The sequence below is a fragment of the Enterovirga rhinocerotis genome (genome assembly GCF_004363955.1).
GTDB classification, from domain to species: Bacteria; Pseudomonadota; Alphaproteobacteria; order Rhizobiales; family Beijerinckiaceae; genus Enterovirga; species Enterovirga rhinocerotis.
Map to the genome: position 1 here is coordinate 223,266 of NZ_SNZR01000014.1, position 54,420 is coordinate 277,685.

Genomic DNA, 54,420 nt, shown 5'->3' on the forward strand with positions numbered 1-54,420 from the left:
CTGTCTCATCTCGACCTTGCCACTTATGTCGAAGGCGAATTGGAGCGCAATCCCCTCCTCGAAAGCGCCGCTCCGGACGACGGCTCCCGCAACGTTTCGCTCGACGAGCCCGCTCCCCCTGGAGGCGACGGTCTCGACCTCTCCCGGGGCGAGATCGAGAGCGCTCCGGACGGACGCATCGACGAGGTCTTCCAGGACAGTCGCTCCGATTTCGCCGAGGCCCCGGCCGAGCGGGCCGCAGGCGATGCCCTCGCCGTCAGCATGCCGGCCTGGCAGAGCAGCGGCGGAGGCGGCGGGTTCGATGGCGGAGAGTTCGATCCGACGGCGAACCTGACCGAGGACGAAAATCTTCGTGATCATCTGGAGCGGCAGCTTCTTCTGGCGACCGCCGATCCGCTCGACAGGCTGATCGGGCGCCATGTGATCGATGCGGTCGACGATGCCGGGTATCTCGGCGAGAGCTGCGCCGAGATCGCCGAGCGGCTGGGGGCCGAGCCCGCCCGCGTCGAGCGCCTCCTGGGGCTCATCCAGACGTTCAGCCCGACCGGCATCGCGGCCCGCAATCTCGCCGAATGCCTCGCACTCCAGCTCAAGGAGCGCGACCGCTACGATCCGGCGATGGCGGCCGTTCTGTCGCGTCTCGATCTCGTCGCCCGGCGGGACGTCGCCGGCCTGAAGCGGCTCTGCGGCCTGGACGACGAGGACATCTCGGAGATGCTGGCCGAGATTCGCAGCCTCGATCCGAAGCCCGGCCGCGGCTTCGGCGGCGGCCCGGTCCAGGTCCTCGTGCCCGACGTCTTCGTGCGGGCCGCGCCGGACGGCTCCTGGCTCGTCGAGCTCAATCCCGACACGCTGCCGCGCGTCCTGGTCAACCAAGCCTATCACGCACGGGTGTCGCGGACTGCCCGTACGGACGGGGACAAGAGCTTCATCAGCGAATGCCTGCAGAGCGCCAACTGGCTGACGCGCTCCCTGGAGCAGCGCTCGAAGACGATCCTCAAGGTGGCGAGCGAGATCGTGCGCCAGCAGGACGGGTTCTTCGCCTTCGGCGTCACCCATCTGCGCCCGCTCAACCTGAAGACGGTCGCCGATGCGATCGGGATGCATGAATCGACCGTCTCGCGCGTGACCTCGAACAAGGCCATCGGCACCGCCCGCGGCACCTTCGAGATGAAGTACTTCTTCACCGCCTCGATCCCCGCCGCTTCAGGCGGGGAGGCCCATTCCTCGGAATCCGTCCGTCACCGCATCAAGCAGCTCGTCGACGCCGAGGGGCCGGACGACGTGCTGTCGGACGACGCCTTGGTGAAGAGGCTGAAGGACGAGGGCATCGACATCGCCCGGCGAACGGTCGCGAAATACCGGGAATCCCTCCGCATCCCCTCTTCGGTCGACCGGCGCCGCGACAAGAAGCTCGCCGCTTTGCGGTGAGGCGGGCGGCGGCCCTCAGATCACGAGACCGAGGCCCGAGGCGAGCAGCATCGCCGCGAGCAGGCGCTTGAAGGCGGCCTCGTCCAGCCGCCCGTAGATCGTCCATCCGAGCGCCGTGCCGGCGGCGAGCGCGGGAAGGGCGAGCAGGACCATCAGGATGCCCTCCCGGTCCAGGGCCACCGCGCCGAGGACCAGCATCGTGGCGAGATGCGCCATCAGGATGAAGGGCTGATAGACCCCGCGCGCGGTCTGTTTCGGCCAGCCGCGGAGCTGCGTCCAGATCGTCGGGATGACGCCCGAGAAGCCGCCGATCCCGCCGAGCACGCCGCCGACGAAGCCGATCGCACCGTCGGCGGGCCTGCCGCCCGCCGAGACGATCGGAAGGCGCGGCGCAACGAGCGCATAGAGCCCGTAGAGGACGAGGAAGACCCCGAGGCTGACCTTGACGGCCGAGACGTTGACGGAGGTCAGGATCGCGACGCCGACGGGGATGCCGAGAAGCCCGCCGACGGCGAACGGCCCCAACCGTGCCGGCTCCACCGTCTTCAGCATCGGCAGGACGAGCACGGCATGCAGGATCGTGCCGCAGACGACCACGAGCATCGTCGTGTGGACCGGATCGAGCACGTGAAGCCAGATCGCCGAGGCGGTCAGCGCGAAGGCGAATCCGGCTCCGCCCGCGGCGAGCGAGCCGAGGAAGGCGCCCGCCCAGAGGAAGCCGATCGTCTTCCAGGTGAGGCCGGCAATCAGCATCCGTGTGGACGGCCCCTCATCGGCCGATCCGAAGCCGTTAGGCGCCGGACAGCAGCCCCGGCCGACGCCGCTTCACCCATTGCGTCGCCTGGTCATAGGCATGCGCGATGCGCAGGACGCTGAGCTCGTCGCCGCTGCGTCCCGCGAGCTGCATGCCCATCGGAAGGCCGGCCTCGTTGAAGCCGACCGGCACGCTGATGGCGGGCAGGTTCGCCATCGTGAAGGGGATCACGACCTGCATCCAGCGGTGATAGGTGTCCATCTCCCGCTCCCCGATCCGGCGCGGCCAGGTCACGTCCTTCGGGAAGGGGAAGACCTGGGCCGTCGGCAGGACGAGGATGTCGTAGCGGTCGAACAGCCGCCGAACCGCTTCGTACCAGGCCGTGCGCACGCGAAGCGAGGCCTCGAAATCGAGCGCGGAGACGGTCGCGCCCTGCTCGGCCTCCCATTGCGCCTCGGGCTTCAGCAGCGCCCGCTTCGCCGGATCGGCGTAGTCGGCCCGCCGTGCCGCGGCGAAACCGGCCGAACGCAGCCTGATCCAGTTCTGGAACATCTCCTCCAGCGGAAAATCCGGCAGCGGCGCGTGCTCGACCTTCACGCCGATGCCCTCGAGCGCCTTCAGTCCGGCCTCGCACAGCTCGCGGATGCCCGGCTCGAGAGCGATCTGGCCGCCGAGATCGCCGAGCCATCCGACGCGCCAGCCCGAGACGTCGGTGTCGAGGGCCTTGGCGAAGGCTGAGCCGTCCTCGCGGATCGTCGTCGGGATGCGCGGATCGTAGCCCGCCTGGACCGAAAGCAGCAGGGCGAGGTCGGGCACGGTGCGCGCCATCGGGCCGGAGACGCCGAGCGCGGTCGAGAAGATCTCGTCCGTGCCGCCGGGCACGCGGCCGTAGCTGGGGCGCAGGCCGAAGACATTGTTGTAGGCGGCGGGATTGCGCAGCGAGCCGCCATGGTCGCTGCCGTCGGCGACCGGCAGCATGCCGAGGGCGAGCGCCACCGCCGCGCCGCCGCTCGATCCGCCGGCCGTGCGCGACTGGTCGTAGGCGTTGAGCGTCGGACCGAAGACGGGGTTGTAGGTGTTCGAACCGAGGCCGAATTCCGGCACGTTCGTCTTGCCGATGAAGATCGCACCGGCCGCTCGCATGCGCTCGACCATGATGCCGTCGGTCTCGGCCATGGTGTTCGCGTGGATGGGCGAGCCGAGCGTGTTCGGAAAGCCCTTGCAGGGCGCGAGATCCTTGATCGCCTGCGGCAGGCCGTGCAGGGGGCCGCGCCGGCGGCCCGCTGCGATCTCCTCGTCGGCGCGGCGCGCATCGGCCATGATGGCCTCGCGGTCCCGCAGCGACACGATGGCGTTCACGACCGGGTTCAGGCGCTCGATGCGATCGAGATAAGCCGTCATGACCTCGGCGCATGACACCGTCTTGTCGGCGATCGCCTTCGTGACGTCGATCGCATCCCAATCGGCGATGTCGGTTCCCGCCACGCTTCGCCCCGCCATGTCATCCTCGCCCCTGTCGCCAGAGAGCCCATACCAGCAGCGAGGCCGGCTGTCGTCATGTCCCGCTTCGTTAACCCTTATTCAGCAATGGCATTTACAATTTGTTAACTTTCCGACTTACTGAGCCTGAGGCTTAGGCCTGGAGCCAGATCGTGATGTCGGATTCGATGAGTTTGATTGGCAGGAATGCCAATGTGCAGCGATCGAGCGACGATTTAAGACCTATTGAGGCGATCAAACGTCAGGCGGGCACGCTTCCGCAGATTAGCCTGGACTACGAATCTGCGCAGAAGCTTCTCTGGATTACGCTGCGTCCGGAGCCGAAGCCGGTTTTCACTTTGCCCTGCGTCGAGAGCGTCCTGAAGGTCCAGACCGCCATCGGGGAACTCTGGGGCACGGCGGTCGATCGGCCGGTCCTGTTCCTCGCCTACCGGGCCGTGGGCCCGATCTTTTCCCTCGGCGGCGATCTCGACTTCTATCTCGATTGCCTGAGCAAGGGGGACCGGGACGGGCTCGCCCGCTACGCGGCGACGGCCGCCGAGGTGATCAAGCTGAACCGGAACGGCATCAACGGCGCCGTGCTCAGCCTGACGACGGTGCATGCGCGCGCCATGGGCGGCGGGATCGATCCGGCCCGCGCCTGCAACGTGATGATCGCGGAGGAGGCGGCGACGTTCTGCTATCCCGAGATCAACTACAATCACTTCCCCATTTCGGCCGTCCCGATCCTCTCCCGCCATGCCGGCTTCATCGAGGCGGAGAAGATCCTTCTGACAGGCCGGGATTTCACGGCCCAGGAGTTCCACGATCGCGGCGTCGTGGATGCGGTCGTCCCGAAGGGGACGGGCGAGGACTGGATCCGCCGATACGCCGAGGCGTCGATGACGACCCATTCGGCGCGGACGGCGCTCATCGCCGCCTTCAACCGGCAGGCCGGCGATATCGGTGCGGATCTCGCGCGGTCGTCCGCCTCGTGGGTCGCTCACATGGCCACGTTGAAGCCGCTGGAAATATCCAAGCTCCAGCGCATCGCCGCGGCGCAGGAGCGCATGCTCGGCCGCCTTCTGCGGCGGGACGCTGCGGGCGCGTTGAGCTGACGGCCGGCGAGGCTGCGGTCGGCAATCTGGGGCGAGGGTGCACCTTTCCTTAACATCAGGGAAGCGATGGTGTCGTTAATCGTTCAAGAATGACGAGAACGATTCGCAGGCGACCCTGGACTTGGCGATCGAAACGGGAATCTCCGACGACGGACGGGCAGGGAATGGACCGCAAGGGACATTCGCGGCCCTGCTGTCGCGTCTCGCGCCAGCTCCGGTGGATTCGGTCGAGAATCGTGAAGAATACCGGGTGCTCGTCCACTCGCTGTTCTCGTCGCCCGCCTCGATGGTGGTGTCGAACGTCACGGGCATCTTCGTCCTCGTTTACTGCTGGGTCGTGTCCGGTCTCTCGGTCTTCGGCTGGCTTGCCCTCATCGCGAGTTTCGTCTGCATCCTGCGCGTGAACACGGCGCGCCGATACATCAAGCGGGCGCATCTCGCCGCGACCGTTTTCGACATCTGGCGCTGGGACCGCGAGTTCTTCCTCGGCGCGACCGTCTTCTCCCTGACGCTCGGGACCGGGATCTTCTTCTCGTTCGTCGCGACGACGAGCGACGCGTGCCATCTGATCACCGCCATCTGCGGCATCGCCTTCGCGTCCGGCTACGTCGCCCGCAACGCGGGACGTCCGCTCTTCGTGATCGTCCAGCTCCTGTGCTTCACCGTGCCGATGATCGCCGGCCTCCTGGTCGCGGCCGAGCCGTACTACGCCAGCATCGCCGGCTACATCGTGGTCTATGCGATCACTAACGTCATCATCGCCTTCTCGCTGAACCGGAACCTGCTCGGGCTCGCGGCGGCGCAGAAGAAGACGAACGAACTGGCGGATTCGATCCGGCGCAAGAACATCACCCTCGATTCCGCGCTCAACACGATGACGCACGGCCTCTGCATGCTCAGCCGAGACCAGCGGATCGAGGTGGTCAATTCCCGGTTCCTCGAGCTCTACGGGCTTGGCCGATCCGATGTGGAGCCCGGCACGACCCTCGACGAGCTCGAGCGGCGCCTGGTGCAATCACACCGCCTGACGCCTCCCACCGCCCGTGACGTGATCGAGCTGTGCCGGCGCACGGCCGTCCTCGCGCAGGCCGGCGAGCAGGAAATCAAGAGCGAGACGGGCCAGATCCTCGTCGTGACGGTCGAGATGGCCGGAGACGGCGGCCTCCTGATGCTCACGGAGGATGCCTCGGCCCGGAAGGCCGCGGCGAGCCAGATCGAGCGCATGGCGCGCTGCGATCTGCTGACGCAATTGCCGAACCGGTTCCGGTTCGCCGAACTGCTGGCCGAGCGTCTCGCTGAACCGGCATGCCGGATCGCGCTGTTCTATATCGACCTCGACGACTTCAAGGGCGTCAACGACACGATGGGGCACGAGGCCGGCGATCATCTGCTGATCGAGGTCGCGTCCCGCCTCAACGGGCTTCTGGGTGGCCGGGGCGTGATCGCGGAGGGCCGGAGCGTCGTCGGGCGGTTCGGCGGGGACGAGTTCCTCATGCTGATCGACGTGTCGTCGGCGGAGGAGGCCGTCGCTGCGGGACGCGAGGTCCTCGGGGTTCTCGCCGAACCGATGCGGCTCGGCGATGCGACGCTGTCGATCACGACCAGCATCGGCATCGCCATGTCGCCGGAGCACGGCTGGGAGCCGGGAGATCTCCTGCGGGCCGCGGACATGGCGCTGTACGCCGCCAAGGCGGATGGCCGGAACACCGTCGTGGCGTATACGCGGGAACTCGCGGATGCGCTTTCGCATCGTCGCGAAATGGAGGCCGATCTGCGCGAGGCCGCGCGCTGCGGCCGGCTGAGCCTCCATTATCAACCCATCGTCGACGCGCGCACCGACCAAGTCCGCAGCTACGAGGCGCTGATGCGCTGGAATCATCCCGAAAAGGGCATGATTCCTCCGAGCGAGTTCATCCCGATCGCCGAGCAGACCGGCCTCATCACGCAGCTCGGCGCCTGGGCGCTGCGGCAGGCCTGCCTCGATGCGCGCAACTGGGCGGAGACGATCAGCGTCGCGGTGAACGTCTCGGCGTCGCAGTTCAAGGATGCGCCCCAGCTGATCGAGAACGTCAAGGACGCGTTGCTGATCAGCGGCCTCGATCCGAGCCGGCTCGAACTCGAGGTGACGGAGTCGCTCCTGATCGTGAACCAGGAGGCGACCCTCGACGCCATCCGGACCCTGCGGCGCATCGGCGTGCGCTTCTCGCTCGACGATTTCGGCAGCGGCTATTCATCGCTCGCCTACATCGCCCGCTACCCGTTCTCGAAGGTGAAGATCGATCGCTCCTTCGCGGAGCACCTGACGGCGGATTCGACCTCGCGCTCGATCATCGAGGTCGTCTGCCAGCTCGCCCTGAAGCTCGGCATGCGGGTCGTGGTCGAGGGGATCGAGACCGAGCAGCAGCGGCGCGAGATCGTCGCCCTCGGGGCCGAACAGGCCCAGGGCTGGCTCTTCGGCCGCCCGAAGCCGATCGGCGATCTCAATCAGTCGATCCGGCGGACGGCGGCCTGATCGCGGCTCGTGCCGTCCGGTCCGGCGGGCCGAGGCGGTTGGCGATCCCGTCCCTGAGCCCGTCCAGAATCGCGACCCGGCAGTCCCGCGAGAACCGGTTGCGCAGGAGATAGACGGGGATGCGCAGCGGCAGCGTCGCGAGCGTCTTCGCCTTGTGCGCCAGCGGGACATGCGGCAGGCGCAGCATCGCGATCTGATTGCGCAGGAAGGTGTAGAGCCGCCGCGGTGGCTGGTCCGTGGGCCGCAGGCCGAAGGGCAGGGCGATCGTGCCACGCCCCAGGCGGTGGTCCATCCGGATTTCGTCGGCGACCCAGACCGAGAAGCCGCTGGCATCGGCGCGGAAGCACCATTCGAGGTCGATCGCGTCGATGAAGAAATCGGCCCGGAAAGGCCCGATGGCGGCGGCGGCCACGAGATCCACGAGCGAGCCCGACGAGATGATGAAGGATGCCCGCGTCGCGGTGCCTTCGAGGGCCGCCGGGCCGGGTGAGCGATGGCGCGCGATCGCGATCGGGCGCCCGGCGGCATCGACGGGACGAGGGCCGATGGCCGCCGGTCGCTCGCCGGCCGCCGAGACGGAACCGAGGATGGCCGCGAGGCGGGGTACGGCCGCGGGCGGCGGAAGGCTGTCCTGGTCCAGGATGAGGAGATGGCGGTCGCCGGCCGCCTGCGCGCGGGCGACGAAGGCATCGTAGGCGGCGCCGAGCCCGACATTGCCGCCGGGCCGGATCACGGTCAGGAGGGTCGGCGATGCCGAGGCCGACAGACGGCCTTCGACCGCTTCGTCGAGATCGGAATTGGCGAAGACGACGACCTCGCGCACGTCGGGCGCCACTCGCTCGACCAGACGGGCGAGTTCCGCCGGGTCGGGATGATAGGCCACGATACCGGCACTCGCCGTTCCCGGCAGGGCCGGATGCGCGTCCGGGGGTGATGGGCTGTCGTCCATGACGGGGCTCTGAACCCTGCGCGCGCCAGCTGCAACCCCGCCCGCCTCGCACCGCCACCCGCTCGGCCCGCGACGGGGCAGGTCTAGGAACTGGCCGCTTTCGGACTGAACTCGATCGCTCCGCACGGGTTGGTCCCGTGCGAGGAGATGTCTCCACGATGCGGCTGAACAGGAAATGTTGGGGCCGGGTTGCGCCTGGGGTGTTCCTCGGTGCCGTCCTGCTTGCTGGGCTCGCGGGAACGGTTTCGCTGGGCTGGGGCGTGACGCAGGTCGTCAAGCACTCCATCGCGGTCATTCGCGCTCCCCATCACCTCTCGGGCTGACCGTCCACGCAGGACGGTTCGGCTTCGGAGGATGGAACTTTCCGGCCCCCAGCGCGTTCGCGCGCATGTGGGCTCGCGGCCCACATGTCGCACCTGCTGTTCACCGCCTCGCCTTCGGGGAGGCTTGGATTGCGGAGATCGGAGATGCCTGACCTTATCGAACGTGACCTGTCCCTGCGGGCGGCCGACGCGGCTCATGCCGCGTTGATGTATCCGGACGATGTCCTCGCCGCGCAGGATCTGACGACCTCGCAGAAGCGCGCCATTCTCGCCTCCTGGGCATCCGACGACCGTGCCGTCATCGGCGATCCCACGCGCCGGCAGCTCCCGAGCGGAGCCGTCGTGCGGCTGCGCGAGATCACGCGTGCGCTCACCGCCCTCGATCGGCTGACACGCCCCGCCCCATCCGAGGAATGGCGAGCCGCGCGATGGTCCTCGGACCGGCGCCGGCGCATCGCGCGGTGGATCGCGCGTCGCGCGCCGCCGCCGGGCGATGACGACGAGCCGCCGCCCGCACCTGCCGCCGCTTTGCCCCTGCGGCTCGAGCCCGCCGGCTGACGCGGCGGCTCAGCTCCGCCCGGGCCGGGGCGCGCTGGAGGGGCAGGAAGTGTAGCCGCTCCGCACGACGATGCGGTCCCCGCATTGATAGGAGCATCGCATCGGCCCCTGAGGTGTCAGGCGGAACGACGAAGTGAGCACGCAGCGGGGCAGCGGGCTCTGGGCGAGCCGGCCGGCTGCGCCCGATGAGGCGCCGATCGTGTGCGCCGCGGAGGAGCCGATCGAGGCCATGAACACGGCCGCGCCGAGGATGGCGGGACAGGGTGGCACGATCGTCGTCTCCGATTGCGGAGAGCGGTCGCTAAAAGTCGGCCGTTGCAACCGGATGTCCCGCATGGTGCGGGCCGTCCCCCGCCAAGGCGGCGGAGGACCTCTACTGCGCCGGCGGGACGGGTCGCTTCGCGGCGCCCGCCAGCGCCGGTGCGATGGCGATCTTCGCGACGTGGAGCGAGCCGTCGGGACTCAGATGGCCGTAATCCACCGCGAGAAGATTGTACGGCCCGGGCACGGGCACGGTCGCCTGGCAGCGCCCATCGGGGCAGAGAGGCGTCGTCAGCGAGACGTAGGTGAGGAGCGGGCTCGCCCCGTAGCGCTCGGTCAGGAGCCGGTCGGTGGCGAGGGCGGCAGGAGCCGGCGGAATGCGCAGGTCCGTCCGGTCGACATCCCAGAAGCGCCTGACGACGACCTGCGGCAGGGAGGGATGCCATTGCGGCAGGGGGCCGAGAAGGACGACCTCTCGCACGCCCGCCTCCCTCGCGAAGCGGGCGATCGCGTCCCAGTCCTGGTTCTCGTGATCCTGCGAGCGGGCGAGGAAGAGGATGTCGGGCCGCAGGCGTCGAATGGCGTCGCGGGCATAGGCGTTGGCCGGGTCGCAGAGCACGCCGATCGCGGCTTCGGGAAGCGGATCGAGGCTCGGCCGGCAGCCCGAGGTCGCGACCTGGGCGAGAGCCACCCCCTCGGGCATGATGGCACGCAGGCCCGCCGACAGGGATTGCGCGTGGGAATCGCCCCACAGGAACCACGTCCCCCGCGGGCCGTGCGCGGTGCAGGCCGGGGCGATCGCCGGTTTCCGGCTCTGCGTCGTCCAGTCGTAGAAGTCGCATTCGCTGCGATACTGCGCGGCGAGGCCCGTCCGATGCAGGTGGATGTAGTGCTGCAGGAAGCGTGATTTCGGGTTGTCGTCGGCGGGGCGCCAGGGCAGCCCCTTGCCGAGATCGAGCGCCATCCCGAACGCGAAGGCGACCGGGAGCCCGGCCGCGAGGATCGGCACGGAGGGCGCGAAGGAGAAGCCTCTCCGGATCGGCCTCTCGACGAAGCGATAGGTCGCCCAGGCGAGGGCGATGCTGGCGGCGAGGAGGCTCCATCGGATCCCTGCCGCGATCGTACCGCTCTCGTCATAGCCCGCGAGGACATGCGCGAACGAGATCAGCGGCCAGTGCCAGAGATAGAGCGGGTAGCTGATCAGCCCGATCCCGACCGCGAGGCGGTTCGAGAGGACGAAGCGGTTGATCAGCGTCTGCGGCCCGGCCGCGATCAGGCAGGCCGTCCCGGCCGCCGGCAGCAGCGCCCGCCAGCCCGGAAAGGGAGATGACGGCCGGAACTGGACGAGCGCGATGACGATCAGCCCGAGCCCGATGGCTGCCAGGAGATCCGGCGACAGCGGCGGCCGGCCGCGCCATTCGATCGGCCGGCCCTCGCGGATGGCGACCGAATGGGCGAGGAGCCCGCCGAGCGCGAGTTCCCAGAGGCGCGTCATGGGCCAGTAGAAGGCGGTCGTCGGCGCGAGCGGCGTCACGACGAGGCAGGCGACGAAGGAGGCTGCCGCGATCGCCGCGACGATCGCGAGCCGGTGGTTCCCGCCCCAGCGCCAGGCGGCGGCGAGGATCACCGGCCAGACGATGTAGAACTGTTCCTCGACCGCGAGCGACCACAGATGCAGCAGCGGCTTCGTATGCGCGGCCGCGTCGAAATAGCCGGCCTCGGTCCAGAGCAGGAAATTGGAGACGAAGAGCGCGCTCGCCGCGATATGACGGCCGAGCGCCGCGAACTCGTCGGCCCGCAGCAGGACCCAGCCGGCCGCTGCGGTCGCGGCGAGGATGACGAGCAGAGCCGGCAGGATGCGGCGGATCCGCCGGCCGTAGAAGTCGCGATAGGTGAAGCTGCCGGCCGCGAGATCGCCGAGGATGATGCGCGTGATCAGGTAGCCGGAGATGACGAAGAAGACGTCGACGCCGACGAAGCCGCCCCGCAGCGGCTTACCGAAGAAGTGGAACACGACGACGGCCAGCACGGCGAGCGCGCGCAGGCCGTCGATATCGGGCCTGTAGCGGCCGCCATGCATCGTGCGTTCCCGGGAAGAGGCGTGGATCAGGCCGCGGCTTCGTCGAGGGTCGGATAATCCGTGTAGCCGGCCTCGTCGCCGCCATAGAACGTGGCGCGGTTATAGGGCGTCAGCGGGGCGCCGCGGCGGAGGCGCTCGGGCAGGTCCGGATTGGAGATGAACAGCCGGCCGAAGGCGATGGCATCGGCCTGGCCGGATGCGACCGTCGCCTCGGCCGCGTCCGCCTTGTAGTTGCCGGCCGCGATCAGGACGCCGGGCCAGAACGGCCGGTAGAGCTCCGAGGCCATGGGGACGTTCTGATGGTCCACCTCGGCCTGGCCGGTGCCGCTCGCCCGCGGCTCGACGAGATGCAGGAAGGCGAGGTCGAGCTTGGCGAGCTCCTTGATCAGATGGGTGTAGAGCGGGCCGGGATCGGCCTCGCCGCTGTCGTTCGCGACGCCGAAGGGCGAGAGACGGATGCCGACCTTGTCGGCCCCGAGAACGTCGACGACGGCGCGCGTCACCTCGAGCGGCAGGCGGCAGCGGTTCTCGATCGAACCGCCGTAGCGATCGGTGCGCTGGTTCGTGCGCGTCTGCAGGAATTGCTCGAGCAGGTATCCGTTCGCGGAATGGATCTCGATGCCGTCGAAGCCGGCCGCCTTGGCGTTCCGGGCGGCCTCGGCATAGGCCTCGACGATGGCAGGAATCTCGTTGGTTTCGAGCGCGCGGGGCGCGACGAAATCCTGGCGGGTGAAATCGGCGGTGAGCGCCTGCCCGGCGGGCTTCACGGCGGAGGCCGAGACCGGCAGGCCTCCATTCGGCTGGTGCGAGGGGTGCGAGAGCCTCCCGACATGCCAGAGCTGAAGGAAGATCACGCCGCCCTTGGCATGCACGGCCTCCGTGACGGCCTTCCAGCCCTCGACCTGCTCCTGCGAATGGATGCCGGGCGTTGCCGGCGAGCCCTGGCCCTCCGGCATGATCTGGGAGGCTTCGGCGATGATCAGGCCGCCCTTGGTGGCGCGCTGCGCATAGTACTCGGCGTTGAGCGGACGGGGCACGTTGCCCGGCCGCGCCGCGCGCATGCGCGTCAGCGGCGCCATCACCACGCGGTGGGCCAGTTCGTAGGGGCCGATGCGGAGCGGCGAGAACAGGGACTGCGTCATGGATGATCCCGTTTTGTCGAGGCGGTTGCGGCTTTACCAGAGTCCCGCCGTATCGCCACCTGGGGCGGGCGTGACAGGTCTCGCCAGGATCGCGGTGCGCCTTTAGGGCTTCGCGCGGAGAATGCCATGACGACCGCCCCCGACCATACGCGCCCTTCCGTCGCCGATCGCTCCGCGGCCGGGGCCGGGGCGGCGTGAGACCGCCCGCCGCCGACGAGGTCCATCTCTGGACCATGTCCCTCGATGCGCCGGACGCCGAGGACCCTTGGGCCGTGCTGTCGCCGGACGAGCGGGACCGGGCAGGGCGCTTCCTGCGTCCGATCCACCGGGACCGCTATGCGGCCGGCCGGGCCTGGCTGCGGCGGGTCCTCGCCGGCTATCTCGGCCGGTCGCCGTCCGAGATCGCCTTCGCCTACGGCCAGCACGAGAAGCCCGCCCTTGCCGGTGGCCCGGGCTGGCTCGACTTCAACCTCGCCCATTCCGAGGAGCATGCGCTTCTCGCGGTCTCGCCCGGATTCCCCGTCGGGGTGGATATCGAAGTCCTGCGGCCCGTCGACGAGAAGCTGCCGCAGCGCTTCTTCGCGCCGGGCGAGGTGGCGGCCCTCGCCGCGTTGCCGGCCGCCGCGCGACAGGCCGCCTTCTTCCGCTGCTGGACGCGCAAGGAGGCGTATCTCAAGGCTCTGGGCTCGGGCCTCGCGACGCCCCTCGACGCCTTCGAGGTGACACTCGGGCCGGGCGAGGCGGCGCGGCTGCTCCGGGTCGCCGGCAAGCCGGACGAGGCTGCGGCCTGGCAGATGCTCCACTGGGAACCGGAGGGGCAACTCCCCCGCCGGATGGGCGCGGTCGCCGCCCGCCGCCGCGGCTGGCGGCTGGTCGAGATGGGCAGCGGCGGCGCAGGACCGCCGTGACACTCCCCGCCCCCTCTGCTACTGCCTGCCGAAGGCCTCCCGGCCTGCCGGCCCCGTAGCTCAGCTGGATAGAGCAGCCGCCTTCTAAGCGGCAGGTCGTAGGTTCGAGCCCTACCGGGGTCGCCAGAATTATCTCAGTCAATTCAGATACTTGGCGTTTGCAGAAGACTAGCTTGGTCCAGGAATTTCCCTGCAACACGTTCCACGCAGATCGAGCGATTTCAATAATTTACGTGATGGTCCCGGCGGCTCCATGCAACACGAGCGCAACACGGCCGAAGCCGCCGGGCGGGGTCGTCAGAAGCGGAGCGCGTCAGGCACGAGCCTGCGATCCATCACGTTCAGCTTGAAGACGGCTTTGGCCAGGAGGCAGCCCAGCAAGTCGTCGCGGGGCATCTCCCACGTCGAGTACCGCTCGTTGTCCGACATCAGCCGGGCCATCCCGCCCGCGGGCGCCACGCGGTAGAGCACCGGCCCGAACGGCAGATCGAGGACGTAGCAGCCCTCTCCGTCCCATCGGTCGACGGCCCTCACCAGCGCGAAGTCCCCTCGGTAGAAGGTGGGCTCCATCGAGTCGCCTCGGATCGGGAAGAGCTGGAGCCCTTCGGCCGAGGCGACTTGTTCGGCGAGCGTGAGAGCGTTCATGGCGCGCCTCCCTCGATCGCTGCGAAGTACGCATCCCGGAGAGCCATGGCGCGGTTCTGCGCATCGTAGACGATCCACGCCGTCGCACCGCTGTCCTCCTTTGGTATGCGACAGACGAACTCGTCGTTGGGGCCACGCTCACCTTGTAGGCAGCGTTCGACCATGATGGCCGCGACGTGCGCGGACCAATAGGCCTCCTCCACGAGTTGTTCGAGGCCGCGGAGAGCTTCGAGGGGCGTGCTCATGCTGCCCTCCAATCCACGCCGACGGCGTCGAGCACCGTCGCGGCGCGCCGGCAAGCCTCTCCGGGGTGATGCTGGTGCCACTCGAAGGCGGGACCGTGCAGGCTGATGAAATCCCGGCGAGGCTCCAGCCCGAGCGCCTCGACGACGCGATGACGCTCGATCGAGAGCCAGTTGCCGTATTCCTCGAGGAGGCGGCGATCGGCGTCAGGCGACGCGGACATTGGCGCCTCCCCGGATATCAGCCTGGAGGAAGCCCTCGAAGCACGCATCGGGCTCGAGGTCCGGATCGTCGTCGAGAAGGTCGAGGACGCCGATGAGGAACTCGATGGCGTCACAGATGCGCTCTCGGGAGAACGCCAGCCCACGGGCTTCCTGAGCCGTGGATAGGGCAACGATGGTCATGGGGGATGCTCTGGACAGACAGGGCCTTCCACAGCCCTGGTCCCCGGTCAGGGACACGTCGGGCAGCGGACCCGACAGCCGGGGGGTGGAAGCCTGCCAGAGCGACAGGCCGAACGCTTTTAGGGATCTCTCCCCTGGACAGCACGTCCGCCCCCGGCCATAAAGGTCGGGTTCGGTACCGCGCCGCCAAGCGCGTCCGTTCGGCTCCCTCGCGGGAGCACGCATTTCGACCGCTGCCTCTCCTGCCAGGGAGAAGGCGCATTCCTGCCAGGGAATCGCGGTCTAGCTCTAGTCCGGGCTTCCACACCCAATCCCAAGCTACGCGCGAACCTCGTTAACGACAAGTTGACGGGCGCTTCGGCGCGCATGATCCTGCGCCATAAGCACAGATCGACGTCGTGCGCGTGGTTGACGTTCACGCGCGCCTGATGCTGACTGCGGCGAGCATCCAGGGCGGAGACCGATGGCCAAGAACAGTTTCAATAAGGGCGACGTCGTTGTGCTGAAGTCCGGCGGACCTCCGATGACCGTTGATAAGCTGCCGGGAGAAACGTTCATCCGGAAAGTCGATAGTGAGTATTACTGCTCGTGGTTCAAGGGGGCCACGCTGAATGAAGGATCATTTCCAGAGCATGTTTTGATGACTTACGTTCCGCCGGAGAAAAAATGACTCCGGCAGAGGCTGCAGAATGGATGCTTGAGCAGTTCGAAGCCAAGCGTTTCCTCTATCAGGAAGAGGCTGCCACCCATCTCCTACATCTCCACGATGAGGAGTTGGCGTATTACGATGCTTCCGGCAACGTCTGCGTTGGCAAGGCCGTGCTCCGCGAGTTCAACAAGCTCACGCCCGACGCTGTTTACGAGAGGGCAGAAAAATTCTGGCGCGATAGGCTACCAAGCGATGAGCCGGGGCGGCAACAGTAGCCTACCACGCCCCGGTCTTCACCCTGATGCCGGTCACGCGAACAGATCGGCCTCGTAGCCAACGGCGATGACGGACTGGTAATAGCCGCGCTCGTCGCTGTCGTCGTCGAGGCGCGGGGACATGACGGCCCAGCACTGAATGTGCTCGGCGAGCCGCCGGCCGCGAAAGAGGGCCGCGAGTTCGTCTGCCCAGGTGAGGATGAGGTCGACGCCCGCGTTTCGCTCGACATGCAGGAGGAGGCGGAAGACGCCTTCCTCGCGCCAGATGTTCGCGCCGGGCGCCCCGGTGCTGATCTGCGACTCGGTCGCGACGGGATACTCGACCGAGAGGAACGGCCCTCCGGCAGGATCCGCGTCGCCCGTTTCGTTCGGGCCGATGATCGGGCAGCGGGTCCAGTTCGCCGCGAGATGGCCCGCCACGGCGTCGACAACGGCTTTCCTGGCCATGGCTATTCTGCTCCTGCGTAGGATTCGACACGACGGCCGGCCTCGTCGCTGGCGAGGAGCCCGTGAAGGTTGAGGCCGCCCTCGCCGCGCTCCTGATCCATGCTGAGGTCCCAGCGGCCGAACATCTGGTTCCAGGCCTTCTCGAGCCGCCCGGCCGCCGCGCGGGCATCCTCAGGTGCGACGCGGCCCTCGAGCAGCTCGACCATCAGGTCGGCGCGGATGTCGTTTCTCGCGTAGGGCGGCACGCGCCTGACCGCGGCCTCGACGATGGCCCACATCTCGGCGTGCGAAACCTTCCGAGTTTCGGCCTGGCGCACGACGATCGCGCGGCCGCTCTGGCGAGCCTCATCGAATCGCGCGGCGAAGGTCGGATCGGTCCGCCGGAGCCGGATGAGCGTGTTCGGCGTAACGACGTCCCGCATCGAGTAATAGGCGCGGCCCTCGCGCATGCCGTCGAGCACCCGATCCAGGCGCGCCGGTCCGACCCTTCCACCGCCGCGGCCCTCGAGCGCGTCCCGGAAGGCGGCGTCAATGGCAGGGTCGCGGCGCCGGCGGTTGAGGATGACGGTGTCGGACGGCTGGCCCGGCTCGCGGTAGATGTCGGTCAGGCGCTCGCCCCGCTCCACACGCGCGAGGACGGCCGTCACCTGCGCGTCGGAATAGTGCGAGGCGCGCGTGCCCGGCCGGCTCCCCATGGCGCGCCGCCACCGGGCCGAGAAGGACGGGTTGCGCCGCATGTAGGGATACAGAGCGTTCTCGCTCGGAACGCCCAGCTCGCGCTTGATCCGGCTGTAGATCTCGCCGGCCTCGATCCTCGCGAGAAGCGCCTCGTAGGCCGCGGGCGGATGCGCCATGCGACGCGCACGGTCTCCCCGGCGATCCCGATACCCCTCCGGCCCATAGTGCTGCGGCCAGAGCTGATGCAACGGCAGGCCGAGGAACCGGGCAATCACCAGATGGTAGGTCGGAAGCCTCCTCTTCGAGTTCAAACTCGTGACGAGCGCGTTCCTGTTTAGCCCGTGCGCTCGTGCGAGGCGGTAGAGCGTCGTCCCTTTCGCGGCGACGGCCTCGCGTATCTCGTCCGCATTCATGCCGCCGCGTGCGCCGGAACCCTCGACGTCCTCTGAAAGCGGGCCAGCGCGCCTGCGTGCCTAGCGCGTGCGCTGATGGGGGTCGTGTACTCGTCGCCCGGGATCCTTGCCGGCGAGATGCGGGGCAGCGTCTGGAGCCTCCAATTCTTCAATGGCGCCTCGCGAAACAGCTCACTCACGAGCGCAGCGGCAAAGTGCTCTCGTCCCGCTCGATCGCCACAGGGAACGCCCTGCCTCGCATCGTCGTCGATGAAGCGAGGGCCAAGGTCCGGACGGATCCGCGGCCTCGGATAGAGCTCATAATGGTCGTGCGCGTCGACGATGTAGGTCTCGCCTGTGTCCTCGACCTCGACCACAGCCGCGTAGCCTGCCCGGATCGCGGCTCGCAGCTCGGGGGCACAGATGCCGTAGATGGCCAGTTCGGCGGCATCCAGGTCGCGGAAGTGCGTCGCGCGAAGCACATCCCCCGTCCATTCGACGAGCCGGCCATACTCGTCGAAGCGAGCCATCCTGCCGGAGGCTTTGAGACGGATGACGACGGCGAAGTCCATCACGATGCGCCCCCCAGCTTCTTGCCGATCCGATCCGGCCAGCGGCGAACGATGCGGGTGCTGATGCCACTCCGGGTGACTGTCGTGAGCTGAGCGAAAGCCCCGACGCCTCCCGAGGGAAGGCCGTCGTAGAAGTTGGGCCGCGCCCTCACGTCCCGCTGCAACTCCATGAGCCGAAGCTGCACGTCATCGGATCGGAGCGCCTTCTTCTCACTCATGCCGGGAAAGGCTTCGGTGAGGCGTCGCGTGGTGACGTCGTCGGCGGGCACGATGCTGATGGCGCCACGCCGCTTGATGTCATCGAGGCGGCGGCTGTCCTCGATCCAGTAGACTTCGGGTGTCTTCCTGCTCTCGGAGAAGCCGGCGAGCAGCAACTCGAATGCCGAGCCTGCGCCCCTCACCTCCCACTTGTCGGCGTGATCTTGGATCAAGCCGCGCAAGGTGGCGCTGAGACCATCCACCAGATCGTCGAAGGTCTCGTGAAGGGAGCCGAGCCATAGCTCGACCATCGGGGGCGCGAGCGCCGGCCCGCGGATCACCACCACGGCGTTGAGATGCGGAAGGAACCCGACCTTCTGCTGCCGGTGGATCAGGTGGCCGTCGGTATCGACAGCGGCCCCATCGGTCCACACTCGGATCTGATCGGACAGAACGAAGATGTTGCAGGCGGTCATGCGGCCACCCGATCGTCAGCGGTTGTGCCGTCGTTCGCCGGAGCGAAGAGCCGATCGGTGAACGTGCCAGCAGCAGCCGTCAGGTTCGCCAGAGGGTCCTTGCCTTGCCGCAGGTCGCTGAACATCCCGGTGATGAGGCCGCGCGAGCCGGACCGCATCTCGTCCATGCCGGCGATCGCGTTCTGCTGCGAACGCTGCAGCTCGTCCGTCGCGGCCTTGGCGCGCCCCATCTGAGCCGCGAGGGCTTCCCAGCCGGCGCCGTATCGGTCGGTCACGGACTGGCCGTAGCGGGCTGCCTCATTCAGCATATCGAGCCGGGCCTGAAGCGTTTCCGCCGCCTCAGTCGGCTGCCCAAACGCTTGGCGCTGCGTTTCGAGGGAACGCTGCATCTCCTCGAGGCGCATGTTGAAGTCGCGCTGCGGCACGAAGCTGTTCTGCGTACCGATGCCCCGCATCGTCTGGTCGAAGACGTCCTGCGCGTTCTTCAGCAAGAGCCGATCGCCGTTTGCCGCTTCGACTGCGCGCTGGCGCGCCTCCTCTGCTTGGGCTCGGGCCCGCGGGACCGGAAGCATGCCAGCCTGATCGGCCGCGGTCTTCGCATCGCGCAGCATGTCCCGCGCGGCCTGACCGCCGGCCAAGAGAAGCTCGTTGATCCGCTTCAGCGTCGCCTCGGTCTGGGTCGTCCCCTGACCGAGCCGCAGCGCCTCTTCCAAGGAAGATTTCCACGTCTGAAGTCGGAGCATCTCCGATGCGTTCGGCGTCATCGCGTCGATGATGCTCTTGTTCTGCAGGGACGCTTGATTGGCGGTCGCCGTCCTGGCGTCCGCCATCGCCTGGGCGCCGCGGCGCCGGATGCGCTCCTGGAGGTCGGTGATCCGGTCTTCGAGTTCGGAGAGTTCCTTGCCCGCGCCCCGGAAGTTCAGATATCCGGACCACAGCGAGTTGCCGCTCAACTGGCTCGACAGGTTTTTGCGCGTCTCCAGCGCGGTCGCGAGTTGCTGCTCATCCGTCGGGCCGAGCGCGTTCATGACCTTACGGCCAGTGAGCTCGTAGAGGTATGCGAGCTTGCGGATCGCCGAGTCGATTGCGGCGCTCCAGGCATTCGTGTGCCCCGCCGCTTCCTGCAGGGTGACCGACATCGCGTTGATGAGGGTCCGGGTCGCGCCGGCTCGATCACCGAAAGCGACCTGTCGCTCAATCGTCGTGAGCGTGGTTCCGTTCAGGAATCCGAGGCGTTCGTTCAGCTCCATCGCGCCCTTCACGGGGTCGCGCATGGCTTGCGTCATCCTGGCCGATGCTTCGGGTAGGTCCATGCCCGCGGCCTTCGCGTAGCGCGATGTCGCGATCGATAGATCGGCGAAGCTCTCCTGCCCGATCTTCCCGCTCGCTGCGAACGTCGCCATCATCTCTCGCGTCGCGCCGACGGACAGCTTTGCGGCCTCGGCCGTCTCATCGGCCAAGCGGTTGATCCCCTGGACCGTGGCGCCGGACATCTTGCCGACGCCCATAAGCGAACGTTCCAGATCCCGCTGAGACGAGGCGAAGTCCCATGCCGCCTTGCCCGCCACGCCGAAGGTGGCGGCGAGGCCACCCAAGGCCGCCGCGTACGGCCCGACCGCCTTCAAAGCTGCGACCGGACCGGCCTGTGCGCTGGCGAAGATGTCGAAGAACTGCGCGCCTTGGCTCGTCGCGATCTGCATGGGCGACATGCCCATCGCGCCCATCGTGACCACGTCCTGCATCTGCCGGCCGAGGTTGATCCACTCGTAGCGCTGCAGGCCGATTTTCTTCGTCAGGTTGTCGTTGGCCTCCCCGAGCGATCCGAACCGGGCTCGTGCCTGGTCGACACGCTGGCGCGAGATGTCGAGGACGGCATTCACCTCCTCGATGGACCGCCCGTTGGCGACGAAGCGCTGGGCCATTCGCTCGTCGCGGGCGTAGTTCTGCTCTGCCCGATGAACGACATCCAGGCGAGAGCGCCACTTGTCGAAGTCGGGCGTGGTCGTTCGAAAGCTCTGCCCGACGCGCTCCTGCGCGGCCCCCATCTTCTCGGCAGAGGCGGAAACCTGATCCTGTGCCTTGCCGACAGCCTGGAGCTTCGCGGTCGCCTCTTCGGCGCCCGTGATCGTCGTCTCGATGAGCACGCTCTGACGAAGTTGGTTCATGCTGACCATGGTCGTTACCTCGGGAGGATCGTGACGGCGGGTTGGCGGGTCAGCCATTCGCGGTGCAGGCGCTCCTGACCGCCTCGGATGGTGCGGGCCATTGCCCGAGCCGAGCCGGTCGCGGCCCATCGCCCGACCCCGCCGGACGGCAGGGACCGGTAGCTGAAGCCGACGGCCGCGACGTTGTGAAAGCGCTTCTGAGCGAGCACCGCGACGGCGTGAAAGACGCCATCGGGCGCCTTGCTGGACTGAGGCTTGCGCTTCAGATCGCCCTCGATCTTCCGGGCGTAGGGCGCATCCGAGATAAACTCGTATTCCTCAGCGAGCGGGATCTCGCCATCGGGGTCGACCTGTCTGCCGTCGGCGAAGAGCAGGATCGAGGCACGGAACCTGCCGGTCAGGACGGGAGCATGCTGGCGGAGCATGTCCCGGACCCATAGGACGGTCTCGTTCGCGAGCTTGAACTCGACGGATATCGTCCCCTTCGGAACGCTGACAGATTCGAGCGGCGCGCCGAGCCGCCGATCGACGTATATTTCCTTGGCCGGCGCCCTCCCGAGGATGGCGGCATTCTGGCTCTCGGCATCGGCGATGATGGTCCGCGCCGCCGCGGCGACCATGCGGCCCTGTGCCTGAGGGCTGAGGCAGCGGTCGACGACGACGCGGGTGATCTCGTCGAAGGGGCGAAGGCGGGCCATGTCAGTGCGCTGCCCCGCCTGCCATGGCGGTGACGTCGGCGAGACGAACCTGCATCATCACCGCCATGGATCCCGTCATGCGGGCGGTGACCGCGTCCTCTGGCTTGTGTCCCTCCGCGATCCATTGCTCTTGCGCGTCCATCATGGTGCGGGAGGCGACGCCGAGGACGCTGAAGACCCAGGCGTCCCAGACGAGGGTGCCGGGCGGGACATGGACGGGCGGGCTCGCGAGAGCCTGGGCGATCCCCTGGCCGACGAGCATTCCGAGAGCGTGCGCGCGGTCGTTCAGATCCATATGACCCAGCGCCTCGACCGCGCCCGTGACGTCCGTCATGCGACCCTCCGATAGGGTTGGAGGAGGCTTTCGGCCTCGGGGGACGGCAGGCCGGACGATCCGGGGACCCACCACGTCGTCGAGCCGACGCCCTCGACCGTCTCGCTGCGCACGAGGGGATCGCGATCCGCCGCGGTCAGGGCGGCGCCGGCGAGCAGGATGGCGGCGCGCTCGACGGGAGGCGGCAGGGTCCACGTCCCGGTATCGGCGGGGAGCGTGTATCCGGCCGAATAGGTGACGGTCAGCGGGCCCCACCAGCGCCAGAGATATCCGGCGGCGTCCTGCCGATAGAGCCGGCCCAGCTCGGCGTCGTAAGCGTATTCGGCGGGGTCGAGCGTCGTCTCGCCCTGCACCACGCTCGTGAACGTCGTCACCGGGCCGCGGGCGAGCAGCACGCCGTCACCCGGGGAGATCGGGAACGTCTCCCTATAGGTCGTGAGCGCGAAGGGCCGCCGGCACCAATCGACCGCCAGCGCCGAGGCGAGGTCGATGCAGCGCTCGGCAACGGCGTCCTGGCCAGCCGCGAACCCGAGCAGCGCTCGCGCCCGCTCGAGCGTCGTCAGGCGACTGCCCGCCGGAGGGGTGACGACGGTCAGCATGTCAGCCGCCGAGCCGGACGGCTTTCGACGAATGCGCCGGCTTCACCTTGTTGGCCGGGGTCGGAGCCGCCTTGTTCGCCGGCTTCGGTGCGCCCTTCTCGCCGTCCGCCCGCTTCGCCAGCCCGAGCCGTTCGAGCTCGTCGGCGCGGGTGGCGGCAACCCGGAAGCTGTCCCCGACTTCGCAGAGGTCGCCCTGCGGCGTCTTGTTGAAGGGCTTCAGGGCCTCGATCTGGACTTCGCTCATGACGATCTCCTCAGGGTGAGGAGGGCCGGCCGGAGCCGACCCTCTGCGGATCAGCTCGCGTCGCCGGCGACGAGGTTGCCGTAGACGAAGGCTTCCGGCCGGGTGACGGCGAGCGCCAGGCGCTCCTCGGCCCGGATCGTGACGGCGTTCTTCACGAAGTTGTCGCGGTCCTCGGTCGAGACCTGGACGTTGGCGTCCTCCCGGTCGAAGACCTGTGCCGCCATGTTCGCGCCGACGAGGAACTTGCCCTCGGGGAGCGCGTCGCTGTCCGTGACGGGCAGGCCCCACAGGCGCTTCTCGATCACGCCGCGCGGATCGCCGACGATGTAGTCGCCGACATCGTTCTTCATCGTCTCGATCTCGGCCCAGTCGACCGGCGACATCGCGATGAAGGTGGCGCGATAGAGCGCGAGGCGGACCTGCAACATCGCCCGGCGGAGGCGATCGATCTTCGTGTCATCCGCCTTGGCGAGCGTCGCGAAGGCGAAGGGCGTGGCCTGCGGGATGATGCCGAGCAGGTTCTGCCCGGTCCCGTCGCCGGCGAGGATCTGCGCTTCCTCGACGAGAGCGAGCCCGTAGCGAGCGCGGCCGTCGATGTAGCTCTGGAGCAGCGGGATATCGTCCAGCACCTGTTTCGAGGCGTGGAACCAGTGCGCCAGCGTCCTGACCGGCGTCGACACGAGGTCGAAGGCGAGGTCGGACTGGGGCTTCAGCGCCAGCTCGGCCACCGGCGCCGCCATGTTCTGGAAGCCCGATTCCTTGATGTACTCGATCGCGTTCGAGTCCGTCCGGCCCGGCAGGATCAGGTCACGGATCGTGAACTCCCGCATGCCGGGCTGCACGATGTAGGGCAGCCGGGTCGGGCGGATCGCATCCCCGACGCCGCCCGTGCCGGTCGTGGCGGAGGTGATGGACGTCACCGCCTTGACCGACATGCGGGCCGTGCCGCCGCCGCGGGCCTTCACGGCCTTCCAGTCGTCGGTTTCGACGAAGCGCTCGCCGATGGTCTTGATGGCCGGGCCGTCGCCGCCGCCGCGACGGGCGAGCTTCTGCTCGACCTCGACGAGGCGGGCCTGAAGGTCGGTGCCGCCCTTCGCCAGCTCCGTCAGAGCCGCCTTGGTGTCGGCGAGGATCGAGCCGTGTTCCTTGATCTCGGCCGCCGCCTTCTCGGCAAAGGCCTTGATCTCGCCGTCCCGCTTGGCGAGCGCGTCCATGACGGACTTGATCTCGGCCCGGTCATCGGCCGCGTCCTCGCGGCTCTTGCGGCCATATTCGCGATGAGCCGCGGTCAGTTTGCTGTCGTGGAAGGTCATGGGAACCTCACAGGGAAGGAAGGGAGAGGCCGGACAGCGCCTTCGTGAGGTCGCCAAGGCCGGAGGGGATTGCCTGAGGCCGGCCCGCTCCCGCGGCCCATGCCTTGAATCCGACGGCGGCAATCTCGTCGGCATCCGACCTGGAAAAGCCCCGCTCCCGCAGGACCCGACCGAAGTCGCGTTCGCTGATGCGCTCGCCCGCGGCGAGCTTCGCCTTGATGGTGTCGACCCTGGCTTCCTCGAGCGCGGGGTCGGTGACGATCGAGACCTCGCGAAGATCCAGCCGCTTCAGGGTCCGGATGCGCGTCGTCTCGTCGTAGCTGTCGTCCTGGACGTAATAGCCGATGCTGAGGCCGGTCACGGCGCCGGCGGCGAGGCCCTTCCGAGCAAGCCGGGCATAGGGCGACTCGTCGAGCCACAGCTCGCCCTCGCCGTAGAGGCCGCGCTCGTCTTCCTTCAGGTCGGTCCAGTGGCCGATCGGTTCGCCCGAGCGGTGCTGCCATAGGATCGGGAGCTTGCGCCCCTTCGCCGTCGTGGCAGCGAGGCTCTCGGCGAAGGCGCCGGGCGCCACCGTCTCGCGGTAGCTGTCGACGGCGCCCCAGACGCTGGCATAGCCGGAGAACCGGCCCGTCTTCGCATCGACGGCCTTCACGCTGAGGTCGAGATCGCGGATCTTCAGGTTCACGACGATGCCTCCGGAATAGGATCACCCGGCGCGGGCACCGTGCGGCGCTGGCCGGCCTGCTCGATCGGCACGAGGGTGGCGTTGACGAAGCGCTGATCGCCGCCATCGAACCGGGGCAAGTTCTCCCGGTCCGCGATCTGGTTCGGCGTGATGGCCCCGATCTGCAGGAGCTTCGAGTACATCTCGGCGCGGCCGGCGCTATCAGCCCGGAGAAGCCCCTCGACGGTGAACTCGGCGTAGAGGCTGGCGCGCTCGCCCGGCGCGATGAGCTGGCGCTTGATGGCCTGCTCGATCCGGGAGAGGTACGGGCGAAGCCCGAGGGTGAGCCAGCCGAGCATCACCTGCTCGACGCCCGAGCCCCACATGGTCGTGCCCTGAGCGTTGTGCCCGACGAGGATCGGCGGGACCCCGAACCAGCGACAGATTTCCTCGATGTGGAAAGCTCGCGTCGCGAGCATCTCCGCGTCCTTCGGCGGGATGGTCGCGGCCTGCCACTTGAAGCCGGCGGCGCCCTCGAGGAGCAGCGTCTTGCCGGCGTTCTCCGTCCCGGTGAACGGCTCGATCAGAGCGGCCTTGGCCTGCTCGCGCTGTGCGGGCGTGAGAAGATCCTTGCCCTCATAGGTGAGGATACCGCCGGGCCGCATGGCGTTGCCGAAGGTGCGTGCCGCGGCCTCGTCGGTCGCCATGGCCGCGCCGAGCGTCTGGCGAGCCTGCGCGACGGGAGAGAGCCCGAGGTCGCCGCCGAAGCCGAACCCGCGCACATGGAAGATGTCCGCCTCGCCGTACTCGCGGAGGCCGCGCGGATCGCTGAAGCGGTAGCGGAGATCTCCGGCCTCAGTCCGATGCACCGCCATCAGGTCCGGTCGGAGGAGGCTCAGCGCGACGATGCGCGTGCCGCTGCGCGAGATCTCGACGAAGGCGTTGCCCCAGACGAGGACATGAGCGGCGAGTGCCTCCCAGAACTCGACGGCCGTCTGATCGGCATTCGGCTGATCGTGCAGGAGCGCGTAAAGGGGATGGCTGCTCGCTGCCTTGCGCCCGCCATCGCCCTGCCGTTCGTAGAGCCCGAGAGGAAGCGTCGCGATGGTCTGAGCGATCAGCCGGACGCAGGCCCAGAACGTAGCAATCTGCATCGCCGTGTCGGGCGTGACCGGCTTCCCGGTCCAGGAATCGGTGCCGAAGAACGCGGCCCAGACGCGCCCGTCGCGGAGGCTGAAGCGCCGGAGAATGGTGGAGAGCCCGAGCATCACACCACCACCGCGTTGCGCAGAAAGTCGTCGACATCGACGTGGGGTTCGCCCTCGAAGCGCTTGGCGAGCCCGAGGGCCATCACGGCCGCCACGGCTCCGTCGATGCGGACCGGGCCGCGGTTCGACTTGCCCTTGTCCACCTTGATGCCGCCGGCGGCGTCGGTGACGGTGACCGCGCCAGCGACGGCGGCGGTCAACACGGGGTGCCCGGCATGCCGAAGGCGACCCGTCAGGGCGAGCTCGGCGAACCACTCGACCGCAGGCGTCATGTCCTTGAAGCCTTGGCCGAACGGCTCGAGCGGAGCCGGGAAGTCGGCGTCGACGTCGGCGAGATCCTGCTTGAAGTCGTCGATGCGCCAGCGGTCATAGCCGAGCGCGGCGATGTCGAACTCGCGGGAGAGCGCGACGAGCTGGCGAGCCACGTAGCTGAAGCGGATCGTCGGGCCCGGCACCGCCATCATGTGGCCGAGCCGGATCCACTCTCGGAACCGCTCCTGTTCCGCCGGCGGGCGGGCGCCGAGCTGCCCCTCGGGCGTCCAGAAGAACGGGACAAGGTCGAAGGATGGCTCCGGCGCATCGTCCGGGAAAGCGAGGACGAGGGCGGTGAGGTCGTGCTTGCCGGAGAGGTCCAGGGCTCCGTAGCAGGTCCGGCCGCGCAGGGCCGCGCGATCGATCGGCACCGCTCCGGTCCTCCATACGGCCGCCGTCACGATCCGGTTGTCCTCGCGGGCATCGACGCGCTGGTTGAGCCGGAGGTTGCGGAAGGATGGCTCGAAGGCGGGGATGCGCCGGGCGCGCGACGCCGCCTCGCGCATCTCCTTCAGGCTGAGGTACTTCCCGAGCGCCGGGTTGCAGGCGAGCCACGTCCGCTCGTCGAAGGGATCGGCCTCGGGCGGCGCGCAGATGAGCTGCACATACGTGCTGGGATCGGCACCGGAGAGACCGTCATCGATCATCGCCGAGAGGGCGTGCGTGTCGTCCGGTGCCTGCGTCGAGATGATCAGCCCGAGCGCCTCGCGCCGCTTGCCCAGGCCGTTGAGGAGGTTGTCGAGCAACTCCCGGTCCGGGACCTGGGCCAGCTCGTCGAAGACGAAGAGGCTCGGCGCGATCGCGTGGCCTTTCCGGGCGTCCGCCGACATGGCCTGATAGATCGAGCCCCGGCCGGGTCCATCCGTGACTTCGATCCGCTTCTCGTGGCGCCGGACGTTCGTGCAGACAGCGAACTCCGGCACAGCGAGGATGATGGCCTCGCATTCCGAGAAGATGATGCCGCTCTGCTGGCTATCGACCGCCGCGCTGAAGCACTCGCCGCGCGGCTCGCATTCGGGTCCGACGAGATGGCACATGACCAGGCCCGCGCAGAGGCCCGTCTTGCCGTTCCCCTTCGGCTCGCTCTTGATCCCGATCCGACGGCGCCGGAGACCTTTCTCGTCGAGATCGCCGTAGATCGCGGTCACGAACTCGCGCTGCTCGGGCAGGAGCCGCATGCGCTTTCCGGCGAGCGGCCCTTTCGTAATCGGCAGCCACTGCAGAAACGCCACGACGCGCTCGGCACGGGACAGGCCGGCCCGATTCCACGGCAGACGACGCTTGCGAGTCGACAGCGCGGCACGCGCCTCGCGCATCAACTGAGACCCTGGGCCACGCTTTCCCATCAGCGCGCCCCCGAAATTAACTGCGAGGAAATCTCCCCATGCGGTCGCGGCCCCCTATCGCACTGGACTTTTGACCCCCCTCCCTCGGGCCGGTTGAAGGGGTGGCGCGGGTCAGAGGGCAGGCCATCGCTTCCGATGCGGCTGGCATAGCCTCTCGTCTCGACCTGCTGGGCGTCCCTGTTATGGTGCTCGGTGCAGAGGCTGACCCACCTGCTGCGGTCGTTGAAGACGGCGCGGTTGCCCTTGTGCGGGATGCTGTGATGGACGTGGACGGCGCGGACCTGCCGGCCTTCCCTCGCGCACATGGCACACCAGGGATGCAGCCGGAGATGCTCGGCGCGGGCGCGGCGCCATGCACCGTCATAGCCGCGAGCGGTGGGGCTAAGGCGGGTCACGCGCCGGAGGCCCTGATTTCATAGGCGACCAGCTCACCGCCGATCCGGCGAGTGCTGTCATCGACCTCGACGATGGTCAGGTGCGTGCCCCGCACCACGATGCGGTCGGTGCCCTTGCGAAGCGGGGTCGGGAAGCCGGAGGCCTCGACCTCATCAGCGGGCAGGATCACCTTGCGCTCGCCGATGCTGATGCCGGCCGCCAGCTCGTCCGGCGCGTAGCCCATCACGCGGCCGCGCACCTGCTTCTCGATCGGCGGAGCGTTCGGCACCACCCGGCGCAGCGTCAGCACCTCGCCGGTCTTCTCGATCGCCCGGCGCATCTGAGCTTGATGAACTTCGGCGAGGCTGGGCACAGGCCCTCCGACGCGCACCAAAGCGGCGCATGGGGCCTAGATATGCTCAAGCATCGTCAGGTGCAACAATATTCTGAACCGCGTTTTATTAATGCGATTACGTTGCGTTTATTAAACTCGAGTTCCCCACTAGTACGGAACTGGTACCGAACCGGTTCCGAACTGGTACCGAAACGGTGGGTGAAACGCGTTTCGTCGCGCGTGCGTCGAAGCAAGTGCTTCACGGTCGCCGAAGCGGTGCTTCGCCCTGATCTTTGGATTTCAATGGCTTAGCGGCGGCATCTCGGGTCAATGTCCCGACCGTGTCCCCGTTGTGTCCCTCTCGTGTCCCCAGGGACAAGGTGATCCGCTCGCACAGTCAGAGCGAAGCGGCGCACGGTGCAGGGGTGGAGAGGTGGTTGCCCTCGCCGGGCGGGCCGACGATCTGGCGATCGTCGCCACGAGAGATTTTCTTTGGCTTTTGGCGACCTCGAGGCGGTGTCCATGTCGGTCCCGCTCGACAGCGGCGTCACGCTGGCGCGTGCCACCAGGCCCGAAGCCGCTCGGCGGTCGGTGATCACGCCGCATCCGCCTCGTCGTCCAGGAGCCATGAACCGGGAGAGTCTCCGCGAGCGCGGGCGTCGCGACGTTCCGCATCCGCGCGAGCCGCGTCGAGCGTCGCACCAAGTCCACGACGGTTGCCTCTTCCTCTCTCTTCTCTCCCCCCAACTTGGGGGGTATCAGGGAGTCCCAACTTGGGGGGTATCCCCCCACCCCCAACTTGGGGGGTATCAGCCGCCGCAGAGATGATGCCAGCGCCGAGGAAAATCCGCCGCTCGAACGCCTGTCCCTTCGATACATGACAGCGGACGATTGCCCCGGCGCGCTCCATTTCGGTGAGCGCGGCTTGAACCTTGTTGACGGGGAGGTCGCATTCTCTCGCTAGGGCAGCATCGGAGGCGAATGCGAACCCGCGAGCACCGCTAAGGGTCTCAAGGGCCCAAGCCAGCGTCACGGTGCGGCCGCGCGACCGGAATAGCCGCCAGACCGCTTGCCGCCACGCGCGGCGCCTATGCCCCTTCTCGGTCGCGTTGCGCCATGACAATGCCCCCGATGGCCACTCGTTTGACTTCGCAATGTCGAATCGGCGCGCTTGCTTATCACCGCTCATGCGCGCGTCTCCGGCGTCTGCATGATGATCCGCCAGAGTTCGCTACGGATGGCGCTCTCAAGCGCCTTCACCTCGACCTCGATCAGGGTCGGCTCGATCCCGCGCTTCAGCATGGTCTTGCGCTGAACATCGATCTGTTGAGCAAGATACTTCTCGCCAGCCGCCCGCCCCATGTACGCGACATTGGCAGCGTGCTTCTCCACGAAGGGACGATGACGGCAGCGGGGAAAGGGGTGCACGCTCATCGCCACACTTCCATTCGCTCGGGGATGTCGCCACTCCCGCGACAACGGGTGCAGCCAGGACGACGCTGCCGGACGTCAGCGCACTTTGGGCAGCGCACCCACTTGCCGGTCGCCACCGTGACGGGCTTCGGGGCGTGCCGAGCCAACTGGCCGGCGCGGCGGCGATCCCCCTCCTCCATCATCCGGTCGACGACGTTGCTGATGCTGTCCGGCGTGAAGGTCGAACGCCTCTCCTTCCGGCGCCCCATCACGCGGCCCGCCCTTCGGCCTCGGCGATCTTCGCGAGCATGGTGCTTTTACGCCCACACACCACGCCGCCGATCTTGAAGAGCCCCAACTCGCCCTTCGTGAGGAGATGATAGACCGTGCGCCGGTCGCTCGCTGCCTGCTGCTCGTCCTTGGCTTCCCCGAACATGAACCGTCTGATTGCGTCGGCGCCTCGCATCAGGTCGTCCGCCAAGGGCGCATTCGCATTGGCCTGCATGTCGTCCTCCAGAATCTAAAGCGTAATCTTTATCTCATGACGGTGAGGGTCGTCGCAAGCGTAATCTTGATCTTCGTGCGGCAGCCCCGTACGGAAGGCCGGGGGCACGGAATTGCATGGCGACCTACGGAGAGGTTGAGACGGTTCTGGCGGCGCTCCACGATATGGACGCCGAGAGGCAGACGAGTGCTTTTCGCGCTCGGCTGAAGCATTTCAAGAGGCTGGGGCTCCCCCTTGGCTTAACGCCCGGCAAGGGCAAGCGCATTGACTACGGCTCTGACGAGATCCTTCAGCTCGCGTTCGCCCTTGAGCTTACCCAGGTTGGGGTTGACCCCGCCTTTATAACCGAGGCCGTTCGCTTCTATTGGTCACGAATCAAGTTTAGCTTTGATTACGCCGATGCCTTGACCAGGAAAGAAGAGGAAAATGGCGACGTATATTTTGTAATACCGGTCGCAATGATGAGTAAGCCGTGGTCGAAGGATAATGGAATGGTGATTACAACCGTTCCAGCCTCTCGATTGATTGAATTCTTGGGGAGGGGTGTCACACGCTGTGTCTTGATCAACGTTTCCGATTTCATTCGGCGGCTTTTGCGTTGCTACAATGATATTGTGAAAGGGGACCTCTGATGGCGAGCGTGCGCAAGAGGGTGCTCCCGAGCGGGAAACAGGTGTGGCTCGCCGCCTATGTCGACGGCGCGGGAGCGAGGCGGTTCAAGCAGTTCGCGACACGGAAGGAGGCGGATGCCTTCCTGTTGCGGGCTCGTTCAGAGGTGGCAGCCGGCAGCCACGTGCCCGATCGAGAGGCCAGCACGGTCCAGGCCGCCTACGATGCGTTGATCAAGACGCTCGAGGCCGACGGGGCGGCGCGCGCGACGATCCACAACTACGTCGTCTATTACCGCGGGCATGTCCGGCCGTTCCTCGCCAAGAAGCTCCTCCCGAAGATACAGCCGGCCGATGTTGGCGACTGGCTTGCGACGCTGAAGTCTGAGGGTAGGACCGACGACACATGCCGGCGCGCCAAGGTCGTGCTCGGGGTGATCTATGACGAGGCGATTCGTCGGCGCATGGCGCACGTAAACCCGGTTCGTTCGCTGCGGTCGCGGCGGAAGGTCCGCCGGGTCGAGATCGCCGAGGCAGAGGAGAAGGTGCGGATCCCCGAGCGGGACGTTGTGCGAGAGATTCTCGCTGCCGCCGCCGACATCCAGACCACCTACCTGATCGCGCGCGATAGCGAGGACCGCATCGTTGCCGTGAAGCGGGTCATGTCGGACAAGCCCATCGTGGCGAGGCGCGCATTCGCGGCCGAACACCCCGGCATGACCACAGAGCGGTATCGGCCCGCAGAGTGGTTTCGGCCTCTGCTGGCCACCATGGCCTTCGCTGGCCTTCGAATCGGAGAAGCGCGCGGACTCGCATGGCGGAGGGTGAAGGCAGACAGCATCGCCGTGCGCGAGGCCGTCGACCGCTACAACGAGCGCGGCCCGGTAAAGACGGCCGCCGCGCTGCGCGACGTCCCCATCGGGCCGCTCCTCAACGGTATGCTCGGCAACTGGCGTGCGGCTTCGGCCAAGGTCGACGCCGAGGGACAGCCGATCGAGCCCGCCACCGATGCCCTTGTGTTCCCATCGGAGGTGGGCACGCCTCTGAGCTACAGGAACGTGATGCAGCGCCAGCTTGGCCCGATCCAGGCGGTGCTCGGCATGGTCGACGACAAGGGTGCGCCGCTATGGTCCGCGCACGCCTTTCGACACTTCGCCGTATCGCTCTGGATCGCCGAGGGGGCGAGCTTGAAGCAGGTCTCAGTCTGGGCTGGACACGAATCGCCGGAGTTCTCGATGCGTGTCTATGGGCACTTGTTCGCTTCCGGACGCAGCGATAGGAAGGCAGTTACGGCGGCCGAGCGATCGGTTCTCGGTGATGCCTCGGCAACACCTGAGCAACACGAGCATGAAGGGGCGACGAATGTCGAAGTACTATCAGTGCGATAGGGTTTCGCCGCGACACCCTTCTAAGCGGCAGGTCCCTGGTTCGAGCCCAGGCGGGGTCGCCAATGATTTCAATCAGTTAGGTGGCAGCGGCGTTGAGCATGACGACAACGCGCCGGCTGGCCGTTCCGACAAACGGCCCGCTTGGTCGGCGCGGCGCTGCATCGGTCTTCGCAGTCTTGCGTCATTCGCGATTTTATCTGTGCAGGACGATGGCGCGCCAAGTCCTTCCGGAATCGCCATCGTGGCGGAATCTACGCGGATTGCTTAAAGCTTCCGAAACGTCAGCTCAGCCATAGCCTGCGCGTCTGTCGCCCTTCCTTCCAGAGACTGCCATGCACCTGGATTACCATACGCTGCTGGCAGCATTCTTCTTGTCCGGGTGCGGACTGGCAAGCGCCTTCCTGGTGAGCTGGCTCGTCTCCCGGAAGGAACGGTTTCTGGTCATCTGGACGTTCGGCGTGCTGCTGATGGCGCTCGGTGCGCTCGTCTACGGCTGGTACGCGAAGACCATGTCGCCGGTGATCGGGGCGGCCGGATACACGGCCCTTCTGACCGGCCTCGCCTTCGTCTTCGGGGCCGCTTGCGAGTTCCGCACGGGTATCCTCCCGTGGCGGCGCGTGGCTGCGTTCGCGATCGTGCCCTCCATCGCCATGGCCGTTCCCATGCTGGCAGGCCAGAACGGCATCTCCATGATCCTGCTCAATCTCGCCGCGCCCGTGATCCTGTTCATGACGGCGCGGGAGCATTGGCTCGGACGCGCCGAAGCGCGGGCGGCGATGGCGCTGCTGACGGGGCTCTACATCGTCACGGGCCTCTCGTTCGTGCCCTGCGCGCTTCTGCTGCTGCAGGCCGGCGAATGGCGCTTGCCGCAAGCGCCGTCGAACTGGGCGGAGGATGTCAATCTCGGCATCTGCCTGATCACGCTCGCCGGCATCGGCGCGCTGTCCCTGGCGCTCAATCAGGCGCGGCTGGCGCGCGGCCACAAGCGCGACGCCGAGACCGACGCGCTGACCGGCCTGCTCAACCGGCGCGCGCTGCTCGACCATATCGCCCATGGCGCGGAGGGGCCGGCCTCGCTCATCATCTTCGACATCGATCGGTTCAAGGCGATCAACGACGTTCACGGCCATCCGGCCGGCGACGAGGTGCTGAGGACGTTCGGGGAAATCCTGCTGCTGTCCGGCAGGTCGGGCCTCGCGGCGCGGCTCGGTGGCGAGGAATTCGCGCTATTGGTTCCCGGCGCATCGCTCGTCTCGGCGGCCATGCTCGCCGATGGGGTGCGCATGCGGCTCGCGAAGCGCCATTTCAGCGGGAACGGGTGCGCGTTCAGCAGCACGGTGAGCGCCGGTGTTTCGCAATCCGATGCAGCGGTGAGCAATTTCGACACGATGCTGAGCGATGCCGACAACGCGCTCTATGCAGCCAAGCGCAACGGCCGCAACCGGATCGCGGTGAGTTCGGACAGCACCGAGTTCCTGACCCAGTTCCGCTCTCCCGACGGCCATCGCGGCCCCATCGATCTCGTGAGGCTCAAGACCGGGTAGGATGATCGATCGGCCGTGCGTCCTGCCGGCCGACCTCTCGGCGGCCTGCAGGAAGCAGGCCCCTTCTTCCTCGATCCGTGATCAGCCCGTCACGGCGACCCGGGTCACCAGTTCGCCGCCCGTATCGGTGACCTCGACCGTGAGATTGCCGAGATCGGATTCCGGCAAGCCGAGATCCTGCCGGAGCTTGCGCGCCAGATAGACGGCGCAGGCGTCCAGATCGGCACTCGCCGGCAGATCGATCCCCTCCTGGTCGGGAATGAGACGGTCGCCGGAACGGATCGAGAAGAAGTACCGGGCCATCTCAGACGGCCTGGCTCGCCTCGGGGGAGGGGGACGACGACGGTCCCGGAGGCCTGGGGCGGCCACGGCCGGCAACGGGAAGCTTCCGCTTCGGCGCCGCGATGAGGCCTTCCTTGATCGCCTGCTTCCGCGCCAGCTTCCGGGCCCGACGGATGGCATCGGCGCGCTCGCGCACCCGCCTCTCCGAGGGCTTCTCGTAGGCCTTGCGCTTCTTCATCTCGCGGAAGACGCCCTCGCGCTGAAGCTTCCGCTTCAGCGCGCGCAGCGCCTGGTCGACGTTATTGTCGCGGACGAGGACCTGCATTCCGCTCAGCTCGCGACCTTGAGATCGCCGGCCGATTGCTTGCCGCTGCGCCGATCGGTCTCGATCTCGTAGGAAATCTTCTGGCCCTCACGGAGGCCGGCAAGGCCCGCACGCTCGACGGCGCTGATGTGGACGAACACATCCTTGCTGCCGTCATCGGGCTGCACGAACCCGTAACCCTTCGTCTCGTTGAACCACTTTACGGTGCCAGCCGGCATGATGTCTCCGCGATATCTCGTGTAACTGCAGGCCGCGCGGGTGCGCGTCCGCTCCTGATCGAAATTGAATGAAGGCTGAAACGAGACCCCGGCAGGAGCGGCGAACCAGAAATCAGGGTCAAGGTCGATATGCCAGCTTACGCCATTGAGCCGATCTCCGCAAACCCGCCGGATCGGGCGGTGAAATGCTCGCCCGCGAGCGGCGATCCCTGACGCAATCCGAGAGATGGCGACGATCAAGATCTGCCTGGTGCGCATGGCGCGAGCGCGTCCGGCCGCTTGGTATGCATTTCGCTTTTCGGTAGGGCGGGATGTCGTCGCCGACACGGCCGCAAAGGTCTTGCGTCGGCCATCGCATCATGACGATCCCGCATCGGTCGCGACGGTCCCGATCCTAAGAGACGCCAGCATGTCCCTTCATCGTCCCGGCCGCGGACGGCGCCGCCTGCCATCGCATTACGCGCCGATCCTCCTGCCGCTCATTCTGTCGTTGATGATGTCCTGCATCGTCTCCGCCGTTGCGACGCTGCGGACCCTCGGGTTCTCGCCCGACTTTTTCGCGCTGTGGCCGGGAGCCTGGGCGCTGTCCTGGATCGTCGCCTTCCCGACCTTGCTCATCCTGTTGCCGCTCGCGCGGCGCATCGTCGGGCTCCTGATCGATCCGCCGCCCGCCTGACGGAGGGCGGCCGCCGCCCTGCCGACGGGGCCGGCGGCGTCCCGATCAATTGTCCAGGAAGCTCCGCAGCTTCCGGCTCCGGCTCGGATGCTTCAGCTTGCGCAAGGCCTTGGCCTCGATCTGCCGGATGCGTTCGCGCGTCACCGAGAATTGCTGGCCGACCTCCTCGAGCGTGTGGTCGGTGTTCATGCCGATCCCGAATCGCATGCGCAGGACGCGCTCCTCGCGCGGCGTGAGCGAGGCGAGGACGCGGGTCGTCGTCTCGCGCAGATTCGACTGGATCGCGGCGTCGATCGGCAGGATCGCGTTCTTGTCCTCGATGAAGTCGCCGAGATGCGAATCCTCCTCGTCGCCGATCGGCGTCTCGAGCGAGATCGGCTCCTTGGCGATCTTGAGGACCTTGCGCACCTTCTCGAGCGGCATGGCGAGCTTCTCGGCCAGCTCCTCGGGGGTGGGCTCGCGGCCGATCTCGTGAAGCATCTGGCGCGAGGTGCGCACGATCTTGTTGATCGTCTCGATCATGTGGACCGGGATGCGGATGGTCCTGGCCTGGTCGGCGATCGAGCGCGTGATCGCCTGCCGGATCCACCAGGTCGCATAGGTCGAGAACTTGTAGCCGCGCCGGTACTCGAACTTATCGACCGCCTTCATGAGGCCGATATTGCCCTCCTGGATCAGGTCCAGGAACTGCAGGCCGCGGTTCGTGTACTTCTTGGCGATCGAGATCACGAGGCGCAGGTTCGCCTCGATCATCTCCTTCTTGGCCTGACGGGCTTCGCGCTCGCCCTTCTGGACCATGTGGACGATCTTGCGGAATTCCTGGATCTCGAGGCCGGTCTCGCTGGCGAGATTGTGGATCTGCTCGCGCAGCTCGTGGATCCCGGTCTTGCCGTTGGCCACGAATTCCCGCCAGCCCTTGCCGCCGAGCTTGGACACGCGCAGCACCCATTTCGGGTCGAGTTCGGCGCCCTGGTAGTGCTGCAGGAACTGGTCGCGCGGCACGCCGTGGCTCTCGGCGAGCCGCATCAGCCGGCCCTCATGCGAGATGAGCCGCTTGTTGATGTCATAGAGCTGCTCGACCAGCGCCTCGATGCGGTTGCCGTTGAGCGAGAGGGACTTCACGTCGGTGATGACGTCGTCCTTCAGCTTCTTGTGCTTGCGCTCCTGGGCGGGCGTGAGCTGCTTGTTCTGGAGCTTCAGCTCGACATGCTCGACCTGGAGGCGGCGCAGCTTCTTGTAGTTGTCGGCGATGGCGTTGAACGTCTCGAGCACGCGCGGCTTGATCTCGGCCTCCATGGCCGAGAGCGAGACGTTGTTCTCGAGATCCTCGTCGTCGGATTCGGCCTCGGGCTGGCCTTCGGCCGTCTCGCCCTCCTCGGCGCCCTCGGCGGGCGCGTTCTTGCCGTCCGGGCCGGCATAGGTCGCTTCGAGGTCGATGATGTCGCGCAGGAGGACGCGGCCCTCCTCGAGCTCGTCGCGCCAGATGATGATCGCCTGGAAGGTGAGCGGGCTCTCGCAGAGCCCCGCGATCATGGCTTCCCGGCCGGCCTCGATGCGCTTCGCGATGGCGATCTCGCCCTCGCGCGAGAGCAGCTCGACCGAACCCATCTCGCGCAGATACATGCGCACGGGATCGTCGGTGCGGTCCGCCGTCTCCTTGACGGGAGCCTCGGGGCGCAGCGCGACGGCGCGGGCGGGAGAAACCTCGGCGACCTCGGTCGATTCGGATTCCTCCTCCTCGTCCTTCTCCTCCTTCTGGCCCTCCTCGGCCTCCTCGGACTCGACGACATTGATGCCCATCTCGCTGAGATTGGACATGATGTCCTCGATCTTGTCCGGATCGGTCTGCCCCTCGGGCAGGACCTCGTGGAGCTCGTCCAGGGTCACGTAGCCGCGCTTCTTGGCGGCGCGAATCATCCGACGGACGCCCTGATCGGTCAGATCGAGCAGTGGGCCGTCGCTGCCGGCCTCAGCCACAGTCTCGGTATCCTCACGTTCCGTCGTCTTGGTCGCCATGTCATGCCTTCTCGAACGACGCCCCGGCGCGCGCTTCCGGCCTTCGACGCCCTGAATACGCGCGGGGCAGCCAAGCCCTGCGGCTTGCCACCCTGCTCCAGCCCAGCCCTTAGACGGCGATCGCGTTGATCAACCGTTAACCATGCTCCGCCGTCTCGGACCGGCGCCGCCCGGTCGATACGATCCTCTGCCGATCCGCCTTCGCCGATCTAGTTCCGTCCCGGCTCGGCCTCCGTGCCGTCGAGCGAGGTCAGCTCTGCGCTGACCTCCTGAAGCCAGCTCAGAGTCGCTTCACTCTGATCGTCTGCGAAAGCACGCTCGGCAGCGCGCTTCTCGCTATGTAGCGTTCGCGCCCTTCTTTGCAAGACCAGGGCCTGTCGAACGGCCTCTTCCAGCCGCCGCGTATCGGCCGCAGGCTCCAGCATCCAGCGGTCCCCGGGGCGGACTCGGGTGCGCAGGCGATCGAGCGCGGGCCGGAGACCGGCCCTGTCGGCGCGGGCCTCGATGATCTCGGGCTCGGCCGGCTCGCCATGGAGAACCGATTCGACGAGCAGGTTGCACAGGGCGCGCGCATCGGGATCGACCATGTCGAGCGTGGCGATCGAATCGGCCTCCCCGTGCAGGATGTCGGGATGGGCGATGAGCGCTGCCGCGATCAGGGCCTCGCGCGCGGAGGAGGCCCCGGCCCGGTCCGCGAAACGGGCGATGGCCGGCCCCACCTGTCCGATCGGACGCGAGAGATAGCCGGTGCTCGTGCCCGGGGGCTGCCAGGTCTGGCCCCCGCCGCGGCGGCCGCCGCGCTCGAACCCGGCCGGGCGCCCCATCTGCCGGAGGCGGGCCTCGATCTCGTCGCGATAGAATCGCCTCAGGGTCTCGTCGCGGATCGTCGCGACGGCGTCACGCAGCCGCGCCGCGACGGCGGCCCGGCGCTCTGGCGTCTCGGCATTGGCCCCGTCCCATTCCCGCGCCCAGAGCATGTCGACGAGCGGCCTTGCGCCGGCGAGGACGGTGTCGAGCGCGGCCCGACCGCCGCTGCGGGCGAGGTCGTCCGGATCCTGGCCCTGCGGGAGAAGCGCGAAGCGCAGCGACTTTCCGGGGGCGAGATGCGGCAAAGCGAGGCCGACCGCCTTGGCCGCCGCCCGCTGGCCGGCCGCATCCCCGTCGAAGCACAGGATGGGTTCGTCGCTCATGCGCCAGAGGAGGCCGAGCTGGTCCTCCGTCAGCGCGGTGCCGAGCGGCGCGACGGCATGGCGAAGGCCGACCTGGGCGAGGGCGATGACGTCGACATAGCCCTCGACCGCGATCACCGTCCCGGCCTCGTGGGCCGCACCGCGCGCGCGGTGATGGTTGTAGAGCAGGCGGCCCTTGTGGAAGAGCGGCGTCTCCGGCGAGTTCAGGTACTTCGCCGGCACGTCCGCGCTCATCGCCCGCCCGCCGAACCCCACGATCTGGCCGCGCGAATCGGCGATGGGAAACATGATCCGGTCGCGGAAGCGGTCGTAGGGGACCGCGATGTCCTCGCCCGTGACGAGGAGCCCCGTTTCCGCCATGGCCTCCGCGCTGACGTCCTTGGCGGCGAGATGGTCGCGCAGGGCGAAGCGATCGGCGGGGGCATAGCCGATGCGGAAGGCCGCCTGAGTCTCCTCGCCGATGGCGCGGCGCTCGAGATAGTCCCGCGCCGCGCGGCCGATGCCGCGGTGCAGGTTCGCCTCGAAGAACGCGGCGGCGAGGTCCATCACCTCGTGCAGCGAGCGTCGGCGGACCTCCTGGGCGATCGCCTCGGGCGTCGCCTTGGGCAGAGGGACCCCCGCATCGGCGGCCAGGCGCTCGACCGCCTCGGGGAAGGTCAGCCCCTCCGTCTCCATCAGGAAGTTGAAGATGTCGCCGTCCTTGCCGGCGGAGAAATCGAAATAGCGCCCCTTCTGGTCGTTGGCGTAGAAGGAGGGCGTCTTCTCGGCATTGAAGGGCGAGAGCCCGCGCCATTCCCGGCCCGCCTTCTTCAGCCGCACCTTGCGGCCGACGACGCTCGAAACCGGGAGCCGGGCACGGATTTCGTCCAAGATGTGGGGCGGATAGCGCACGATCCTGCCTTACAGGCTCCCGAAGCAGCGGGGCGGCAGCCATGCCACCCCCGGAAAGAAGATGATGCTTTTCCCCATTCTGCCCGCTTTCCACAATGCGGCCCGTGCGCATCGGGCGGGATCGGCCGTCGTCGCCGTGCTGGCCGTGGCCGCCTGGCTGTCGGCTTGCGCGCCCTCCTACCCGCCGGTCGCCGAATCGGTGCGGGGCGACGCGGCCTTCAAGGCGCGGATCGCGAACGGCTTCCCGCCCGGCTCGCCCGCGGCGCGGCTGCGGGCGATGCTGGCGGCCGAGGGCTTCCGCCTGATCGAGGATCCCGCCGCGCGGCGCTTCTCGGCTCTCGAGCGGCCTGCGAACCTGCCCTGCTTCTCCTCGACCCGGATCGACTGGACCGAGGATGCGCGCGGACGGATCGTCCTGATCCAGGCGGCGCGCCAATCCTGCTCTTGACGGCGCCGCACCGTGGACTGACCCGGCCCGGTGCATGCTATACGGCGAACGGCCAAGCTTGAAAGGAGGCTCCGCATGCTGCTTCGAGATGATCCCGCGCGTGCCTTCATGCCGTATCCAGCCGTCGAGGTGCCGGGAGCGGCGTCCGGGCCGCTCGCCGGCCTGACCTTCGCGGCCAAGGATCTCTTCGACGTCGCCGGCTATCCGACCGGAGGCGGCTCCCCGGCCGTGCTCGCGCGCTCGGGCATCAAGACGCAGACGGCCCCGGCCGTGCAGCGGCTGCTCGATGCCGGTGCCCGCTTCGTCGGGAAGACCCATACCGACGAATTCGCCTTCTCGATGAACGGCAAGAACGCCCATTTCGGCACCCCCGTGAACGGCGGCGCGCCGGACCGCATTCCGGGCGGCTCGTCCTCGGGCTCGGCATCGGCCGTCTCGAACGGGCTCTGCGACACGGCGCTCGGGACCGATACCGGCGGCTCGGTTCGCGCCCCGGCGAGCCATTGCGGCCTGTTCGGCCTGCGGCCCAGCCATGGCCGGATCAGCCTCGAAGGCTGCCTCGACCTTGCGCCGTCCTTCGATACCTGCGGCTTCTTCGCCCGCAGCGGCGACGTGTTCGAACGGGTCGCCGCCGTGATGCTGGGCGAGGATTCCGCCCCTCTGCCGGAGCAGCCGCGCCTGGTGCTTGCGGCCGATGCCTTCGCGATGCTCGACACCGAGGTCCGGGCGGTGCTGGCACCGCTGGTCCAGGGGATCGAAGCGCAACTCGGCGCGGCGCAGATGGTCGACGCGGCCGGACCGTCGGGGTTCGAGCCGCTCTACTGGGCGTTCCGCTATCTGCAGGGGCGCGAGGCCTGGCTCGCGGATGGCGACGTCATCTCGACCCATCGCATGCCGCTCGGTCCGGGCGTCGCCGAGCGCTTCGCCTTCTCGCGCACGGTGAGCGATGCGCAGGTCGAGAGCGCGGATGGCTGCAGGGCCGATTTCCGCGAGCGCTTCCGCACGATCGTGCCCGAGGGCACGGTGATGGTGCTGCCGACCGTTCCCGACGTCGCTCCGCTCCTGACGGATGACGAATCCACGCTCGAGAGCTACCGGAACCGCTCTCTCAACCTGCTCAGCCTGTCGGGTCTGTCCGGCGCGCCGCAGGTCTCGATGCCCGTCGCGGGCCGTCTCGGAGCGCCGTTCGGCTTGTCGCTGATCGGCCCGGTCGGCTCCGATCTCGGGCTGGTCCGGCTGGCGGCGCGTCTCGCCGCCAATCTCTGATCGTGGGAGGGCGGGCATGAGCGTCGAGGTCTTTCCGCTGAGAGCCGAGGTCGCCGTCCCCTGCGGCTGCGTCCTCGGAGAAGGCGCGATCTGGGACCAGCGGACCGGCACCCTGTTCTGGGTCGACATCAACGAAGGGGCCCTGTGGTCGTGGCGGCCGCAGGGCGGCGAGGAGGCCGTCTCGCGGCCCCTCGGCGAGCGGGTCGGCTTCGTCCTCCTGACGCCCGATCCGGACGTGGTCATGCTCGGGCTCAAGAGCGGCCTCGCGCGCTTCGACCTCTCCTCGGGCACGAGGACCGCGCTCCTCAGCCCGGAGAGCGATCTTCCCGGCAACCGCCTCAACGACGGGACCGCCGCGCCGGACGGCTCGATCTATTTCGGCTCCCTGAACGAGAGCGACCGGCAGCCGAGCGGGCATTTCTACCATTGGACGGGCGAGCGGCTGTCGCGCTTCGGCGAAAGCACCGTCACCACGAACGGGCCCGCCGTGGATCCGGCGCGGGGGCGGCTCTATGCGACCGACACCTCACGCCGCCGGGTTTGCCATTATCCGATCGGGCAGGGCGGCTCGCTCGGCGAGCGCCGGGATTACGTGACCTTCGGGCCCGAGGACGGGCACCCGGACGGCATGGCGGTCGATGCCGAGGGCCATGTCTGGATCTGCCATTTCGGTGGCGGGCGGATCACCCGGTTCGATCCCGACGGGGAGCCCGTGCTGGTCGTCCCGATGCCGACTCCCCAGGTCACGAAGCTCGCCTTCGGCGGGCCCGATCTCGACACGATCTACGTCACGACGGCCGCGCGCGACCTCGACCGCGAGATCGATCCAATGGCGGGGCATGTGTTCAAGGTCGCGGCAGGAATTCGTGGCCTGCCGGCGCAGTTCTGCCGAGTCGGTCTCGGGTGACGGGTCCCTGCGCGGGAGTCGTCGTCATCCGGTCGAAAGAATCCTGAGTTGAAACAGGCGGTGACATCCACCTGAAATATTTTTTGAACCATTTGTCTTGGGGCGGCGTTAACAGATCCTATGGCCGCCCCGGGAGCTATTCCGTGCCCCATCTCGACGCCTCAGCGCTGACCTCGGACGACCCGAAAGGGCTCGAGTTCCTCGCCTGCGTCATCGAGGTGCCGCAGGATCACGCGAAGCCGAGCTGGATCGTGGCCGACCTGTCGCCTCGGAAGACCGCGCCGATTCGCCCGGCGCGGCGGCGCAAGGCGCCCGCTCACGCGGTCGAGCCTGCCTGAGGCTGCTCTCGCTCGCTTGACGGGCCGCGGACCTAGACGCCGAGATAGGCTTTCCGCACGTCGGTGTGATCGAGGATTTCCTGCGCGGAGCCGGTGATCACGACGCGGCCGGTCTGCAGCACATAGCCCCGATCGGCGATGGCGAGGACTTCGGACAGGCGCTGCTCGACGATGAGCACGGTCGTCCCGGCCTCTCGGATCGCGACGACGGCGTCGAAGATTTCGTCGACGAGCTTCGGCGCGATCCCCTGGGACGGCTCGTCCAGCATGAGGAGGCGAGGTCGCGTCATCAGGGCGCGCGAGATGGCTAGCATCTGCTGTTCGCCCCCCGACAGCGTCTCCGCCCTCTGGGGCAGGCGCTCTTCGAGCCGGGGGAAGAGCTTGAACACGCCCGTCAGCGGTTCCTCGCGGTCCGCCTTACCGCGGAAGAGGTAGGAGCCGAGCCGAAGATTGTCGCGCACCGACAGGCGCGGGAAGAGACGCCTGTTCTCCGGCACATAGGCGATGCCGGCCTTCGTGATGAGATGGCCGGGCTCCCCTTCGATCCGCCTGCCGTCGAACGTCACGGTCCCGGAGCGGGAGCGCTCGGCGCCGGCGATGGTCTTCAGCAGCGTCGATTTCCCCGCGCCGTTCGCGCCGGCCACGGCCACGATCTCGCCCGCCTTCACGTCGAGCGAGATGCCGTGGATCGCGACGAGGCCCTGATAGGCGGTCGTCAGGTCTCGGACCTCAAGAAGCACGGCGGCGGTCTCCCAGATAGGCCGAGATGACGCCGGGATCGGCCGCGACGTCCGCGGGCTTGCCATGGGCGAGTTCGCGCCCGAGATGCAGCACGAACGCCCGGTCGACGAGCGGCATCACGATTTCCATCACATGCTCGACCATGAGCACGGTGACGCCGGTCTCCCGGACCTTGCGGACGAGCTCGACCCCCTTCTGCGCTTCGGCCGGGGTCAGGCCCGTCATGACCTCGTCGAGGAGGAGCAGCTTCGGTTCCGTCGCGAGCGCGCGGGCGACTTCGAGGCGTCGCTTCTCGGGCGGCGTCAGGTCTCCGGCGGGTGAGGCGGCGCGGGGGGCGAGGCCGGCGAAATCCAGAACCTCGGCCGCCTTGCGCCGGGCCGCGGCGGCGTGCGGATGACGCACGAGAGCCCCAACGACCACGTTGTCGAGCACGCTCATCGAATCGAAGCTCTTGACCACCTGGAAGGTGCGTCCGATCCCCCGTCGGCAGCGGTCGGGGGCGGCGAGCGCGGTGACGTCCTCGCCCTCGAACAGGATGCGGCCGCTCGACGGCGGCAGCGCCCCGGCGATCAGGTTGAACAGGGTCGACTTGCCGGCGCCGTTCGGGCCGATCAGCCCGACGATCTCGCCGCGTCCGACCTCGAAGGAGACGTTGCTGACCGCCGCGAGCCCGCCGAAGCGGCGCGAGACGTCATCGACCTGGAGAAGCGGGGCGTTCATGCCTTGGGGGCCTTCCTGCGGCTGAACAGGCTCACGATGCCTTCGGGCCGGGCCAGCGCGACGACCATGACGAGGAGGCCGTAGACGATGAGATCGATGCCCCGTCCGGTGCCGCCGAGATAGGAGCTCGTCGTCTCCATCAGCGGGATCAGGATGACCGCGCCGACGACCGGGCCCCAGAGCGTGCCGATCCCCCCGAGCACGGCCGGGAGCGCCATCAGCAGCGAGAACTTGAAGGCCATGACGCTGTCGGGATCGATGTACTGCACGAAACAGGCGTAGAACGCGCCGCCGACGGCGGTGAAGAAGGCCGAGACGGCGGCGGCGGCCATCTTGGACTTGAAGATCTTGACGCCGAGGCTCTCGGCCGCGTCCGCGTTGTCCTTCACGGCCCGCCACCAATAACCCCAGCGCGACCCCTCGATGGCGAAGGTGACGAGCCAGGTCGCGGCGAAGAGGCCGAGCGCGAAGTAGATGTAGGGCAGCTTGTCCCGGCCGAACTGGAAGGTCAGCCAGCTATCCGGCACGAAGGGCCATTGGATGCCCGTCGCGGCGCCGGCCCAGTCCCAGTTATGGACGAGGAGCAGGCCCGCTTCCGCGATCACGATCGTCGCGATGGCGAAGTAGTGCCCGGCCAGGCGGAAGAGCTGATAGCCGAGGACGAGTGCGATGGCGGCGGCGATGACACCGCCGACGATCATGCCGAACCAGGGGATGACGCCGAACTTCGTGTAGAGCAGGGACGTCGCGTAGGCGCCGGTGCCGAAATAGAGCGCGTGGCCGAGCGAGATCTGGCCGCAATAGCCGCCGAGGATGTTCCAGCTCTGCGAGAGCGCCGCGTACATCAGCGTCAGGACGATGACGTTCTGGGCGTAGACGTCCTTGACGAGATGGGGGAGCACGGCGAAGGCGGCGAGCAGGATCGCGAAGGCGATCAACTCACGGCGGCGGCGCCCGTCATGGGCGGCGGTCGTCGCCGCGAGCGGAGCGGAGAGCGCTTGGCTGGCCATCAGAGCGATCCGAACAGGCCCTTGGGCCGGATGAAGAGCACCCCGAGATACAGGGCGTAGATGCCGACCGACTTGAGGGCCGGCGGCAGGATGGTGGCCGTGAGAGCCTCGGCGAGCCCCACCATGATGCCCGCGACGAGGGCTCCGAAGACCGAGCCGAACCCGCCGAGCGCGACGGTGACGTAGGCGATGAGCGCGAAGGGCGCCGCGACGTCGGGGTGGATGTAGTAGAAGATCGCGAGGATGGCGCCCGCGAGCCCGACGAGCGAGGCGCCGAGCCCCCAGCCCAGCGTGAAGACGCGGTTCTTGTCGATGCCGACCAGCGCCACCGCCCCGGCATCCTCGCGCGTCGCCTCGAGCGCCTTGCCGAAATCGGTGCGGGTGATGAGCAGCCACAGCCCGACGAAGGCGAGGACCGAGATCCCCGCGCCGACGAGCTGCGGCAGGGGCAGGAAGACGCCGCCCAGCTCGATCGTCTTGCCGCCGAGGAGGTTCCGTTCGGCGGGGACGTTCCGGTAGTCGGAGGTGAACAGGAACTGCGACACGCCCCGGATCAGCACGGCGAGGCCGAAGGTCGCGAAGATCTGCACCATGCCGATATTGGCCTTGGCGCGCATGGCGTGCTGCACGACGCCGAGATAGGCCGTCGCGCCGACGACGAAGAGCGCGGCGACGGCGAGCGGCATGGCCATCAGGGGATCGATGCCGATGATGACGACGGCGCCGAAGACGGCGTACATCGCGAGCATCATGAACTCGCCATGGGCGAAGTTCACGACGTCCATCAGCCCGAAGATGAGCGAGAGCCCGACGGCGATCAGCGCGTAGATCAGGCCCATGAGCAGGCCCGAGGCGACGATCTGAAGGAAGATTTGAGCGGTCATGTCACCTTCCGCCTGCCTCTCCGCCAAGCCGGACGAGGTCGAGCCGTGCCGCTGCGCATGCGAGCCGCGGCACGGGGGCAGCGGGCGAGCCTTCCGGCCCGCCGCTGCGCGATCATCGAACGGCGCCGTCTCATTCGAGCCCGGCGCCGGCCGTCTTCAGGATTTCGACATCGGCCAGACGGCTTCCGCGACGGCGGCCTGTTCGGGGAAGATCGTCAGGAACTTGCCGCCGGTATATTGGAGGAGAACCGGATCGGCGTCGTTGTTCTGCCCGGTCTCGGCGTAGCCCACCTTCTTCCACGGCATGATGGTCTTCTCGCCGGGGATGTTGGTGGTCGCCAGGGCTTCGCGGATCTTCGCGCCGTCGGTCGACTTGGCGCGATCGATCGCCTCGGCGAGAAGCAGCAGCGCCATGAATTCGCGCGCCGTGTTGTCGTTCAGGTCCCGGCCCGACTTCGCCTTGAACATCTCGTTGACCTTGCCGACGGTCGGCCGCTTCCGGGCGAGGTCGAGCGAGAACGAGCCGCGGGTGATGTAGTTCTCGACCTGCTTGCCGACGGCGTCGACGAAGGTCTGCTCGGAGAAGCCCGCCGCCTGGGCGAGGATCGCCTTGGGCTTGTAGCCGAGTTCGCCCATCGTTTTGACGAGGAGGATGCTGTCGGTGGTGTAGCTGGACGGCAGCAGCACGTCGGCATTGGCCGCCTTGAGCTGCTGCACCTCGGCCGTGAGCGAGGGCGAGTTGGCGCGGTATTTGATGTCGGCGACGAGCTTGTAGCCGCGCTCGCCGGCGAGCTTGCGCTGCACGTTCGAGGAATCCGTGCCGAAGATCGTGTCCTCGTAGAAGAGCGCGAGCGTCTCGACCTTCTGCCCCTTCTTCTTCAGGGAATCGAGGAAGTCGAACATGATGGCCGAGAACATCTCGTCATGCGCGGCCGCGCGGAAGAAGTATTTCAGGCCGCGGCGATGCAGGCTCGGCGAAGAGTTGTCGGCGGACAGGAAGGGCACGCCGTAGCGTTCGGCCGTCTGGCTGACCGTCGCCGCGACGGCGCTCTGGTAGGTGCCGACGAGGGCCGTGACCTTTTCCTGCGTGATGAGGCGCTCGGCCTCGGCGCGGCCCTTCTGCGGGTCGCCCTGATGGTCGGCGTAGATGACGCGGATCTTGGCGCCGCCGAGCCCGGGAAGACCGGGCTCCTTGCCGAGCGGAAGGTCGAGCTCCGGATGGGCGTTGTTGATGATGTCGACGGCCGTCTCGAAGGCCGTCTTGGCGTCGTTGCCGATCTGGGCGCTGGCGCCCGAGAGGGGGTAGAGGGCCCCGATCTTGACCTCCTGCGGGGCCTGGGCACGGGCTCCGGTGGACAGGGCCGTCGCCAAGGCGGCGGCGCCTCCGGCGAATTCGCGACGTGACAGCATCGAGTTCCCCTTCCTATGGTCAGGCCCCCTTTGCGGACGCCTTTATTGTCATCCGTTCCTGGGCAATCTGCCAAGTTCTGCGTCGAATGGCACCCTCAACTTACGGACAGACGGGCGTTCGACAGATCGGTGACGATCATGCTGCCCGGATAATGGGTGATGCAAAACCGGGGCCGGCTGGTGGCGATGACCGATTGCGGGGTCACGCCGCAGGCCCAGAAGACCGGGATCTCGTCGTCCCGGATGCTGACGGCGTCGCCGTAATCCGGCTTGGCGAGATCGGCGATGCCGATCAGGTCGGGTCGGCCGAGATGGACGGGAGCGCCGTGCACGCCGGGGAGCCGTCCGGTGATCTGGACGGCGCGGATGGCGTTGGCGGGCGTCATCGGGCGCATCGAGACGACCAGCGGGCCATGGAACGGGCCGGCGGGCGTCGTCGGGATGCTGGTGCGGTACATCGGCACCGCGCAGCCTTCGGTGATGTGGCGGATCTCGATGCCGTCCTCGATCAGGGCCTGCTCGAAGGAATAGGAGCAGCCGATCACGAAGGTCACGAGATCGTCCCGCCAATGGGGCGTGATGTCGGCCGGTTCCTCGGTCTTCCGGCCGTCCTTCCAGACGACGTAGCGCGGCACGTCCGTGCGGATGTCGAGATCGCTGCCGATCGCCGCGAGATGCGGATCGCCGGGCTCGGACACGGCGATGATCGGGCAGGGCTTCGGATTGGCGACGGCGAAGCGCAGGAAGTCGGCGGCGTCGTACTTGGGCAGGATCACGAGGTTGCCCTGGACGCAGCCCGGGGCCATCCCGGCGGTCGGCCCGGTATGGCTGCCCTCGCGGATGGCGAGACGGGCGCCGAGCGGGTTCGAGACGTCCTGCGGTGCAGCGGATGGCTGTCTGAGCGCGTTCGACCTGGCCATGAGGGCCTCCGTTCGTAACGCTGACACTGGCGCGCCTGCTTGCTCTTGTCCAATCGCGATTTTCGATCGAGCGTGATAACGTCTGCTTATCACGCTCGGCCCGTCGTGATGGCCGTGCTTTTGCCGGACGGGGACTCGCCGTTGGATTTCCGATCGCTCGAGGTCTTCGTCTGGGTGGCCAATCTCGGCAGCTTCCGGGGCGCGGCGGCGCGTCTCAACACGACCCAGCCGGCCGTGTCGCAGCGCATCGCCCAGCTCGAGCGCGACCTCGGCGTCAGGCTCCTGGAGCGCTCCCGGACGGGCGTCGTCCTGACGGAACGCGGCCGCGTCCTCCTCGGCGGCGCCGAGCGCGTCCTCGGCAGCGTCGCGGCCCTCCGGGAGGAGGTCGGCGACAGCGACGCGACGCGGGGTTCGCTCCGGCTCGGGGTCGCCGAGACGATCGTCCATACGTGGCTGCCGCGCTTCCTCGAGCGCGTCGCCCGCTCCTATCCGGCCCTGGCCATCGAGATCGAGGTGGATGTCACGCCGAGCCTGACCGAGCGGCTTCTCGCACGCCAGATCGATCTCGCCTTCGTCCTCGGCGAGGTCACGCATAGCGACGTGCGGAACCTGCCGCTGTGCCGGTTTCCGGTGGCGTTCCTGGCGGCGCCGGGCTTCGCGCGCCGCTCGTATCGGCGGGCCGACCTCGCCGACCGGACGCTCATCACCTTCTCGCGCCCGACGCGGCCCTATGCGGATCTGACGGCGGCGATCGCGGGGATCGAGCCGCGCCCGCGCATCCATGCCAGCGCCTCGCTCGCGACCGTCATCCGGATGGCCGTCGACGGGCTCGGCATCGCGGCGGTGCCGACCTCGATCGCGGCCCGGGAGATCACCGATGGCAGCCTCGCGCCGGTCGAGGTCGAGCTCGAAATGCCCGATCTCGTCTTCGTCGCGAGCTGGCCGTCCGGCCCGACGCCGTTCCTCGCCGAGACGGTCGCCGCGGTGGCGGCGGAGGTCGCGGCCGGCTGGGGCAGGAGGACCCCGTGACCGGACGAGCTCCGCGCGGTCACTCCAGCATCAGCTTGAAGCCCTCGTGGCTCCGGACGAAGCCGAGACGATCGTAGAAGCGGTGGGCGTCCGTGCGGCGCTTGTCGCTCGTCAGCTGCACGACGCCGCATCCGGCCTCGCGCGCCTTCTCGATCAGCGCGCGCATGAACCAGTGTCCGAGACCGAGGCCGCGCCGATCCGACGCGATCCGCACGGATTCGACGAGGCCGCGTCGCATGGCGCGGCGGGCGAGGCCCGGCAGGCAGGTCAGTTGGGCGCAGCCGACGACGCTCCCGTCCAGCTCCACCACCCAGATCGCCGATTTCGGATCGCGTGCGATCTCGTCGAAGGCGTCCGCGACCGCCGCGTCGGCACCGCCTTCCCGCTCCCGCCCCAGGATGTCGTCGGCGAGCATCGCCATGATGGCGGGAAGATCCTCGCTCCGGGCGAGGCGCAGGCGCGGCTCAGCCCTCATCCGTGGGCTCGTCGAGCCAGCCCTCGGGAGGGGCGATCGCGAGCCGGCCGCCGGCGATATCCACCACGGGCACGAAGGCCTTGGTGAAGGGGAGGAGTTCGGTGCGGCGGCGCCCCTCGACCGCAATCTCGAGCAATTCGCCCCCGCCGTAATCCGGCACGGCGACGACGCGGCCCGCGAACCCGTCCGGGCCTTCGACCGCGAGGCCGACGAGGTCCGTGAGGAAGAACTCGTCCTCCTCCGGCTGCCCGAGCGTCTCGCGCGGCACGTGGAGGCGGATCCGGGTCAATGCCTCGGCCGCCTCGCGCGAGGTGACGCCTTCGACACGGACGACGAGAAGGTCGGGCTGGTCGCCCGCCGCCTGGCGCAGATGGGTGAGCACATAGCTCCGCCCGTCGGAGCCGGTGAGCGGCCCGTAGCTCCCGACCGCCTTCGGCTCGTCGGTGAAGGATTTCAGACGCAACTCGCCGGCGAGCCCGTGCGGACGCCCGAACTCGCCGAGGACAACGAGGTTCGGGGGCAGCGGCTGCGCCGGTGCCGGCGGCGATCCGCCCGTCTGCGCGTGCCGAGGCCGCGCGGGACCGGCGGGAGGCTTCGGATCGCGCGGGCGATCGGGCCGGGGAGCGGCGTGGCCGCGCCCCGGAGCTTTTCGTCCCCCGCGCAACACCGCTTACTCGGCCGATCCGCCGACCTCGACGACCGCGGCCTTGAGCTCGGCCATCTTGGCCTTGTTCTCGGCGCGCTCGGTGGCCTTCTCGCCGGGCTTGGCCTTGTTCGGGTTGTTGCGGGCCGGGCGCTTGGCGAGGCCGGCGGCGTCGAGGAAGCGCAGGACGCGGTCGGTGGGCTGGGCGCCCTTGGTCAGCCAATCCTGGATCTTTTCGGCCTCGAGCACGACGCGGCTCGGATCGTCCTTGGACTTCATCGGGTCGTAGCTGCCGACCTTGTCGATGAAGCGGCCGTCGCGCGGAGCGCGGGCATCGGCCACGACGATGCGGTAATAGGGGCGCTTCTTGGCGCCGCCGCGGGTGAGACGGATCTTGAGGGACATGGTCTTCTCCTAAATCATCAGTGCAGGGTGTGACGGACGCTGGCGCGGCCATGCGGCTCACATGAGCCGATGCCCTCGTCCGTCCGGATTTCGATCTCGCCGAGAATCGAATTGTGATGGGTGCTGAGCGTCAGCACCCGGCCCGAGGCGAAGCGGAAGCGCAGGGCGCGGTCGTAGAGGACCGCCTCGCGCGCGATGGCTTCGCCTTGGGCGTCGAGGAGGTCGTCCTCGATCTCGTAGGACACGATCTCGATCGCGGAGATCGGCCCGAACGCGTCGATCTGGAGCCAGGAGCACGGCCCGGTGCCGCGCGCCCCGTTTCGGTTCGGCTCGCCGACGGGGATGTTCCAGGGTGTCGTCGTCACGGCGCTGCGGAGCAGGTGGACGTCGTCGTGCGGGAGCTGGATCCAGTCGCTCGTGACGTTGACGAAGTCATGCGCCGCCCCGCCGAGCGGAAAGGCGAGCGAGCGGGCGCCGGCAAGACCCTCGTCGAGGCGAAGGTCCAAATGGTCGGCCGCGATGCTCCGGACGCGCAGGCCGACGAGGCGCTGCAGCGCGTCGAGATCCGCCGCGTCCAGCCGCCGCTCGAACGTCTCGAGCGGCAGGTCCCGGGCCGAGCCGGCCGTCACTTCTTCTTGCCCCCGAACGGGAAGCCGCCGCCGAGGCCGGGCATCTTCGGCCCGCCGAGACCGGGAAGCTTGGGCATCCCCGGTCCGCCGAGGCCTGGCGGCAGGGACGGCATGCCGCCGGGGAGCCCGCCGCCCTTGCCCATCTGGGCCTTCATCGCTTCGATCTGCTCCGGGGTCGGCTGGGGCATGCCGCCCATCCCGCCGCCGCCGATCCCCATCATGCGGCCGAGCATGCCGCCGACGCCCTTAGCCTTGCCGCCGCCCATCATCTTCATGACGTCGGCCATGCCGCGATGCATCTTGAGGAGCTTGTTGACCTCTTCGACCTTGGTGCCGGAGCCTGCCGCGATGCGCTTCTTGCGCGAGGCCTTGAGCAGGTCCGGATTGGCCCGCTCCGCCTTGGTCATCGAGGAGATGATGGCGCGCTGGCGCTTCACCATCCCGTCGGCCATGCCCGATTGCGAAATCTGCTGCTTCATCTTGGCGACGCCGGGCAGCATGCCCATCAGGCCGCCCATGCCGCCCATCTTCTCGACCTGGCCGAGCTGCTCCGAAAGGTCGTCCAGATCGAACTTCCCCTTCCGCATCTTCTCGGCCATCTTCGCCGCCTTCTCGGCGTCGATGGTCTCGGCGGCGCGCTCGACGAGGGAGACGACGTCGCCCATGCCGAGGATGCGGTTGGCGACGCGGGCCGGATGGAACTCCTCCAGCGCGTCGACCTTCTCGCCCGTGCCGACGAGCTTGATCGGCCGGCCGGTGACGGCGCGCATCGAGAGCGCGGCGCCGCCGCGGGCGTCGCCGTCCATGCGGGTGAGCACGATGCCGGTGATGCCGATGCGCCCGTCGAAGGCGCGCGCCGTGTGGACGGCATCCTGACCGGTCAGGGCATCGGCGACGAGCAGCACCTCGTGCGCGTCGGTCGCCTTCTTGACCTCGGCCGCCTCCGTCATCAGCGCCTCGTCGACCGTGACGCGGCCGGCGGTGTCGAGCATGACGACGTCGAAGCCGCCGAGCCGGGCGGCATCCATGGCGCGGCGGGCGATCTGGACGGCGGACTGGCCGGCGACGATCGGCAGGGTCTCGACGCCGACCTGCTTGCCGAGGATGGCGAGCTGCTCCATCGCCGCCGGGCGGCGCGTGTCGAGCGAGGCCATGAGGACGCGCCGGCCGCTCTTGTCGGTGAGGCGCTTGGCGATCTTGGCGGTGCTGGTCGTCTTGCCGGACCCCTGGAGGCCGACCATCAGGATCGGCACCGGCGGGACGGCGTTGAGATCGATCGTCTGGGCGTCCGAGCCCAGCATCTCGACGAGCTGGTCGTTGACGATCTTGACGACCATCTGGCCGGGCGTGACCGACTTGACGACATTCGCGCCGACGGCCTGGCTGCGCACCTTGTCGGTGAAGCTGCGCACCACCTCGAGCGCGACGTCGGCCTCGAGCAAGGCGCGCCGAACCTCGCGGAGCGCGGCGTTGACGTCCTCCTCGGTCAGGGCGCCGCGGCGCGTCAGACCGTCGAGGATCGACGAGAGTCTTTCGGAAAGGCCTTCGAACATCGTTCTACTCGGACGGGTGTCCCGTCATTCCGTAGCCCCGCCCATCGAGGCTTCCATGCGACGGCCCGCGAGGGCGGCCTCGAAATGAGCGACCGCCTTCTCGAACTTGTCGCGGCAGCCGGGATTGCAGAACCCGACCACGGCGCCCTTGTAGCGCGTGAGCGAATCCGCCGCGACGGGCTTGCCCGACCACGGACAGGTCTCGTTCACCGCATCCTCGATGCGCAACGTCTCGCCCATGGCGGGACCCTCCAGCGATCATCGCCGAGCCATGCCCAAACGCCGACGACGCCCGAGGGCGCATCGCGCTGTCGGGCGTTGACCTCCGGCGAAACCAGCATGGCTGGCCCCATTCCGGGCGGCGGCTCAAAGGCTCACTCGTATCGATTTCAGCCCGGGCTTTAGTCCGCGGCGAGCCCGGATGTCAAGAACGGGCGTGGTGCGGGCGATGGGCCGGTCTCCGTATCCGCATACGCTGTCCGTGGCCGCCTGCACCAACCCTCCCCCCGCGCAGCGGTGGGGAGGGCGGACTCGCGCGAAGCGCGAGCCGGGTGGGGGGCGGCTCAGCCTGCCGGAAGGCCGGGAGTGTTCTCGTCGACGCCCCCCCCCCCCGCCCCCCCCACCGCAAGCGGGGGGAGGGTAGGCCCGGCGCCGTCAGGGCTGTGATGGAAGCGGCGGCGGGGAGGCCTCCGTCGATGGCGCGGAATCGGATGGCGGCGGAGGAGGCTGCGACGGGGCCGCAGGCGTGGGCGGCGCGGCCGAGGCGACGGGTTTCGGTGTCTCGCTCGCCGGCGGCGGAGGAGGAGGAGGAGGCGTGCCGGCCGGTGCCGGCGCCGCGGCGCGGCCGCCGAGCGCGGCATAGGCGTCGACGAGGCCGGCTCCGAAATCGGGGTCGGGGCCGGCCGGGCCGAGATCGGTCGCCTCGGAGGCCAGGCGCTCGCGCACGGCGGCCGGCGTGAGCTGTCCGTCGCGCTGGAGCATCAGGGCGACGATGCCGCTGACATGGGCGGCGGCGACGGAGGTCCCGGAGGTGGTGCCATAGGCCCCGCCCGGCGCCGCCACGAGGATGTCGACCCCCGGAGCGGCCATGCCCACATAGGGGCCTCGATTGGCGGCTGCGTAGAGCTTGTCCTCGAGATCGGTCGCCGTGACGGCGATCACGCCGGGCTCGGCGGCCGGATAGGCGGCGGGGGCGGAGGGGCCGCCATTGCCGGCCGCGGCGACGAAGACCATGCCGCGCTGCAGGCCCCCGGCGAGCCCGCGTGCCATCAGCCGGTCGGCCGGCCCGGCGAAGCTCATATTGACGACGCGCGCGCCCGATCGCGCCGCGATGTCGAGCGCGCGGACGATGTCGTAGGAGGTGCCCTCGGCCTGCGCCCGGCCGGAAGCGGGCGCGAAGGCCCGGATGGCGAGGAGCCGCGTTCCCGGCGCGACGCCCATCAATTGCGAACGGGCCGCGATCACGGCGGCGATCCCGGTGCCGTGCAGGTCTGGCCGGGCCTCCGAGGACAGGGTGGTCTCGCTCGCCCCGATCGCGCCCTGGAGTTCCGGATGCGCCGTGTCGACGCCGGAATCGATCACCGCGACGAGGATGCCCTCGCCGGTGGCCAGCCGGTGCGCCTCCGACAGATGAAGCTTCGCCGCGGCATATTGGTTCGGCGCCAGCGGATAGGTCCGGCCCGGAGGCGAGGAGGCGATGCCGTCCTCGCGCTGGGTGAGGCGGTAGACGTGGTTGCGCTGGGCGGAGAGGATCTGAGCATCGGCGCCGAGCGCCGCGACCGCCTGATCGACGCTGCGGCGGCCGTTCACCCGGAAGCGGTGGATGGTGGTGCCCGTCAGG

59 protein-coding genes, 1 tRNA gene and 1 pseudogene (2 of these 61 running past the window's edge) are annotated in these 54,420 nt (G+C 68.3%); 17 read left to right on the forward strand and 44 right to left on the reverse strand.

The annotated features are described in order from the left end of the window. Window positions 1-1,431 carry the 3' portion of an RNA polymerase factor sigma-54 gene (gene rpoN, locus EV668_RS17740; RefSeq protein WP_133772537.1) on the forward strand. Its footprint begins 87 nt before the window's first position, so the window shows 1,431 of its 1,518 coding nt (coding positions 88-1,518); its start codon lies beyond the left edge, outside the window; the stop codon is at window positions 1,429-1,431. A gap of 15 nt (window positions 1,432-1,446) precedes the next feature. Here rpoN and EV668_RS17745 read toward each other — a convergent pair whose 3' ends face one another. Beyond that, window positions 1,447-2,184, reverse strand: a complete 738-nt coding sequence (locus tag EV668_RS17745; protein WP_133772539.1) for a sulfite exporter TauE/SafE family protein — start codon at window positions 2,182-2,184, stop codon at window positions 1,447-1,449. 37 nt (window positions 2,185-2,221) lie between these two features. After that, the gene (locus EV668_RS17750) at window positions 2,222-3,685 is read right to left on the reverse strand and encodes an amidase (protein WP_133772541.1); all 1,464 of its coding nucleotides are present in this window, start codon (window positions 3,683-3,685) and stop codon (window positions 2,222-2,224) included. A gap of 167 nt (window positions 3,686-3,852) precedes the next feature. Between EV668_RS17750 and EV668_RS17755 the strand changes: the two genes are divergently transcribed. Both EV668_RS17755 and EV668_RS17760 read left to right on the forward strand, forming a co-directional pair. Continuing rightward, window positions 3,853-4,782 (forward strand): crotonase/enoyl-CoA hydratase family protein, encoded by a 930-nt coding sequence (locus tag EV668_RS17755; protein ID WP_245513288.1) that lies wholly within the window; start codon window positions 3,853-3,855, stop codon window positions 4,780-4,782. 250 nt (window positions 4,783-5,032) lie between these two features. Further along, a complete protein-coding gene (locus EV668_RS17760) occupies window positions 5,033-7,294 on the forward strand; it encodes a putative bifunctional diguanylate cyclase/phosphodiesterase (RefSeq protein WP_133772545.1) in 2,262 nt (753 codons plus the stop codon). Here the strand turns inward: EV668_RS17760 and EV668_RS17765 are convergent. Then, window positions 7,263-8,243: a glycosyltransferase gene (locus EV668_RS17765; protein ID WP_133772547.1), complete on the reverse strand. Its 981-nt coding sequence runs from the start codon at window positions 8,241-8,243 to the stop codon at window positions 7,263-7,265. The two genes, EV668_RS17760 and EV668_RS17765, sit on opposite strands and share 32 nt — an antisense overlap. Before the next feature lie 467 nt (window positions 8,244-8,710). On the opposite strand from EV668_RS17765, the gene EV668_RS17770 reads away from it, so the two are divergent. Continuing rightward, the gene (locus EV668_RS17770) at window positions 8,711-9,124 is read left to right on the forward strand and encodes a hypothetical protein (RefSeq protein ID WP_133772549.1); all 414 of its coding nucleotides are present in this window, start codon (window positions 8,711-8,713) and stop codon (window positions 9,122-9,124) included. A 373-nt stretch (window positions 9,125-9,497) separates the two neighbouring features. Here the strand turns inward: EV668_RS17770 and EV668_RS17775 are convergent, their stop codons facing one another. Both EV668_RS17775 and EV668_RS17780 read right to left on the reverse strand, forming a co-directional pair. Further along, window positions 9,498-11,465 (reverse strand): acyltransferase family protein, encoded by a 1,968-nt coding sequence (locus EV668_RS17775; RefSeq protein WP_133772551.1) that lies wholly within the window; start codon window positions 11,463-11,465, stop codon window positions 9,498-9,500. A gap of 26 nt (window positions 11,466-11,491) precedes the next feature. Next, entirely contained in the window at window positions 11,492-12,607 is a 1,116-nt protein-coding gene (locus EV668_RS17780) for an alkene reductase (protein ID WP_133772553.1), read from the reverse strand. Window positions 12,608-12,801: 194 nt separating this feature from the next. Between EV668_RS17780 and EV668_RS17785 the strand changes: the two genes are divergently transcribed. Beyond that, window positions 12,802-13,515, forward strand: coding sequence for a 4'-phosphopantetheinyl transferase family protein (locus EV668_RS17785; protein WP_133772555.1), 714 nt, complete (start codon window positions 12,802-12,804; stop codon window positions 13,513-13,515). Between the two features lie 49 nt (window positions 13,516-13,564). After that, window positions 13,565-13,641, forward strand: a tRNA-Arg gene (locus EV668_RS17790). A gap of 171 nt (window positions 13,642-13,812) precedes the next feature. On the opposite strand, the gene EV668_RS17795 is transcribed toward EV668_RS17790, so the two are convergent. Genes EV668_RS17795 through EV668_RS17810 form a run of 4 tightly spaced genes read right to left on the reverse strand, consistent with a single transcriptional unit; the run spans window position 13,813 to window position 14,807 of the window. Continuing rightward, window positions 13,813-14,160, reverse strand: coding sequence for a S24 family peptidase (locus tag EV668_RS17795; protein WP_133772557.1), 348 nt, complete (start codon window positions 14,158-14,160; stop codon window positions 13,813-13,815). Then, window positions 14,157-14,405 (reverse strand): hypothetical protein, encoded by a 249-nt coding sequence (locus EV668_RS17800; protein WP_133772558.1) that lies wholly within the window; start codon window positions 14,403-14,405, stop codon window positions 14,157-14,159. The genes EV668_RS17795 and EV668_RS17800 overlap by 4 nt, the downstream gene beginning before the upstream one ends. Continuing rightward, window positions 14,402-14,626, reverse strand: coding sequence for a hypothetical protein (locus tag EV668_RS17805; protein ID WP_133772560.1), 225 nt, complete (start codon window positions 14,624-14,626; stop codon window positions 14,402-14,404). The genes EV668_RS17800 and EV668_RS17805 overlap by 4 nt, the downstream gene beginning before the upstream one ends. Continuing rightward, window positions 14,610-14,807 (reverse strand): hypothetical protein, encoded by a 198-nt coding sequence (locus EV668_RS17810; RefSeq protein WP_133772562.1) that lies wholly within the window; start codon window positions 14,805-14,807, stop codon window positions 14,610-14,612. The genes EV668_RS17805 and EV668_RS17810 overlap by 17 nt, the downstream gene beginning before the upstream one ends. Before the next feature lie 463 nt (window positions 14,808-15,270). Between EV668_RS17810 and EV668_RS17815 the strand changes: the two genes are divergently transcribed. Beyond that, complete coding sequence (locus EV668_RS17815) at window positions 15,271-15,477, forward strand: YodC family protein (RefSeq protein WP_133772564.1); 207 nt, start codon at window positions 15,271-15,273, stop codon at window positions 15,475-15,477. Then, window positions 15,474-15,731, forward strand: a complete 258-nt coding sequence (locus EV668_RS17820; RefSeq protein WP_133772566.1) for a DUF6953 family protein — start codon at window positions 15,474-15,476, stop codon at window positions 15,729-15,731. Before EV668_RS17815 ends, EV668_RS17820 begins: the two co-directional genes overlap by 4 nt. Window positions 15,732-15,764: 33 nt before the next feature. Here the strand turns inward: EV668_RS17820 and EV668_RS17825 are convergent, their stop codons facing one another. The 17 genes and pseudogenes from EV668_RS17825 to EV668_RS17900 all read right to left on the reverse strand — a co-directional run bounded on the left by EV668_RS17825 (window position 15,765) and on the right by EV668_RS17900 (window position 30,064). Further along, on the reverse strand, window positions 15,765-16,178 hold the full coding sequence (locus EV668_RS17825; protein WP_133772568.1) for a phage tail terminator-like protein: 414 nt from the start codon (window positions 16,176-16,178) through the stop codon (window positions 15,765-15,767). Between the two features lie 2 nt (window positions 16,179-16,180). Further along, window positions 16,181-17,032, reverse strand: coding sequence for a hypothetical protein (locus EV668_RS17830; RefSeq protein ID WP_245513289.1), 852 nt, complete (start codon window positions 17,030-17,032; stop codon window positions 16,181-16,183). Between the two features lie 48 nt (window positions 17,033-17,080). Further along, window positions 17,081-17,269: pseudogene (locus EV668_RS25770) on the reverse strand (helix-turn-helix domain-containing protein); the annotation flags it as partial. Then, window positions 17,266-17,820 (reverse strand): hypothetical protein, encoded by a 555-nt coding sequence (locus EV668_RS17835; protein ID WP_133772572.1) that lies wholly within the window; start codon window positions 17,818-17,820, stop codon window positions 17,266-17,268. The gene EV668_RS17835 and the pseudogene EV668_RS25770, both read right to left, overlap by 4 nt. Beyond that, window positions 17,820-18,494, reverse strand: a complete 675-nt coding sequence (locus EV668_RS17840) for a hypothetical protein (protein WP_133772574.1) — start codon at window positions 18,492-18,494, stop codon at window positions 17,820-17,822. Before EV668_RS17840 ends, EV668_RS17835 begins: the two co-directional genes overlap by 1 nt. Continuing rightward, entirely contained in the window at window positions 18,491-20,668 is a 2,178-nt protein-coding gene (locus tag EV668_RS17845; RefSeq protein ID WP_166652537.1) for a phage tail length tape measure family protein, read from the reverse strand. The genes EV668_RS17840 and EV668_RS17845 overlap by 4 nt, the downstream gene beginning before the upstream one ends. A gap of 5 nt (window positions 20,669-20,673) precedes the next feature. After that, entirely contained in the window at window positions 20,674-21,357 is a 684-nt protein-coding gene (locus EV668_RS17850) for an HK97 gp10 family phage protein (protein WP_133772578.1), read from the reverse strand. 1 nt (window position 21,358) lies between these two features. Beyond that, window positions 21,359-21,691: a hypothetical protein gene (locus EV668_RS17855; protein WP_133772580.1), complete on the reverse strand. Its 333-nt coding sequence runs from the start codon at window positions 21,689-21,691 to the stop codon at window positions 21,359-21,361. After that, window positions 21,688-22,290, reverse strand: a complete 603-nt coding sequence (locus EV668_RS17860) for a hypothetical protein (RefSeq protein WP_133772582.1) — start codon at window positions 22,288-22,290, stop codon at window positions 21,688-21,690. The genes EV668_RS17855 and EV668_RS17860 overlap by 4 nt, the downstream gene beginning before the upstream one ends. Window position 22,291: 1 nt before the next feature. Continuing rightward, on the reverse strand, window positions 22,292-22,534 hold the full coding sequence (locus tag EV668_RS17865; RefSeq protein ID WP_133772584.1) for a hypothetical protein: 243 nt from the start codon (window positions 22,532-22,534) through the stop codon (window positions 22,292-22,294). A 50-nt stretch (window positions 22,535-22,584) separates the two neighbouring features. Beyond that, entirely contained in the window at window positions 22,585-23,847 is a 1,263-nt protein-coding gene (locus EV668_RS17870; protein ID WP_133772586.1) for a phage major capsid protein, read from the reverse strand. Between the two features lie 7 nt (window positions 23,848-23,854). Beyond that, on the reverse strand, window positions 23,855-24,532 hold the full coding sequence (locus EV668_RS17875) for an HK97 family phage prohead protease (protein WP_208111572.1): 678 nt from the start codon (window positions 24,530-24,532) through the stop codon (window positions 23,855-23,857). Next, window positions 24,529-25,779 carry a phage portal protein gene (locus tag EV668_RS17880; protein ID WP_133772591.1) on the reverse strand — a complete coding sequence of 417 codons (1,251 nt, stop codon included), beginning with the start codon at window positions 25,777-25,779 and terminating at the stop codon, window positions 24,529-24,531. Before EV668_RS17880 ends, EV668_RS17875 begins: the two co-directional genes overlap by 4 nt. Next, window positions 25,779-27,323: a terminase large subunit gene (locus EV668_RS17885; protein ID WP_245513290.1), complete on the reverse strand. Its 1,545-nt coding sequence runs from the start codon at window positions 27,321-27,323 to the stop codon at window positions 25,779-25,781. Before EV668_RS17885 ends, EV668_RS17880 begins: the two co-directional genes overlap by 1 nt. A gap of 505 nt (window positions 27,324-27,828) precedes the next feature. Further along, on the reverse strand, window positions 27,829-28,185 hold the full coding sequence (locus EV668_RS17890) for a hypothetical protein (RefSeq protein WP_133772595.1): 357 nt from the start codon (window positions 28,183-28,185) through the stop codon (window positions 27,829-27,831). Window positions 28,186-29,331: 1,146 nt separating this feature from the next. Continuing rightward, window positions 29,332-29,580 carry a DUF6074 family protein gene (locus EV668_RS17895; protein ID WP_133772597.1) on the reverse strand — a complete coding sequence of 83 codons (249 nt, stop codon included), beginning with the start codon at window positions 29,578-29,580 and terminating at the stop codon, window positions 29,332-29,334. Window positions 29,581-29,827: 247 nt separating this feature from the next. Continuing rightward, entirely contained in the window at window positions 29,828-30,064 is a 237-nt protein-coding gene (locus EV668_RS17900; protein WP_133772599.1) for a DNA-binding protein, read from the reverse strand. A 116-nt stretch (window positions 30,065-30,180) separates the two neighbouring features. Here EV668_RS17900 and EV668_RS17905 point away from each other — a divergent pair, with 116 nt between their 5' ends. From EV668_RS17905 to EV668_RS17915, 3 genes are all read left to right on the forward strand, one after another. Then, complete coding sequence (locus EV668_RS17905; protein ID WP_133772601.1) at window positions 30,181-30,696, forward strand: hypothetical protein; 516 nt, start codon at window positions 30,181-30,183, stop codon at window positions 30,694-30,696. After that, on the forward strand, window positions 30,696-32,060 hold the full coding sequence (locus EV668_RS17910; protein WP_133772603.1) for a tyrosine-type recombinase/integrase: 1,365 nt from the start codon (window positions 30,696-30,698) through the stop codon (window positions 32,058-32,060). Before EV668_RS17905 ends, EV668_RS17910 begins: the two co-directional genes overlap by 1 nt. A 332-nt stretch (window positions 32,061-32,392) precedes the next feature. Continuing rightward, complete coding sequence (locus tag EV668_RS17915) at window positions 32,393-33,604, forward strand: GGDEF domain-containing protein (RefSeq protein ID WP_133772605.1); 1,212 nt, start codon at window positions 32,393-32,395, stop codon at window positions 33,602-33,604. An 81-nt stretch (window positions 33,605-33,685) separates the two neighbouring features. Here EV668_RS17915 and EV668_RS17920 read toward each other — a convergent pair whose 3' ends face one another. From EV668_RS17920 to EV668_RS17930, 3 genes are read right to left on the reverse strand one after another with little or no spacing between them, the layout of a single operon-like run. Beyond that, window positions 33,686-33,907 (reverse strand): DUF6894 family protein, encoded by a 222-nt coding sequence (locus EV668_RS17920; protein ID WP_133772607.1) that lies wholly within the window; start codon window positions 33,905-33,907, stop codon window positions 33,686-33,688. A 1-nt stretch (window position 33,908) separates the two neighbouring features. Beyond that, the gene (rpsU, locus tag EV668_RS17925) at window positions 33,909-34,211 is read right to left on the reverse strand and encodes a 30S ribosomal protein S21 (protein WP_133772609.1); all 303 of its coding nucleotides are present in this window, start codon (window positions 34,209-34,211) and stop codon (window positions 33,909-33,911) included. Between the two features lie 5 nt (window positions 34,212-34,216). Further along, complete coding sequence (locus EV668_RS17930; protein ID WP_133772990.1) at window positions 34,217-34,429, reverse strand: cold-shock protein; 213 nt, start codon at window positions 34,427-34,429, stop codon at window positions 34,217-34,219. A 409-nt stretch (window positions 34,430-34,838) separates the two neighbouring features. Between EV668_RS17930 and EV668_RS17935 the strand changes: the two genes are divergently transcribed. Further along, entirely contained in the window at window positions 34,839-35,105 is a 267-nt protein-coding gene (locus tag EV668_RS17935) for a DUF2798 domain-containing protein (RefSeq protein ID WP_133772611.1), read from the forward strand. 45 nt (window positions 35,106-35,150) lie between these two features. On the opposite strand, the gene rpoD is transcribed toward EV668_RS17935, so the two are convergent. Further along, on the reverse strand, window positions 35,151-37,121 hold the full coding sequence (gene rpoD, locus EV668_RS17940; RefSeq protein ID WP_133772613.1) for an RNA polymerase sigma factor RpoD: 1,971 nt from the start codon (window positions 37,119-37,121) through the stop codon (window positions 35,151-35,153). A gap of 209 nt (window positions 37,122-37,330) precedes the next feature. Further along, window positions 37,331-39,202, reverse strand: coding sequence for a DNA primase (gene dnaG, locus EV668_RS17945; RefSeq protein ID WP_133772615.1), 1,872 nt, complete (start codon window positions 39,200-39,202; stop codon window positions 37,331-37,333). 64 nt (window positions 39,203-39,266) lie between these two features. Between dnaG and EV668_RS17950 the strand changes: the two genes are divergently transcribed. The 4 genes from EV668_RS17950 to EV668_RS17965 all read left to right on the forward strand — a co-directional run bounded on the left by EV668_RS17950 (window position 39,267) and on the right by EV668_RS17965 (window position 42,161). Next, window positions 39,267-39,650 carry a hypothetical protein gene (locus tag EV668_RS17950; RefSeq protein ID WP_133772617.1) on the forward strand — a complete coding sequence of 128 codons (384 nt, stop codon included), beginning with the start codon at window positions 39,267-39,269 and terminating at the stop codon, window positions 39,648-39,650. A gap of 75 nt (window positions 39,651-39,725) precedes the next feature. Then, window positions 39,726-40,916, forward strand: coding sequence for an amidase (locus EV668_RS17955; RefSeq protein ID WP_133772619.1), 1,191 nt, complete (start codon window positions 39,726-39,728; stop codon window positions 40,914-40,916). Window positions 40,917-40,932: 16 nt separating this feature from the next. After that, entirely contained in the window at window positions 40,933-41,823 is an 891-nt protein-coding gene (locus tag EV668_RS17960) for an SMP-30/gluconolactonase/LRE family protein (protein ID WP_133772621.1), read from the forward strand. Window positions 41,824-41,966: 143 nt separating this feature from the next. After that, window positions 41,967-42,161, forward strand: a complete 195-nt coding sequence (locus tag EV668_RS17965; RefSeq protein WP_133772623.1) for a hypothetical protein — start codon at window positions 41,967-41,969, stop codon at window positions 42,159-42,161. Between the two features lie 32 nt (window positions 42,162-42,193). Here the strand turns inward: EV668_RS17965 and EV668_RS17970 are convergent, their stop codons facing one another. From EV668_RS17970 to EV668_RS17995, 6 genes are all read right to left on the reverse strand, one after another. Further along, complete coding sequence (locus tag EV668_RS17970; protein ID WP_245513291.1) at window positions 42,194-42,901, reverse strand: ABC transporter ATP-binding protein; 708 nt, start codon at window positions 42,899-42,901, stop codon at window positions 42,194-42,196. Continuing rightward, the gene (locus tag EV668_RS17975) at window positions 42,891-43,622 is read right to left on the reverse strand and encodes an ABC transporter ATP-binding protein (protein ID WP_133772625.1); all 732 of its coding nucleotides are present in this window, start codon (window positions 43,620-43,622) and stop codon (window positions 42,891-42,893) included. Before EV668_RS17975 ends, EV668_RS17970 begins: the two co-directional genes overlap by 11 nt. Next, entirely contained in the window at window positions 43,619-44,632 is a 1,014-nt protein-coding gene (locus EV668_RS17980) for a branched-chain amino acid ABC transporter permease (protein ID WP_133772627.1), read from the reverse strand. Before EV668_RS17980 ends, EV668_RS17975 begins: the two co-directional genes overlap by 4 nt. After that, the gene (locus EV668_RS17985) at window positions 44,632-45,516 is read right to left on the reverse strand and encodes a branched-chain amino acid ABC transporter permease (protein ID WP_133772629.1); all 885 of its coding nucleotides are present in this window, start codon (window positions 45,514-45,516) and stop codon (window positions 44,632-44,634) included. The genes EV668_RS17980 and EV668_RS17985 overlap by 1 nt, the downstream gene beginning before the upstream one ends. Window positions 45,517-45,672: 156 nt before the next feature. Then, on the reverse strand, window positions 45,673-46,926 hold the full coding sequence (locus EV668_RS17990; RefSeq protein WP_133772631.1) for an ABC transporter substrate-binding protein: 1,254 nt from the start codon (window positions 46,924-46,926) through the stop codon (window positions 45,673-45,675). A gap of 95 nt (window positions 46,927-47,021) precedes the next feature. Next, window positions 47,022-47,846, reverse strand: a complete 825-nt coding sequence (locus EV668_RS17995; RefSeq protein WP_133772633.1) for a putative hydro-lyase — start codon at window positions 47,844-47,846, stop codon at window positions 47,022-47,024. Window positions 47,847-47,987: 141 nt separating this feature from the next. Here EV668_RS17995 and EV668_RS18000 point away from each other — a divergent pair, with 141 nt between their 5' ends. After that, window positions 47,988-48,875, forward strand: a complete 888-nt coding sequence (locus tag EV668_RS18000; protein WP_245513293.1) for a LysR family transcriptional regulator — start codon at window positions 47,988-47,990, stop codon at window positions 48,873-48,875. Window positions 48,876-48,894: 19 nt separating this feature from the next. On the opposite strand, the gene EV668_RS18005 is transcribed toward EV668_RS18000, so the two are convergent. From EV668_RS18005 to EV668_RS18035, 7 genes are all read right to left on the reverse strand, one after another. Next, window positions 48,895-49,350, reverse strand: coding sequence for a GNAT family N-acetyltransferase (locus tag EV668_RS18005; RefSeq protein ID WP_133772637.1), 456 nt, complete (start codon window positions 49,348-49,350; stop codon window positions 48,895-48,897). Continuing rightward, complete coding sequence (gene rimM / locus EV668_RS18010; protein ID WP_208111573.1) at window positions 49,340-50,014, reverse strand: ribosome maturation factor RimM; 675 nt, start codon at window positions 50,012-50,014, stop codon at window positions 49,340-49,342. Before rimM ends, EV668_RS18005 begins: the two co-directional genes overlap by 11 nt. Window positions 50,015-50,020: 6 nt before the next feature. Then, complete coding sequence (gene rpsP, locus EV668_RS18015; RefSeq protein ID WP_133772639.1) at window positions 50,021-50,398, reverse strand: 30S ribosomal protein S16; 378 nt, start codon at window positions 50,396-50,398, stop codon at window positions 50,021-50,023. Between the two features lie 17 nt (window positions 50,399-50,415). After that, on the reverse strand, window positions 50,416-51,027 hold the full coding sequence (locus EV668_RS18020) for a hypothetical protein (RefSeq protein ID WP_133772641.1): 612 nt from the start codon (window positions 51,025-51,027) through the stop codon (window positions 50,416-50,418). Continuing rightward, window positions 51,024-52,580 carry a signal recognition particle protein gene (gene ffh / locus EV668_RS18025; RefSeq protein ID WP_133772642.1) on the reverse strand — a complete coding sequence of 519 codons (1,557 nt, stop codon included), beginning with the start codon at window positions 52,578-52,580 and terminating at the stop codon, window positions 51,024-51,026. The genes EV668_RS18020 and ffh overlap by 4 nt, the downstream gene beginning before the upstream one ends. A 24-nt stretch (window positions 52,581-52,604) precedes the next feature. After that, complete coding sequence (locus tag EV668_RS18030; protein ID WP_133772644.1) at window positions 52,605-52,820, reverse strand: eL24 family ribosomal protein; 216 nt, start codon at window positions 52,818-52,820, stop codon at window positions 52,605-52,607. A gap of 414 nt (window positions 52,821-53,234) precedes the next feature. Further along, window positions 53,235-54,420: the 3' portion of a S8 family peptidase gene (locus EV668_RS18035; RefSeq protein WP_133772646.1), read on the reverse strand. Its footprint extends 794 nt past the window's final position; 1,186 of the gene's 1,980 nt are visible here — the last part of the coding sequence; its start codon lies beyond the right edge, outside the window — the gene reads right to left on this strand; its stop codon occupies window positions 53,235-53,237.

Coding starts and splice junctions, on each gene's coding strand:
- EV668_RS17905 (WP_133772601.1), top strand. CDS start 30,181: ATGGCGACCTACGGAGAGGTTGAGACGGTTCTGGCGGCGCTCCACGAT.
- EV668_RS17770 (WP_133772549.1), top strand. CDS start 8,711: ATGCCTGACCTTATCGAACGTGACCTGTCCCTGCGGGCGGCCGACGCG.
- EV668_RS17915 (WP_133772605.1), top strand. CDS start 32,393: ATGCACCTGGATTACCATACGCTGCTGGCAGCATTCTTCTTGTCCGGG.
- EV668_RS17840 (WP_133772574.1), bottom strand. CDS start 18,494: ATGACCGCCTGCAACATCTTCGTTCTGTCCGATCAGATCCGAGTGTGG.
- rpoD (WP_133772613.1), bottom strand. CDS start 37,121: ATGGCGACCAAGACGACGGAACGTGAGGATACCGAGACTGTGGCTGAG.
- EV668_RS17750 (WP_133772541.1), bottom strand. CDS start 3,685: ATGGCGGGGCGAAGCGTGGCGGGAACCGACATCGCCGATTGGGATGCG.
- EV668_RS17780 (WP_133772553.1), bottom strand. CDS start 12,607: ATGACGCAGTCCCTGTTCTCGCCGCTCCGCATCGGCCCCTACGAACTG.
- EV668_RS17895 (WP_133772597.1), bottom strand. CDS start 29,580: ATGAGCGTGCACCCCTTTCCCCGCTGCCGTCATCGTCCCTTCGTGGAG.
- EV668_RS17880 (WP_133772591.1), bottom strand. CDS start 25,779: ATGCTCGGGCTCTCCACCATTCTCCGGCGCTTCAGCCTCCGCGACGGG.
- EV668_RS17805 (WP_133772560.1), bottom strand. CDS start 14,626: ATGTCCGCGTCGCCTGACGCCGATCGCCGCCTCCTCGAGGAATACGGC.
- EV668_RS17825 (WP_133772568.1), bottom strand. CDS start 16,178: ATGGCCAGGAAAGCCGTTGTCGACGCCGTGGCGGGCCATCTCGCGGCG.
- EV668_RS17855 (WP_133772580.1), bottom strand. CDS start 21,691: ATGACGGACGTCACGGGCGCGGTCGAGGCGCTGGGTCATATGGATCTG.
- EV668_RS17990 (WP_133772631.1), bottom strand. CDS start 46,926: ATGCTGTCACGTCGCGAATTCGCCGGAGGCGCCGCCGCCTTGGCGACG.
- EV668_RS17935 (WP_133772611.1), top strand. CDS start 34,839: ATGTCCCTTCATCGTCCCGGCCGCGGACGGCGCCGCCTGCCATCGCAT.
- EV668_RS17950 (WP_133772617.1), top strand. CDS start 39,267: ATGCTTTTCCCCATTCTGCCCGCTTTCCACAATGCGGCCCGTGCGCAT.
- ffh (WP_133772642.1), bottom strand. CDS start 52,580: ATGTTCGAAGGCCTTTCCGAAAGACTCTCGTCGATCCTCGACGGTCTG.
- EV668_RS17995 (WP_133772633.1), bottom strand. CDS start 47,846: ATGGCCAGGTCGAACGCGCTCAGACAGCCATCCGCTGCACCGCAGGAC.
- EV668_RS17930 (WP_133772990.1), bottom strand. CDS start 34,429: ATGCCGGCTGGCACCGTAAAGTGGTTCAACGAGACGAAGGGTTACGGG.
- EV668_RS18005 (WP_133772637.1), bottom strand. CDS start 49,350: ATGAGGGCTGAGCCGCGCCTGCGCCTCGCCCGGAGCGAGGATCTTCCC.
- EV668_RS17985 (WP_133772629.1), bottom strand. CDS start 45,516: ATGACCGCTCAAATCTTCCTTCAGATCGTCGCCTCGGGCCTGCTCATG.
- EV668_RS17775 (WP_133772551.1), bottom strand. CDS start 11,465: ATGCATGGCGGCCGCTACAGGCCCGATATCGACGGCCTGCGCGCGCTC.
- EV668_RS17800 (WP_133772558.1), bottom strand. CDS start 14,405: ATGAGCACGCCCCTCGAAGCTCTCCGCGGCCTCGAACAACTCGTGGAG.
- EV668_RS17820 (WP_133772566.1), top strand. CDS start 15,474: ATGACTCCGGCAGAGGCTGCAGAATGGATGCTTGAGCAGTTCGAAGCC.
- EV668_RS17865 (WP_133772584.1), bottom strand. CDS start 22,534: ATGAGCGAAGTCCAGATCGAGGCCCTGAAGCCCTTCAACAAGACGCCG.
- EV668_RS17765 (WP_133772547.1), bottom strand. CDS start 8,243: ATGGACGACAGCCCATCACCCCCGGACGCGCATCCGGCCCTGCCGGGA.
- EV668_RS17955 (WP_133772619.1), top strand. CDS start 39,726: ATGCTGCTTCGAGATGATCCCGCGCGTGCCTTCATGCCGTATCCAGCC.
- EV668_RS17815 (WP_133772564.1), top strand. CDS start 15,271: ATGGCCAAGAACAGTTTCAATAAGGGCGACGTCGTTGTGCTGAAGTCC.
- EV668_RS17830 (WP_245513289.1), bottom strand. CDS start 17,032: ATGGCGCATCCGCCCGCGGCCTACGAGGCGCTTCTCGCGAGGATCGAG.
- EV668_RS17745 (WP_133772539.1), bottom strand. CDS start 2,184: ATGCTGATTGCCGGCCTCACCTGGAAGACGATCGGCTTCCTCTGGGCG.
- EV668_RS17960 (WP_133772621.1), top strand. CDS start 40,933: ATGAGCGTCGAGGTCTTTCCGCTGAGAGCCGAGGTCGCCGTCCCCTGC.
- EV668_RS17920 (WP_133772607.1), bottom strand. CDS start 33,907: ATGGCCCGGTACTTCTTCTCGATCCGTTCCGGCGACCGTCTCATTCCC.
- EV668_RS17845 (WP_166652537.1), bottom strand. CDS start 20,668: ATGGTCAGCATGAACCAACTTCGTCAGAGCGTGCTCATCGAGACGACG.
- EV668_RS17870 (WP_133772586.1), bottom strand. CDS start 23,847: ATGACCTTCCACGACAGCAAACTGACCGCGGCTCATCGCGAATATGGC.
- EV668_RS17810 (WP_133772562.1), bottom strand. CDS start 14,807: ATGACCATCGTTGCCCTATCCACGGCTCAGGAAGCCCGTGGGCTGGCG.
- EV668_RS17910 (WP_133772603.1), top strand. CDS start 30,696: ATGGCGAGCGTGCGCAAGAGGGTGCTCCCGAGCGGGAAACAGGTGTGG.
- EV668_RS17795 (WP_133772557.1), bottom strand. CDS start 14,160: ATGAACGCTCTCACGCTCGCCGAACAAGTCGCCTCGGCCGAAGGGCTC.
- EV668_RS17850 (WP_133772578.1), bottom strand. CDS start 21,357: ATGGCCCGCCTTCGCCCCTTCGACGAGATCACCCGCGTCGTCGTCGAC.
- EV668_RS17860 (WP_133772582.1), bottom strand. CDS start 22,290: ATGCTGACCGTCGTCACCCCTCCGGCGGGCAGTCGCCTGACGACGCTC.
- rpsP (WP_133772639.1), bottom strand. CDS start 50,398: ATGTCCCTCAAGATCCGTCTCACCCGCGGCGGCGCCAAGAAGCGCCCC.
- rpsU (WP_133772609.1), bottom strand. CDS start 34,211: ATGCAGGTCCTCGTCCGCGACAATAACGTCGACCAGGCGCTGCGCGCG.
- EV668_RS17755 (WP_245513288.1), top strand. CDS start 3,853: ATGAGTTTGATTGGCAGGAATGCCAATGTGCAGCGATCGAGCGACGAT.
- EV668_RS17980 (WP_133772627.1), bottom strand. CDS start 44,632: ATGGCCAGCCAAGCGCTCTCCGCTCCGCTCGCGGCGACGACCGCCGCC.
- EV668_RS17900 (WP_133772599.1), bottom strand. CDS start 30,064: ATGCAGGCCAATGCGAATGCGCCCTTGGCGGACGACCTGATGCGAGGC.
- EV668_RS17975 (WP_133772625.1), bottom strand. CDS start 43,622: ATGAACGCCCCGCTTCTCCAGGTCGATGACGTCTCGCGCCGCTTCGGC.
- EV668_RS17835 (WP_133772572.1), bottom strand. CDS start 17,820: ATGGACTTCGCCGTCGTCATCCGTCTCAAAGCCTCCGGCAGGATGGCT.
- EV668_RS18030 (WP_133772644.1), bottom strand. CDS start 52,820: ATGGGCGAGACGTTGCGCATCGAGGATGCGGTGAACGAGACCTGTCCG.